This window comes from Shinella sp. OV683 (assembly GCF_057787725.1).
Genome location: NZ_CM173543.1, coordinates 2,905,756 through 2,961,721, shown reverse-complemented (window position 1 = coordinate 2,961,721; position 55,966 = coordinate 2,905,756). Strand labels below are relative to the sequence as shown.

General features: G+C 58.7%; 55 protein-coding genes (1 of these 55 cut by a window edge). 29 read left to right on the top strand and 26 right to left on the bottom strand.

The annotated features are described in order from the left end of the window. The first annotated feature begins 133 nt into the window (after positions 1–133). Together cckA and ACXHRN_RS14145 are read left to right on the top strand one after the other, a co-directional pair. A complete protein-coding gene (cckA, locus tag ACXHRN_RS14150; RefSeq protein WP_488636953.1) occupies positions 134–2,770 on the top strand; it encodes a cell cycle histidine kinase CckA in 2,637 nt (878 codons plus the stop codon). Next, positions 2,760–3,302 carry a DUF924 family protein gene (locus tag ACXHRN_RS14145; RefSeq protein ID WP_488636952.1) on the top strand — a complete coding sequence of 181 codons (543 nt, stop codon included), beginning with the start codon at positions 2,760–2,762 and terminating at the stop codon, positions 3,300–3,302. The genes cckA and ACXHRN_RS14145 overlap by 11 nt, the downstream gene beginning before the upstream one ends. 39 nt (positions 3,303–3,341) lie before the next feature. Here the strand turns inward: ACXHRN_RS14145 and ACXHRN_RS14140 are convergent, their stop codons facing one another. Together ACXHRN_RS14140 and ACXHRN_RS14135 are read right to left on the bottom strand one after the other, a co-directional pair. Next, positions 3,342–4,268, bottom strand: a complete 927-nt coding sequence (locus tag ACXHRN_RS14140) for a pseudouridine-5'-phosphate glycosidase (protein WP_488636951.1) — start codon at positions 4,266–4,268, stop codon at positions 3,342–3,344. A 36-nt stretch (positions 4,269–4,304) separates the two neighbouring features. Beyond that, positions 4,305–5,246: a carbohydrate kinase family protein gene (locus tag ACXHRN_RS14135; RefSeq protein ID WP_488636950.1), complete on the bottom strand. Its 942-nt coding sequence runs from the start codon at positions 5,244–5,246 to the stop codon at positions 4,305–4,307. Positions 5,247–5,482: 236 nt separating this feature from the next. Between ACXHRN_RS14135 and recA the strand changes: the two genes are divergently transcribed. The 3 genes from recA to ACXHRN_RS14120 all read left to right on the top strand — a co-directional run bounded on the left by recA (position 5,483) and on the right by ACXHRN_RS14120 (position 10,823). Continuing rightward, on the top strand, positions 5,483–6,571 hold the full coding sequence (gene recA, locus ACXHRN_RS14130; protein WP_488636949.1) for a recombinase RecA: 1,089 nt from the start codon (positions 5,483–5,485) through the stop codon (positions 6,569–6,571). 170 nt (positions 6,572–6,741) lie between these two features. Beyond that, entirely contained in the window at positions 6,742–9,399 is a 2,658-nt protein-coding gene (alaS, locus tag ACXHRN_RS14125) for an alanine--tRNA ligase (protein WP_488636948.1), read from the top strand. A gap of 164 nt (positions 9,400–9,563) precedes the next feature. After that, the gene (locus ACXHRN_RS14120) at positions 9,564–10,823 is read left to right on the top strand and encodes a GGDEF domain-containing protein (protein WP_488636947.1); all 1,260 of its coding nucleotides are present in this window, start codon (positions 9,564–9,566) and stop codon (positions 10,821–10,823) included. A 14-nt stretch (positions 10,824–10,837) separates the two neighbouring features. Here the strand turns inward: ACXHRN_RS14120 and ACXHRN_RS14115 are convergent, their stop codons facing one another. The 5 genes from ACXHRN_RS14115 to ACXHRN_RS14095 form a co-directional block, all read right to left on the bottom strand. Next, positions 10,838–12,613 carry a phospholipase D-like domain-containing protein gene (locus tag ACXHRN_RS14115; protein WP_488636946.1) on the bottom strand — a complete coding sequence of 592 codons (1,776 nt, stop codon included), beginning with the start codon at positions 12,611–12,613 and terminating at the stop codon, positions 10,838–10,840. A gap of 164 nt (positions 12,614–12,777) precedes the next feature. Next, positions 12,778–13,572, bottom strand: a complete 795-nt coding sequence (gene murI / locus ACXHRN_RS14110; protein WP_488636945.1) for a glutamate racemase — start codon at positions 13,570–13,572, stop codon at positions 12,778–12,780. After that, positions 13,556–14,359, bottom strand: coding sequence for an RNA methyltransferase (locus ACXHRN_RS14105; protein WP_488636944.1), 804 nt, complete (start codon positions 14,357–14,359; stop codon positions 13,556–13,558). The genes murI and ACXHRN_RS14105 overlap by 17 nt, the downstream gene beginning before the upstream one ends. Positions 14,360–14,452: 93 nt before the next feature. Beyond that, complete coding sequence (locus ACXHRN_RS14100) at positions 14,453–14,992, bottom strand: hypothetical protein (RefSeq protein WP_488636943.1); 540 nt, start codon at positions 14,990–14,992, stop codon at positions 14,453–14,455. After that, a complete protein-coding gene (locus ACXHRN_RS14095; RefSeq protein ID WP_488636942.1) occupies positions 14,989–15,594 on the bottom strand; it encodes a hypothetical protein in 606 nt (201 codons plus the stop codon). The genes ACXHRN_RS14100 and ACXHRN_RS14095 overlap by 4 nt, the downstream gene beginning before the upstream one ends. Before the next feature lie 189 nt (positions 15,595–15,783). On the opposite strand from ACXHRN_RS14095, the gene ACXHRN_RS14090 reads away from it, so the two are divergent. After that, positions 15,784–16,998: an NADP-dependent isocitrate dehydrogenase gene (locus ACXHRN_RS14090; protein ID WP_488636941.1), complete on the top strand. Its 1,215-nt coding sequence runs from the start codon at positions 15,784–15,786 to the stop codon at positions 16,996–16,998. A gap of 170 nt (positions 16,999–17,168) precedes the next feature. Further along, positions 17,169–19,718: a patatin-like phospholipase family protein gene (locus tag ACXHRN_RS14085; protein WP_488636940.1), complete on the top strand. Its 2,550-nt coding sequence runs from the start codon at positions 17,169–17,171 to the stop codon at positions 19,716–19,718. A 135-nt stretch (positions 19,719–19,853) separates the two neighbouring features. On the opposite strand, the gene ACXHRN_RS14080 is transcribed toward ACXHRN_RS14085, so the two are convergent. Then, complete coding sequence (locus tag ACXHRN_RS14080) at positions 19,854–21,395, bottom strand: calcium-binding protein (protein WP_488636939.1); 1,542 nt, start codon at positions 21,393–21,395, stop codon at positions 19,854–19,856. A 330-nt stretch (positions 21,396–21,725) separates the two neighbouring features. Here ACXHRN_RS14080 and ACXHRN_RS14075 point away from each other — a divergent pair, with 330 nt between their 5' ends. Beyond that, complete coding sequence (locus tag ACXHRN_RS14075) at positions 21,726–23,234, top strand: helicase HerA domain-containing protein (RefSeq protein ID WP_488636938.1); 1,509 nt, start codon at positions 21,726–21,728, stop codon at positions 23,232–23,234. A gap of 1 nt (position 23,235) precedes the next feature. Here the strand turns inward: ACXHRN_RS14075 and ACXHRN_RS14070 are convergent, their stop codons facing one another. After that, complete coding sequence (locus ACXHRN_RS14070) at positions 23,236–23,598, bottom strand: MmcQ/YjbR family DNA-binding protein (RefSeq protein WP_488636937.1); 363 nt, start codon at positions 23,596–23,598, stop codon at positions 23,236–23,238. 290 nt (positions 23,599–23,888) lie between these two features. Here ACXHRN_RS14070 and ACXHRN_RS14065 point away from each other — a divergent pair, with 290 nt between their 5' ends. Continuing rightward, entirely contained in the window at positions 23,889–24,497 is a 609-nt protein-coding gene (locus ACXHRN_RS14065; RefSeq protein ID WP_488636936.1) for a PadR family transcriptional regulator, read from the top strand. A gap of 68 nt (positions 24,498–24,565) precedes the next feature. On the opposite strand, the gene ACXHRN_RS14060 is transcribed toward ACXHRN_RS14065, so the two are convergent. After that, the gene (locus ACXHRN_RS14060; protein WP_488636935.1) at positions 24,566–25,543 is read right to left on the bottom strand and encodes a TerC family protein; all 978 of its coding nucleotides are present in this window, start codon (positions 25,541–25,543) and stop codon (positions 24,566–24,568) included. Positions 25,544–25,943: 400 nt separating this feature from the next. On the opposite strand from ACXHRN_RS14060, the gene rpsD reads away from it, so the two are divergent. The 10 genes from rpsD (at position 25,944) to ACXHRN_RS14010 (ending at position 32,857) form a co-directional block, all read left to right on the top strand. Then, positions 25,944–26,561: a 30S ribosomal protein S4 gene (gene rpsD / locus ACXHRN_RS14055; RefSeq protein ID WP_488636934.1), complete on the top strand. Its 618-nt coding sequence runs from the start codon at positions 25,944–25,946 to the stop codon at positions 26,559–26,561. Between the two features lie 146 nt (positions 26,562–26,707). Beyond that, positions 26,708–27,091 carry a type II toxin-antitoxin system RelE/ParE family toxin gene (locus ACXHRN_RS14050; protein ID WP_488636933.1) on the top strand — a complete coding sequence of 128 codons (384 nt, stop codon included), beginning with the start codon at positions 26,708–26,710 and terminating at the stop codon, positions 27,089–27,091. Continuing rightward, complete coding sequence (locus ACXHRN_RS14045) at positions 27,075–27,392, top strand: helix-turn-helix domain-containing protein (RefSeq protein ID WP_488636932.1); 318 nt, start codon at positions 27,075–27,077, stop codon at positions 27,390–27,392. The genes ACXHRN_RS14050 and ACXHRN_RS14045 overlap by 17 nt, the downstream gene beginning before the upstream one ends. A 58-nt stretch (positions 27,393–27,450) precedes the next feature. Then, the gene (locus ACXHRN_RS14040; RefSeq protein ID WP_488636931.1) at positions 27,451–28,035 is read left to right on the top strand and encodes a cytochrome b; all 585 of its coding nucleotides are present in this window, start codon (positions 27,451–27,453) and stop codon (positions 28,033–28,035) included. Positions 28,036–28,047: 12 nt separating this feature from the next. Then, entirely contained in the window at positions 28,048–28,611 is a 564-nt protein-coding gene (locus ACXHRN_RS14035; protein WP_488636930.1) for a YceI family protein, read from the top strand. 31 nt (positions 28,612–28,642) lie between these two features. Then, on the top strand, positions 28,643–29,086 hold the full coding sequence (locus ACXHRN_RS14030; RefSeq protein WP_488636929.1) for a hypothetical protein: 444 nt from the start codon (positions 28,643–28,645) through the stop codon (positions 29,084–29,086). A gap of 173 nt (positions 29,087–29,259) precedes the next feature. Then, positions 29,260–30,060, top strand: a complete 801-nt coding sequence (gene ttcA / locus ACXHRN_RS14025) for a tRNA 2-thiocytidine(32) synthetase TtcA (protein WP_488641906.1) — start codon at positions 29,260–29,262, stop codon at positions 30,058–30,060. 80 nt (positions 30,061–30,140) lie between these two features. After that, positions 30,141–31,049 carry a hypothetical protein gene (locus ACXHRN_RS14020; RefSeq protein ID WP_488636928.1) on the top strand — a complete coding sequence of 303 codons (909 nt, stop codon included), beginning with the start codon at positions 30,141–30,143 and terminating at the stop codon, positions 31,047–31,049. Positions 31,050–31,143: 94 nt separating this feature from the next. Next, positions 31,144–31,974: an inositol monophosphatase family protein gene (locus ACXHRN_RS14015; protein WP_488636927.1), complete on the top strand. Its 831-nt coding sequence runs from the start codon at positions 31,144–31,146 to the stop codon at positions 31,972–31,974. Positions 31,975–32,035: 61 nt separating this feature from the next. Then, positions 32,036–32,857: an inositol monophosphatase family protein gene (locus tag ACXHRN_RS14010; RefSeq protein WP_488636926.1), complete on the top strand. Its 822-nt coding sequence runs from the start codon at positions 32,036–32,038 to the stop codon at positions 32,855–32,857. An 84-nt stretch (positions 32,858–32,941) separates the two neighbouring features. Here ACXHRN_RS14010 and ACXHRN_RS14005 read toward each other — a convergent pair whose 3' ends face one another. From ACXHRN_RS14005 to grxD, 4 genes are all read right to left on the bottom strand, one after another. After that, positions 32,942–33,625 (bottom strand): FkbM family methyltransferase, encoded by a 684-nt coding sequence (locus ACXHRN_RS14005; protein ID WP_488636925.1) that lies wholly within the window; start codon positions 33,623–33,625, stop codon positions 32,942–32,944. Between the two features lie 119 nt (positions 33,626–33,744). Beyond that, positions 33,745–34,977: a multidrug effflux MFS transporter gene (locus ACXHRN_RS14000; RefSeq protein WP_488636924.1), complete on the bottom strand. Its 1,233-nt coding sequence runs from the start codon at positions 34,975–34,977 to the stop codon at positions 33,745–33,747. A 117-nt stretch (positions 34,978–35,094) separates the two neighbouring features. After that, positions 35,095–36,336, bottom strand: coding sequence for a multidrug effflux MFS transporter (locus tag ACXHRN_RS13995; protein WP_488636923.1), 1,242 nt, complete (start codon positions 36,334–36,336; stop codon positions 35,095–35,097). 126 nt (positions 36,337–36,462) lie between these two features. Continuing rightward, positions 36,463–36,801, bottom strand: a complete 339-nt coding sequence (gene grxD / locus ACXHRN_RS13990) for a Grx4 family monothiol glutaredoxin (RefSeq protein WP_488636922.1) — start codon at positions 36,799–36,801, stop codon at positions 36,463–36,465. Positions 36,802–37,081: 280 nt separating this feature from the next. Between grxD and ACXHRN_RS13985 the strand changes: the two genes are divergently transcribed. Together ACXHRN_RS13985 and ACXHRN_RS13980 are read left to right on the top strand one after the other, a co-directional pair. Then, a complete protein-coding gene (locus ACXHRN_RS13985) occupies positions 37,082–37,330 on the top strand; it encodes a hypothetical protein (RefSeq protein WP_488636921.1) in 249 nt (82 codons plus the stop codon). A gap of 101 nt (positions 37,331–37,431) precedes the next feature. Next, positions 37,432–38,250 carry a sulfite exporter TauE/SafE family protein gene (locus ACXHRN_RS13980; RefSeq protein ID WP_488636920.1) on the top strand — a complete coding sequence of 273 codons (819 nt, stop codon included), beginning with the start codon at positions 37,432–37,434 and terminating at the stop codon, positions 38,248–38,250. Here the strand turns inward: ACXHRN_RS13980 and ACXHRN_RS13975 are convergent, their stop codons facing one another. Genes ACXHRN_RS13975 through ACXHRN_RS13965 form a run of 3 tightly spaced genes read right to left on the bottom strand, consistent with a single transcriptional unit; the run spans position 38,251 to position 39,988 of the window. Continuing rightward, positions 38,251–38,946 carry a retropepsin-like aspartic protease family protein gene (locus ACXHRN_RS13975; RefSeq protein ID WP_488636919.1) on the bottom strand — a complete coding sequence of 232 codons (696 nt, stop codon included), beginning with the start codon at positions 38,944–38,946 and terminating at the stop codon, positions 38,251–38,253. After that, positions 38,946–39,164 (bottom strand): DUF1289 domain-containing protein, encoded by a 219-nt coding sequence (locus ACXHRN_RS13970; RefSeq protein ID WP_488636918.1) that lies wholly within the window; start codon positions 39,162–39,164, stop codon positions 38,946–38,948. Before ACXHRN_RS13970 ends, ACXHRN_RS13975 begins: the two co-directional genes overlap by 1 nt. A gap of 41 nt (positions 39,165–39,205) precedes the next feature. Then, positions 39,206–39,988: an adenosylcobinamide-GDP ribazoletransferase gene (locus ACXHRN_RS13965; protein ID WP_488636917.1), complete on the bottom strand. Its 783-nt coding sequence runs from the start codon at positions 39,986–39,988 to the stop codon at positions 39,206–39,208. 115 nt (positions 39,989–40,103) lie between these two features. Between ACXHRN_RS13965 and cobT the strand changes: the two genes are divergently transcribed. The 3 genes from cobT (at position 40,104) to ACXHRN_RS13950 (ending at position 43,236) form a co-directional block, all read left to right on the top strand. Further along, a complete protein-coding gene (gene cobT / locus ACXHRN_RS13960) occupies positions 40,104–41,120 on the top strand; it encodes a nicotinate-nucleotide--dimethylbenzimidazole phosphoribosyltransferase (RefSeq protein WP_488636916.1) in 1,017 nt (338 codons plus the stop codon). A gap of 119 nt (positions 41,121–41,239) precedes the next feature. Continuing rightward, on the top strand, positions 41,240–42,868 hold the full coding sequence (locus ACXHRN_RS13955; RefSeq protein WP_488636915.1) for a phosphoethanolamine transferase: 1,629 nt from the start codon (positions 41,240–41,242) through the stop codon (positions 42,866–42,868). A 2-nt stretch (positions 42,869–42,870) separates the two neighbouring features. Then, positions 42,871–43,236, top strand: a complete 366-nt coding sequence (locus ACXHRN_RS13950; RefSeq protein WP_488641905.1) for a diacylglycerol kinase — start codon at positions 42,871–42,873, stop codon at positions 43,234–43,236. On the opposite strand, the gene ACXHRN_RS13945 is transcribed toward ACXHRN_RS13950, so the two are convergent. Further along, entirely contained in the window at positions 43,233–44,768 is a 1,536-nt protein-coding gene (locus tag ACXHRN_RS13945) for a sensor histidine kinase (protein WP_488636914.1), read from the bottom strand. The two genes, ACXHRN_RS13950 and ACXHRN_RS13945, sit on opposite strands and share 4 nt — an antisense overlap. A 140-nt stretch (positions 44,769–44,908) precedes the next feature. Between ACXHRN_RS13945 and ACXHRN_RS13940 the strand changes: the two genes are divergently transcribed. From ACXHRN_RS13940 to ACXHRN_RS13925, 4 genes are all read left to right on the top strand, one after another. Then, a complete protein-coding gene (locus ACXHRN_RS13940) occupies positions 44,909–45,433 on the top strand; it encodes a thermonuclease family protein (RefSeq protein ID WP_488636913.1) in 525 nt (174 codons plus the stop codon). Between the two features lie 50 nt (positions 45,434–45,483). Continuing rightward, positions 45,484–46,098, top strand: a complete 615-nt coding sequence (locus ACXHRN_RS13935; RefSeq protein ID WP_488636912.1) for a glutathione S-transferase — start codon at positions 45,484–45,486, stop codon at positions 46,096–46,098. A 1-nt stretch (position 46,099) separates the two neighbouring features. After that, complete coding sequence (locus ACXHRN_RS13930; protein ID WP_488636911.1) at positions 46,100–46,714, top strand: uracil-DNA glycosylase family protein; 615 nt, start codon at positions 46,100–46,102, stop codon at positions 46,712–46,714. 65 nt (positions 46,715–46,779) lie between these two features. Then, the gene (locus tag ACXHRN_RS13925; protein WP_488636910.1) at positions 46,780–47,268 is read left to right on the top strand and encodes an Lrp/AsnC family transcriptional regulator; all 489 of its coding nucleotides are present in this window, start codon (positions 46,780–46,782) and stop codon (positions 47,266–47,268) included. Positions 47,269–47,313: 45 nt separating this feature from the next. Here the strand turns inward: ACXHRN_RS13925 and ACXHRN_RS13920 are convergent, their stop codons facing one another. The 8 genes from ACXHRN_RS13920 to ACXHRN_RS13885 form a co-directional block, all read right to left on the bottom strand. Continuing rightward, positions 47,314–48,012 carry a DNA alkylation repair protein gene (locus ACXHRN_RS13920; protein ID WP_488636909.1) on the bottom strand — a complete coding sequence of 233 codons (699 nt, stop codon included), beginning with the start codon at positions 48,010–48,012 and terminating at the stop codon, positions 47,314–47,316. Continuing rightward, positions 48,009–48,923 (bottom strand): NAD(P)-dependent oxidoreductase, encoded by a 915-nt coding sequence (locus ACXHRN_RS13915; RefSeq protein ID WP_488641904.1) that lies wholly within the window; start codon positions 48,921–48,923, stop codon positions 48,009–48,011. Before ACXHRN_RS13915 ends, ACXHRN_RS13920 begins: the two co-directional genes overlap by 4 nt. 47 nt (positions 48,924–48,970) lie before the next feature. After that, a complete protein-coding gene (locus tag ACXHRN_RS13910; protein ID WP_488636908.1) occupies positions 48,971–51,139 on the bottom strand; it encodes a hypothetical protein in 2,169 nt (722 codons plus the stop codon). Between the two features lie 104 nt (positions 51,140–51,243). Further along, the gene (locus tag ACXHRN_RS13905) at positions 51,244–52,065 is read right to left on the bottom strand and encodes a class I SAM-dependent methyltransferase (RefSeq protein WP_488636907.1); all 822 of its coding nucleotides are present in this window, start codon (positions 52,063–52,065) and stop codon (positions 51,244–51,246) included. 65 nt (positions 52,066–52,130) lie between these two features. Next, a complete protein-coding gene (locus ACXHRN_RS13900; protein ID WP_488636906.1) occupies positions 52,131–52,397 on the bottom strand; it encodes an usg protein in 267 nt (88 codons plus the stop codon). Positions 52,398–52,544: 147 nt separating this feature from the next. Further along, positions 52,545–53,375, bottom strand: coding sequence for an ABC transporter permease (locus tag ACXHRN_RS13895; RefSeq protein WP_488636905.1), 831 nt, complete (start codon positions 53,373–53,375; stop codon positions 52,545–52,547). After that, the gene (locus tag ACXHRN_RS13890) at positions 53,372–54,145 is read right to left on the bottom strand and encodes an ABC transporter permease (RefSeq protein ID WP_488641903.1); all 774 of its coding nucleotides are present in this window, start codon (positions 54,143–54,145) and stop codon (positions 53,372–53,374) included. The genes ACXHRN_RS13895 and ACXHRN_RS13890 overlap by 4 nt, the downstream gene beginning before the upstream one ends. Positions 54,146–54,376: 231 nt before the next feature. Further along, positions 54,377–55,156 carry an ABC transporter substrate-binding protein gene (locus ACXHRN_RS13885; protein ID WP_488636904.1) on the bottom strand — a complete coding sequence of 260 codons (780 nt, stop codon included), beginning with the start codon at positions 55,154–55,156 and terminating at the stop codon, positions 54,377–54,379. A 327-nt stretch (positions 55,157–55,483) separates the two neighbouring features. Here ACXHRN_RS13885 and ACXHRN_RS13880 point away from each other — a divergent pair, with 327 nt between their 5' ends. Next, positions 55,484–55,966, top strand: partial view of an OmpA family protein gene (locus ACXHRN_RS13880; RefSeq protein WP_488636903.1) — the 5' portion only. Its footprint extends 1,452 nt past the window's final position; only the first 483 of its 1,935 coding nucleotides appear in the window; its start codon is at positions 55,484–55,486; the stop codon falls past the right edge of the window.

The window sequence follows — 55,966 nt, the reverse complement described above, 5'->3', positions numbered from 1 at the left end:
CGCTGCCCGGCCGGATTCAACGGTGTATAGATGCGTCAGGTGCTTTGTGATGCCCGTGCGACTTGCTAAGGATGATTCGAGGCCGGAAAAGCGTTGACGCGGGTGGTATTTCCGGCAGCATATCGAGGACTGGATGGCGAAGCAGGCTGCGGTGGATGATCCCCTGAAACCGGTTGTTGAAAACTCCCAGCGGCCGGGCACAGCCTTGCGGCTGATCGTGCTTGCCGTGATCTTGTTAGCAACGGCTGCAGCCTTCGTTTGGTTCCGCGACCAACTCGAAAACGAGATCGTTCTCGGCATCCTTGGCGTGCTGGCGATGGCCGGTATTTTCTTTCTGGTCTCCGCGCTGGTCGGCTTCGTCGAGGTCATGCCGCAGGGCCGCACCGACAATGTCGCGCGCGCCGTGCTCAACAGCCATCCCGACGGCAGCCTGATCACCGACCGCAAGGGCCGCATCGTCTATGCCAATGCCGCCTATGGCCGGATGACCGGCAGCGACACCAGCGGTCCGGCATCGCTCGAAAACCTGCTGTCGAAAAATCGTGAATCCACCGAAGCCGTCTATCGCCTGACCAATGGTCTGATGGAGGGCAAGGCGGGCTACGAGGAATTTCGCCTGCCGCGGCCGCTCGGCCAGAGCGACAACCAGGGACAGCCTGCCTGGTGGTATCGGCTCAAGGCGCGACCGCTGACCATCACTGAGGAACCCGGCGGTCCATTCTTCATCTGGCAGATCTCTGATATCACCGCCGAGCGCGGCGAGCAGGAGAAGTTCTTCCGCGAGCTACAGAATGCCATCGACTATCTCGACCATGCGCCGGCCGGCTTCTTCTCGGCGGGTCGCAAGGGTGAGATCTTCTACGTCAATGCGACGCTCGCAGATTGGCTGGGCATCGACCTGACCAAATTCCAGCCGGGCTCGTTGATGATCCGCGATATCTGTGCGGGCGAGGGGCTGATGCGGCTGGAGACCATCCATCCGGAACCGGGCCAGAACCGCACCGAGACGCTGGATCTCGATTTCCGCAAAGTCGGCGGCCAGAGCCTGCCAGTGCGTATCGTCCATCGCGTTTCGACGACCAAGGACGGCGCGCCCGGCGAGAGCCGGACCATCGTGCTGCAGCGCAGCCGTGAGGAAGCCGGCACGCAGGAGGACTCCTCCGCGGCGATGCGCTTCAATCGCTTCTTCAACAACACGCCGATGGCGATTGCGTCGGTCGACGGCAACGGCCGCATATTGCGGACCAACACCCAGTTCATGCGGTTGTTTGCCGGCGTCGGCGCGGACGGCCCGGGTGAGGGCAATAAGTACCTCTTCGGTATCGTGCCTGAAACCGAGCGCGAGAGCCTGCAGGCTGCGCTGGTGGCCGCCAAGGATCGCAAGGTCGATATCGAGCCGGTCGAGGCCCGCCATCCCACGGAAGAGGGGCGCTATTTCCGCTTCTACGTCAATGCAGTGATCGACCAGTCCGACGAGGCGCCGGAAGAGGCCGCCATCGTCTATGCCGTCGAGACGACACAGCAGAAGGCACTGGAAAACCAGATGGCGCAGACGCAGAAGATGAATGCTGTGGGCACGCTGGCCGGCGGCATCGCCCACGACTTCAATAACGTGCTGACAGCGATCCTGCTGTCGTCCGACCATCTGCTGCTGCAAGCCCGGCAATCCGATTCCAGCTTTGCCGACTTGATGGAGATCAAGCGCAACGCCAATCGCGCCGCAGTTCTGGTGCGTCAGTTGCTGGCCTTCTCGCGCAAGCAGACGCTTCGCCCGGCCGTCATCAATCTCACCGATGCGATCGGTGACCTGCGCATGCTGGTCACCCGCATGCTCTCGGGCACCAAGGTCAAGCTCGAGATCGACTATGGTCGAGACCTCTGGCCCGTAAAGACCGACCTGTCGCAATTCGAGCAGGTGATGGTCAATCTCTCGGTCAATGCACGCGACGCAATGCCGGACGGCGGCACGCTGACGATCCGCACTCGCAATGTGCCGGCCGCCGATGTCGCCGACTTCAATTTCCGCGGTCTGCCGGCTGAGGATTTCGTGCTTGTCGACGTCGCTGATGCCGGCACCGGTATCGCACCCGAGATCATGGACAAGATCTTCGAACCCTTCTTCACCACCAAGGATATCGGCAAGGGTACCGGCCTTGGCCTGTCGATGGTCTATGGCATCATCAAGCAGTCCGGTGGCTATGTCTTCCCGGAATCCGAGGTGGGCAAGGGTACGACGTTCCATATCTTCCTGCCGCGGCACATCGTTGTGGAAACGCCTGAATCGCCCGCCGCCGACGCCGCTGACGTTGCTGCCAAATCCGAGGGCGCCATCAGAATGGCTGCGTCCGAAGAGCTCGACCTCACCGGCAATTCTGCCGTCGTCCTGCTTGTCGAGGACGAGGAGGCGGTCCGTCGCGGCGGCAAGCGCATGCTGGAAGCCCGCGGCTATACCGTGCATGAGGCGGGATCGGGCGTCGAAGCGCTGGAGATCCTTGAAGAGTTGAATGGCGCAATCGACATCGTGGTCTCCGACGTCGTCATGCCTGAAATGGATGGACCGACGCTGTTGGGCGAGATCCGCAAGTTCTATCCGGACATGAAATTCGTCTTCGTCTCCGGCTTTGCCGAAGATGCCTTTGCCCGCAACCTGCCGGAAGGCTCGAAATTCGGCTTCCTGCCAAAACCCTTCACGCTCAAGCAGTTAGCGACGACCGTTCGCGAAATGCTCGACGGAAAAGTGCCGAAAGGACAGGACCCTCATGAATCCTGACATTCAAGCCGTCCTCGATTTCTGGTTCGCACCGGGCATGCAGGAGAAGTGGTTCGAGCGCAGTGATGACTTCGACCGTCAAATCGTCGAACATTTCGGCGCACTTTATGAACGAGCGCGCCTCGGGGAGTTGAGCGACTGGTCAGAGAGCCGCGAGGGCGCTGTGGCCCTGACGATCGTGCTCGATCAGTTTCCGCGCAACATGTTCCGCGGCTCGCCGCGCGCTTTCGAAAGCGACCAGCAGGCACGCACGCTCTGCCGCAAGGTCCTGGCAAAGGGATTTGACCTGCAAAGTACTTTCGACGAGCGGCGTTTTCTTTATCTGCCACTTGAGCACAGCGAAGCGTTGCGCGACCAGAAGGACAGCGTCGCAGCATTCAAAGTCCTGGGCGACGAAGAGTCGCTCGACTACGCCATCCAGCACCACGACATCATTGCGCAGTTCGGTTGTTTCCCGCACCGCAACGCGGTGGTCGGTCGTGAAAACACGCCTGAGGAAACAGAGTTCCTCAAGACGCATTCAGGCTTCTAAGAGTTGGCCACCTGAGATTTCTCAGGCCGCCTGAAATTTTCAGGCCTTGTGGCCGAGCGCGATGGCAATGCGGGATGCAAGGCGCGCGTTGTTCTCGACCAGTGCAATGTTGGTCGCGAGGCTGCGGCCGCCGGTGAGATGGAAGATGCTCGAAAGCAGATAGGGCGTGACCGCCTTGCCCGAGATTTCGTCTTCCTCGGCATTGTCCAATGCGCGGTTGATATAAATTTCCATCTCGTCGCTCGGGATTTCTGCATCTTCCGGCACCGGATTGCCGATCAGCATGCCGCCGCCGATGCCCAGTGCCTCGCGCTTGCGCTGGAAATTAGCAATGCCTGATGGGCTGTCGAGACGCAGCGGGCTCTTCAGCCCCGAACTGCGCGACCAGAATGCCGGAAACTCGTCCTGGCCGACTGTCACCACCGGCACGCCGCGTGTTTCAAGCACTTCGAGGGTTTTGGGAATGTCGAGGATCGCCTTGGCTCCGGCGCAGATAACGATCACCGGTGTCCGCGCCAGCTCTTCGAGGTCGGCAGAGATATCGAAGCTTTCCTCGGCACCGCGATGTACGCCGCCGATGCCGCCGGTGGCAAAAACATGAATGCCGGCACGCGCCGCAGCGATCATGGTTGCTGCAACCGTGGTGGCGCCCGTGCGGCCCTCGGCGATGGCAAAGGCGAGATCGGCGCGCGACAGTTTCATCGCATCCGGCGTCTGGGCCAGTTGTTCGAGCGTCGCTGCTTCAAGCCCGATGTGCAGCCTGCCGTTGATGACGGCGATCGTGGCCGGCACGGCGCCTTCACGGCGGATGATGTCCTCGACACTCCTCGCCATTTCCAGATTGCCGGGATAGGGCATGCCGTGCGTGATGATGGTCGATTCCAGCGCCACGATGGCTTTGCCGGCCGCTTTTGCAGATGCCACTTCAGCCGAAAAGGTCACGGGGAGGGAGGTGATCTGGTTCATCTGGCAGTCCTGGAAGAGAGTTAGGGTATAGGCGGGTTACAACACTATTTCCGGTTCGGGTACAAGTGAAAGCGTGCGCATCAGCAACTCGCGGGTCAGGTTTTCGGCCGTCGCCATTTCGCTCGCCAGCGCCAGGCGGGCGGAGGCCACGCCAACAGTCAGTGCTGTCGTCAGCGCTTCGCCTTCGACAATTGCGTGCAGAAAGCCGGCAGCAAAGCCATCGCCGGCGCCGGTAACATCGCCGATTGCCGTAAGTTCCGGTGGCAACAAGCATGCGCTTTGCGGGCCTCGCCAAGCAATGACGTCCTGGCGACCGCGGGTGATCGCACCGCCGCGCAATCCGGCACGCCTGAAGATTTCGGGCCATTGCCGATAAGCGGCGGGATCCTCGCCCGTCAGCGCGCGCGCCTCTGCCTCGTTCATGAACAGGAAATCGAAATTATCGAGCAGCGCCTTGTAGCGCACCACCTTGGCCGGCGAGATGCCGATGCCGGCCAGCGGCTTGCCGCCCTCGCGCGCCATGCGGCTGAGTTGGGCGAGCGTCTCCTCAGGCAGATTGGCGTCGGTGAGCAAAGTGTCCGCCGCATCAATGGCATCGCGCACCGCCCGCACCGCCAGCCGGCGTGGGCTGAACATCCGGTAGAGGTCCATATCGGCCAGCGCGATCACCAGATTGCCGTCGCGCTCGAGAATTGCTGTATAGGTCGGGGTCCGCCGGTCGAGAAAGGTAAAGGGCTGGTCGATGACGCCGGCTGCGATCGCCGCTTCCGCCACCGCTTCGCCCTCGGCATCGCCCCCACGCGGCGAGATCAGCGTTACGCTATGGCCGAGCCGGGCGAGGCTGCGGGCTGCATTGAAGCCGCCGCCGCCGGCTTCTTCCTTCCACACGCCGGGATTTGAGGCGCCCGGGGCGGTCGTCCCCGAAATCCGCCCGCGCCGATCGATATGGGCGCCGCCCAGAACGAGGATACCTGTCATGCCTGTCAATCTGCCCCTGTTGTCGAATCATCTTAGCGGCAAACGACGCGGCGAGGCAAGTCGGGGCCTCCGTTAAGCATTTGAAATCCCTTGCGAAACGAAAACGGAACATGGGCCGGATAAATATTTTATTTCAGTTAGTTGCGGCACACTTGCAAATTGAGAACAAATCAAGTACATCGTAATCACGAACAACGCATTGCTTCGATAACCCGATTAACCTAAAGGTGGACAGAATGGCTCAGAATTCATTGCGACTCGTAGAGGAAAAATCGGTGGACAAAAGCAAGGCGCTGGACGCGGCACTCGCTCAGATCGAACGTTCGTTCGGCAAGGGTTCGATCATGCGTCTCGGTTCGAACGAGAATGTGGTGGAGATCGAGACCATTCCCACGGGCTCTCTCGGCCTGGATATCGCGCTCGGCGTCGGCGGCCTGCCCAAGGGCCGCATCATCGAGATCTACGGTCCTGAAAGCTCGGGCAAGACGACGCTGGCGCTGCAGACCATTGCTGAAGCCCAGAAGAAGGGTGGCATATGCGGCTTCGTCGATGCCGAACATGCGCTAGACCCGGTCTATGCCCGCAAGCTCGGCGTCGATCTCGAAAACCTGCTGATCTCGCAGCCGGACACTGGCGAGCAGGCGCTTGAAATCACCGATACGCTGGTTCGTTCCGGCGCCATCGACGTGCTGGTCATCGACTCGGTGGCGGCGCTGACGCCGCGCGCCGAAATCGAAGGCGAGATGGGCGACAGCCTGCCCGGCCTGCAAGCCCGCCTGATGAGCCAGGCGCTGCGCAAGCTGACGGCCTCGATCTCGCGCTCCAACACCATGGTCATCTTCATCAACCAGATCCGCATGAAGATCGGCGTGATGTTCGGCTCGCCCGAAACCACCACCGGCGGCAACGCGCTGAAATTCTATGCTTCCGTTCGCCTCGACATTCGCCGCATCGGCTCGGTCAAGGAACGCGACGAAGTCGTCGGCAACCAGACCCGCGTCAAGGTCGTCAAGAACAAGATGGCGCCTCCCTTCAAGCAGGTCGAATTCGACATCATGTATGGTGAGGGCGTTTCCAAGACCGGCGAGTTGGTTGATCTCGGCGTCAAGGCCGGTATCGTCGAAAAGTCCGGCGCCTGGTTTTCCTATAACAGCCAGCGTCTCGGCCAGGGGCGTGAAAACGCCAAGCTGTTCTTGCGCGACAACCCCGATCTTGCCCGCGAGATCGAGCTAGCCATCCGTCAGAATGCCGGTCTGATCGCTGATCGCTTCCTGGAGAATGGCGGCCCGGAAGCGGGCGAAGAGGATGATGCGCTCGAAGCGTGATCCGCAGCGCGTTGAACCATCGTGAATTTGAGCGCCGGCGGCATGGAAATCATGTCGCCGGCGCTTTGTTGATTGGGCTGCGGGTTGATTTGGGCGTGCCGCGCTCTGGACATGGTTAAGGCCGGGCGATACAAGCCCTTGTTTCGAATTCTAGGTACGAAGGGCATAAAATGAGTGGCGTAAACGAGATCCGGTCGGCGTTTCTGGATTACTTCCGCAAGAACGATCACGAGATCGTTCCGTCCTCGCCGCTCGTGCCGCGCAACGACCCGACATTGATGTTCACCAATGCCGGCATGGTGCAGTTCAAGAACGTCTTCACCGGCCTCGAAAGCCGCCCTTACTCGACGGCTGCGTCTGCGCAGAAATGCGTGCGCGCCGGCGGCAAGCACAATGACCTCGACAATGTCGGCTATACCGCCCGCCATCACACGTTCTTCGAAATGCTCGGCAATTTCTCTTTCGGCGACTACTTCAAGGAACGCGCCATCGAGCTCGCCTGGAACCTGATCACCAAGGAATACGGCATCGACCGCAATCGCCTGCTGGTCACCGTCTATCACACCGATGACGAGGCCTTTGGTCTGTGGAAGAAGATTGCCGGCCTTTCGGAAGACAAGATCATCCGTATTCCGACATCGGACAATTTCTGGGCAATGGGTGACACTGGTCCCTGCGGTCCGTGCTCGGAAATCTTCTACGATCACGGCGACCACATCTGGGGTGGCCCTCCCGGCTCGAAGGACGAAGACGGCGACCGCTTCATTGAGATCTGGAACCTGGTCTTCATGCAGTATGAGCAGCTGACCAAGGAAGAGCGCGTCAATCTTCCGCGCCCTTCGATCGACACCGGCATGGGCCTCGAACGCGTCTCGGCCTTGCTGCAGGGCAAGCATGACAATTACGACACCGACCTGTTCCAAGCGCTGATCGCGGCCTCCATGGCTGCAACCGGCACGGATGCCCAGGGCGACCGTCGCGCCAGCCATCGCGTCATCGCCGATCATCTGCGTTCGACCGCCTTTTTGATTGCCGATGGTGTGCTGCCGTCTAACGAAGGCCGTGGTTACGTACTGCGCCGCATCATGCGCCGCGCGATGCGCCACGGCGAGTTGCTGGGTGCCCGCGAGCCACTGATGTGGAAACTGGTGCCGGCGCTGGTCATGCAGATGGGCGCCGCCTATCCCGAACTCATCCGAGCCGAGGCTCTGATCACCGAGACCCTGAAACTTGAGGAAACTCGCTTCCGCAAGACGCTGGAGCGCGGCCTTGGCCTGCTCAACGATGCGGTCTCCGGTCTGGCCGAAGGTTCCGAGCTCGATGGCGAAACCGCTTTCAAGCTTTACGACACCTATGGCTTCCCGCTCGACCTGACCCAGGACGCATTGCGCCAGAAGAACATCGCCGTCGACACCGAAGGCTTTTCCAAGGCCATGGCCCGCCAAAAGGCCGAAGCCCGCGCCAACTGGTCCGGCTCCGGTGACTCCGCTACCGAGACCGTTTGGTTCGAGGTCAAGGAAGCCAGCGGCGCCACCGAATTCCTGGGCTATGACACCGAGCGAGCCGAAGGCGTGGTGCAGGCCATCGTCGCCAAGGGCGTCTCGATTGCCCAGGCAGCCAAGGGTGATCGGGTCGAGATTGTTGTCAACCAGACGCCATTCTATGCCGAATCCGGTGGCCAGATGGGCGACACCGGCACGATCTCCTTCGAAGGCGGCAAGGCAACCGTCCGCGACACCCAGAAGAAGGGTGACGGCCTGTTCGTGCATATCGCCGAAGTGGTCGAAGGCACGCTGAAGGCAGGCGACGCCGTGATCCTCGAAGTTGATCATGCCAGACGCGGCCGCCTGCGCTCCAACCACTCGGCAACCCACCTCATCCATGAGGCTCTACGCGAAGAGCTCGGCACCCATGTGGCACAGAAGGGTTCGCTTGTCGCGCCCGAGCGCCTGCGGTTCGATATCTCCCATCCGAAGCCAGTGACGGCGGAAGAGATGAAAATTGTCGAAGCCATGGCCAATGAAATCGTCGTCCAGAATTCGCCGGTCACTACGCGCCTGATGAGCGTCGACGACGCCATTGCCGAAGGCGCGATGGCGCTGTTCGGCGAAAAGTATGGCGATGAAGTGCGCGTTGTCGGCATGGGAACGGCCAAGCACGGTCCCAAGGCCGGCAAAGCCTATTCTGTGGAACTCTGCGGCGGCACCCATGTTCGCGAAACCGGCGACATCGGTCTGATCCGTATCCTTAGTGACAGCGCGGTTGGCGCCGGCGTTCGCCGCATTGAAGCGCTGACCGGTGAAGCTGCCCGCGAATATCTCTCGACACAGGATGAACGGGTCAAGTCGCTCGCGTCCATCCTCAAGGTCCAGCCCGATGAAGTCATGGGCCGCGTCGAATCGCTGATGGACGAGCGCCGCAAGCTCGAGCGCGAACTCGCCGACGTCAAAAAGAAGCTGGCGCTCGGCGGTGGCGGAACTGCCGGCAACGACAGCGTCCGCGACATCAATGGCATCAAATTTCTCGGCCGCGTCGTCACCGGCGTCGAGCCCAAGGATCTCAAGGGCCTTGCGGATGAAGGCAAGAAGTCGGCCGGCTCGGGCGTCGTCACATTCATTGGCGTGGCTGAAGATGGCAAGGCAAGCGCCGTGGTTGCAGTGACGGATGATCTCACCAGCCGTTTCAGTGCCGTCGATCTCGTGCGGATTGCATCGCAGGCGCTGGGTGGCAAGGGCGGCGGCGGCCGCCCCGACATGGCCCAGGCAGGCGGCCCCGACGGTGCGCAGGCGGAAAGTGCGATCGAGGCCGTGGCGGCTGCGCTCGGCTGACCTGCCAGCCTGCCAGGACAACATGGTTTGCGGTGGCGCGGAAACGCGCCACATTTTCCCTCGCAAATCTGGCGAAGTGTCGCAAATTGCGCCATCATTTGATGCAGCTTTCGGGTTTATTAAAACTTTCGCGTTAGGAAATATCTCGATCAGGAGATGGTTCCTTGCCGCAATTTTTCGATATTTCAACCCTCATGCTCTGCACAGGATTGGTGACGCTGGTTGTGGCGCTGGTTCTCTCCTTCGTCTGGGCATTTGAGCGGAACGAAAAGGCGGTCGGCTGGTGGTGCGCGGCGACCTGGACATTCACCGTCGGTCTCGTCCTGTTGTCCCTTAGGACATCCACGCCGATGTGGTTCGGTATCGCGCTTGGAAACGCCACGGTTATCACCGCCTATGCGCTGGTCGGAGCCGGCTTTTCTGTCTTCGCCCACAAACCGGTCAGGTGGGGCCTGCTTGTCGTCGGTCCGGCGGTTTGGTTGCTGTCGCTGGCTCTTTTCCAACAGGTTCGCGACGATATAAATCTGCGCATCATCATCATCTCGGTGATCGTGATTTTCTATACGTTACTGGCCGCCTTCGCGGCGCTTGCGAACTGGAAAGAGGAGCGGCTACCATCGGCATTGCTGGCCTTTATCTTCTATGCTTGCCATGTGGCCGTCTTTTCGTTGCGAATTCCGCTTGCCTATGCCTACCCGCTCGATGCCGATACTTTCCTCAATCATTTCAATTGGTTCTCGGCATTGTCGCTTGAAGGCTTCATCCAAGCCACGTTCTCATGCTTCGTCTTCATGATCCTGGTGCGGGAGCGGGCGGAGCATCGCTATCGCCTCGCTGCCGAAATCGACAGCCTGACCTCGGTGGCAAGCCGCCGGTTTTTCGTCTCCGAGACCAAAACGAGGCTTGCGCGCAAGCCGAAAACCGGTGTCATGGCGGTGCTGGATCTCGACTATTTCAAGAAGATCAACGACACCTATGGCCACATGGCCGGCGACCGGGTGTTGCAGTGCTTTGCCGGCCATGTCGCCAGCCAGCTGAAGCCCGGCATCATCTTCGGGCGCCTTGGCGGCGAGGAATTCGGCCTGTTCATGGCCGGACATACGGACGAACAGGCTTCAGCGTTCATCGAGAAAATCCGCAGCGGCACCGAGGCGCTGGACATCCATGTCAATGGCAACATCCTGAAGGTCACGGCCAGCATCGGAATGGCCAGCATCGATGAGGCCGGGCTCGATTTCGACCATCTGATGGCCGGCGCCGACAATGCTCTTTATGTCAGCAAGAACGAGGGGCGCAACCGCGCCAGCATGTTCCACCCGACGATGCGCATCCAGAAGATCCTCGAGGCGGGCAAGGAAAGCCGCGTCAGCCTGTCGAAGAATCGCGTCAGTCGTATCTCGGTGCGTAGCCGGACGATGCGCTGAACTCAGCCCTTTGGCTACGGATTTCCTCTACCCGAAAATATCTCGCGATCTTTGAAGGCCTGGGTATCAGCCTTGTAGTATCTCTCGAACCACGCCTCCTTGCCACTGATCGCCTGTGGCTTTCGCAAGCTTATGGCCGGTGGTTCGACCGCCGTCCTGAGGCGCCTATCCATTGTGCCAAAGGCATCGCGCATTCGGTTGCGGAACTGGAGATGGTCAAACACACGGATGGCTTCGATGGCATAGGCAGTGGCGATCTTCCGGTCCTCGATCGTGATTAGATTGTCGCCATTTCCCTCTTCTCCTGAGGGCGAGAAGTTGCTCGACCCCGAAAAGACCTTGGCCGTCGGAAGGCTGAAATCGGTCACGAGGAATTTGTGGTGAATGTTGCGTCCCTGGCCGCCAGACCACTCGAGGTTGAAGGGTGGCGGTGCTTTTGTCGCAAGGTAGGCGAAATCCACGACGCCGATCGTGCCGTCTGATTTCCGCAGTTGCAGCTTACCTCGCTTATCGACAGTACCACAACTGAAGATGGGCCTGCTTATCAGCCGATTGAAGGCTTCAATTGTGGGGCCCTTTTTCATCTGGCTGAGAAATGCGACTGAGTAGAGCGCTGACGATGTTGCCTGGTCCATCGCGGCCCTGATCGGGTTCAGCGACAGCCCGCTATCTGTGTGCGGAGAAAAGCATAGCTGGATCGTGGGTTTGCCCTCGGTGTGTATGGCGTGCCATTTCTTGGCAAATTCCGTCCTCTTGAACGCTGAGGGATCCTTGAGCGCAATGTCGAACATGGTGCCGTATACGTTGGCAACGGTCGCGGAATGAAACACAAGGAGGTTGTTGGCTTGGATGTACAGTCCGCGGAATGTGAAGTTCGTTGAGCCGCACAGCACTTTCTCTGGCTGACCGTTCCGGCGCGTTATGAAGACCTTGTTATGCTGCAAATTTTGAAAATGTGTTCGTTTCACCTCTGCTCCGGCCTGAACGAAGCGCGCTGCGCTGCGCGACTCGGCGCTGGTCGGGATGTTGTGCCCATTGGGGTTGCCAGCCTCGTCCTTCGAGGATGAATCGTCAACTATTGCTCTCAGGCGTCGACCAAATTGCTCAAGCAAAGCCACGACATCGGGTTCGTTCAGATCGTAGGCCATGACATCCAACGATACGGCCGGGTCGTCGAGCGCGGTCTTCAGGAAATCAAAGAGCAGGCTCTGGGCCTCGAAGCCCAGCCACTCATAAACAGTTTCATTCCGGTCGTTGCGAATGTCGAGTTTGGCGAAATCCAGGCCATCGATCGCTTCCTGCGGAATGATATCCGGATTATTGCCAAACTGCTCGCGATAGGCTTGGGACGATGCGAAATTGCGCGTGAAACCGATATCGACAAGGCCGTCATAGGTCACTCCACGGGATTCAATATCCAGCGTGAGGGTGGTACCTGACTTGAGAACTCCGTCTGCAGGCATATGCTGCTTTGTAACCCGGTAGGCGTACGAGCCGTCCTTCGGCTGCCATGGAAAATGCACCCAACGAAACTTCTGGAAAGGGGCCTTGCGACTATCGAAGTTCCTGCTGCCGTCGACCTCGTTTGCGGCGCCCGCTGGGTAGGAAAACGCAATGCGGTTCATGAGAGGTCGAAATTCCGCCTCACCCGGCGCCTTTGTCTCAATCGAGAAGCCGACAAGATCGGGCTCCGGATCCTGAACGTCGAAGCCCACCATTGTCATGCGCTCTCCGCGCCATAATTTGCAGGTAAAGCCTTCGCGATCGTCGCGATTCTCAAAATCACTCATGACGTCCCCGTTTGCCAAATTAGTTGAATTGACGGCGTCAGGCTACGCGAGATTGAGGTTGGCGCCCTAGCGCGGAATGCTACTACAAGGCGAGGGGAGAGTCGAGTTGCTTAACTGGATGGTTTCGCCTAAAAAGAGTGCTTGACAGGAAAGCTGAGCGAGACTCAAACGTTCAGGCCAAATCCCTGCATCAGCCGTCGGGTGGAGAAATCCGGTTTGCCCGAGGTCAGCACAGCCCGGTCGAGATGCGGCTCAAGATCGGTCAGCGCCGGCACCAGCCTCCGCGCCTGACGCGCAATCGCCTCCGCCGGGTCGATCCAGTCGACCGGCCAGGGCGCAAGCCGTCGGAAGACATTGGCGACGAAGGGATAATGCGTGCAGGCGAGCACGACGATATCGGTCTTCTTGCCGTCCTTCTCATAGAAACACTGCGAGATTTCGCCAAGCACGTCTTCGTCGGCGATGCTTTCTCCGCGGATATAGGCTTCCGCCATGCGCGCAAGATTTTCCGACCCCACCAGCCGCACATGGCATTGGCTGGCGAAGGACTGGATGAGATCGCGGGTATAGGCGCGCTTGACAGTGCCGGGGGTCGCGAGCACGGAGACGAGACCGGTGCGGGTGCGTTCGGCGGCAGGCTTGATGGCGGGTACCGTGCCAACGAATCTGTGGCCGGGGAACGCCGCGCGCAGATCTGCACCGGCGAGTGTGAACGCCGTGTTGCAGGCAATCACCGAGATCTCGGGCTGGTATTCCGTCAGCAACCCGTCAAATAGCTTCAGTATCCGCGTCTTGAGCTCGGGTTCTGCCCAGTTTCCATAGGGAAAGCCGGCATCGTCGGCGACGTAGATGAAACTGCGCTCCGGCATCAGCACGCGCAACTCGCGCAGCACTGTCAGACCCCCGATGCCCGAATCGAACACCAGGACCGGCTTTGGCTCATCATTCATCATTGTCATCCGGGCTGCCGGCTCCGCGCGGTCGCTTGCGGGAGAACCGGTCGAGGGAGGAGATCACGCCGCGCATCACTTTGATTTCGGGTGCGGTGAAGGCCCGGCGGGATAGGACCGCCCGCAAGTTGTCGATCATCTTTGGCTTTTTGGCGGCAGGCCGGAAGAAGCCGCGCGCGTCGAGCGCTTCCTCGATATGATCGAACAGGCCGAACAACTGATCCTTGGTGGCGGGCTCCTGGTCGAGCGCGGTAAACGGCGTGTGGTCGTCGGCCTCGATGCTGGTCTTCATCCATTCGTAGGACATCAGCAGTACGGCCTGGGCGATGTTGAGCGATGCAAAGGCGGGATTGACCGGGAAAGTGACGATCTCGTCGGCAAGTGCCACTTCCTCGTTCGACAGGCCGGATTTCTCGCGCCCATAGAGCACGCCGACCTTCTCGCCGACGTCGTAGCGCGCCTTCAGCGTTTGGGCAGCAACGACCGGCGAGCGCACCGGCTTGAAGCCGTAGCGTTCCCGCGCGGTAGTCGCATAGACGAAATTGAGGTCGGCGATCGCTTCTTCCAGCGTCGCATAGACCTTGGCGCCGTCGATCACATGGTCTGCCTTGCTGGCGGCCGAGCGCGCCTTCTCGCTCGGCCAGCCATCGCGCGGATTGACGAGGCGCAACTCGGAAAGGCCGAAATTTGCCATAGCGCGCGCGACCATGCCGATGTTCTCGCCGAGCTGCGGCTCGACGAGCACGACCACCGGGCCGCCGGTGATCAGTTCAAGTTCGCTATTGGTGCCGGACATTGCCTATCTCGGAAAACAAAAATCTTTCGCCGCCGATAGCAGATGCCATTCGCGCTGTAAAATCATTGCTCTGCGGCGGCCGCTTGAATCAGATTATTGAGCCGTTGATCCATTCTCTTCGCCTCGCTTGACGGTCTCCTGCAATTCACCCTTGAGCGAATCCCATTTGCCCTCGGAGAGCCGATGCACATCATCGATGACCGGCTTGCCATCCTCGGTGACGACGTCGAAGCGCAATTCGCTGACCTTCGCCTTTTCCTCCGCGGTTTCGGCACAATCCCAGAGGCGGAAGGAGACGTTGACCGTGGTGATGCCAGACGTTTCTTCTCCCGGCGCAATCTTCAGGTCCTTGAGCGGGCAGCCGTCCTGACTTGATGTGATGACGTCATAATCGAACGGCGAGGTGCCTTCGTCGTAGGCAGGGTATTTCTCCGCCGCATGATAGGCGGCAATGAATGCCTTGCTGTAGTCCCTGTCGAGATAAGACTGGTCGAAGTAGTCGCCGCCCGGACCATTCTCGATCCAGCGTCCAACCGCGATGTCCATGACCGACTTGACCGGATCCGTGGGCGAGGCTGCCTGAGCACACAAGGGCAAGAGCATGGCAGCAACGGCGAAAAGGATCTTCTTCATTTTTGTGTGGGCTCCACGTCCTGGTTCTGATCCGTCTCCGGATTGTCTGTCTGGTTCTGGTCAGTCGGCTGGTCATTGCCGCCGTTCTTGGCAATGTCCTGCATTTCCTTCATCAGGGAATCCGGCTTGCCATCGTCATCGATCCGATGAAAGTCTGCGATCAGCGGCTTGCCATCTTCGGTCACGACGTCGAAATGGACTTCCGAGATCTTGTCCTTGTACGAGGGATCATCGGTATAACAAGTGTAGAGTTTGAACGTCACCTTGATGTCGATGCCCCCGGCTTTCTCGCCCATATTGGTGATAGCGATATCCTTGAGCGGACAGCCCTCCTGGCTGTTGGCGACGACATCGTAGCCGAATGGCCCACCGGCCTCTTCATAGAGCGGGTACTTCGCAGCCTCGCGATAAGCTGCGACAAAAGCCTTGGTGTAAAGCGTCTTGAGACGAGCCTCGTCGAAATAGTCCTGTCCGTCAGCGCCTTTGTCGCTCCAGAGCGCAGTCGCCACATCCATGATCGACCGGACGGGATCCTCGGGTCCCACGGCGAGAGCAGGCGATGCCACCAGCAGAAATGCGGCGACGGCCAGTTTCTTGATCATGACAACGATCCTTTGCGTGATTCCCTCGTGCGAGGAGCCACCGAAACAGAGATCGAAAATTGCGTCAATTCGGCGTCACGGCGGCAATGATTATTTGCCTTGTCGTCTCGCGATGTTATAGGCAGAACCCGACGCCAATATGCGTGCCGCGCCATCATCCCACCGCGGCAAGAACAAGAGGTAGATTTCATGACAAAGATCAAGGTTGCAAACCCGGTTGCCGATCTCGACGGCGACGAGATGACCCGCATCATCTGGCAGGCGATCAAAGACAAGCTTATCCATCCCTATCTTGATCTCGATATCGATTATTACGACCTTTCCGTCGAGAATCGCGACGCCACATCAGACCAGGTGACGGTCGACGCGGCCAATGCCATCAAGAAATACGGCGTCGGCATCAAGTGCGCGACGATCACCCCGGACGAAGCACGCGTCAAGGAATTCAACCTCAAGGAAATGTGGAAGAGCCCCAACGGCACCATCCGCAACATCCTCGGCGGCGTGATTTTCCGCGAGCCGATCATCTGCAAGAACGTACCGCGCCTGGTACCCGGCTGGACCAAGCCGATCGTTGTCGGTCGTCATGCCTTCGGCGACCAGTACAAGGCGACCGACTTCAAGTTCCCCGGCAAGGGCAAGCTGACGATGAAGTTCGAAGGCGAAGACGGCACGGTCATCGAGAAGGAAGTTTACAAGTCGCCGGGCGCCGGCGTCGCCATGGGCATGTACAATCTCGACGAGTCGATCCGCGAATTCGCCCGCGCCTCGCTGATGTACGGCCAGATGCGCAAGTGGCCGGTCTACCTGTCGACCAAGAACACCATTCTCAAGGTCTATGACGGCCGCTTCAAGGACATCTTCCAGGAAGTCTTCGAAAGCGAATTCAAGCCAAAATTCGACGAACTCGGCATCGTCTACGAACACCGCCTGATCGACGACATGGTCGCTTCCGCGTTGAAGTGGTCCGGCGGCTATATCTGGGCCTGCAAGAACTATGACGGCGACGTTCAGTCGGACACGGTCGCGCAGGGCTTCGGTTCGCTCGGCCTGATGACCTCGGTTCTGCTGACGCCGGATGGCAAGACGGTGGAAGCCGAAGCCGCCCACGGCACGGTGACGCGTCACTATCGCCAGCACCAGAAGGGTCAGGAAACCTCGACCAACTCGATCGCCTCGATCTTCGCCTGGACCCGCGGTCTCGCTCACCGCGCCAAGCTCGACGACAATGCCGCATTGGCAAAGTTCTGCGACACGCTGGAGCAGGTCTGCGTCGCAACCGTCGAGTCCGGCTACATGACCAAGGACCTGGCTCTGTTGATCGGTCCCGACCAGCCATGGCTCTCCACCACCGGCTTCCTCGACAAGATCGACGAGAACCTGCAGAAGGCTATGGCTGCCTGATCCGGCCCAGTTGCGGCACGAAATAATGAAACCCGGTCTCGCGAGAGGCCGGGTTTTGTCGTCTTTCATCTGATCAATATCTGCACGCTTCTTGCAACAATATTGCTGGTGCATAAAATGCAATCTGCTATTTTAAGGAGTGTCGGGGCCCTGACGACTTGGGGGATGGCATGTCGAAAGCCGGTTCTACGCTACAGCGGGCAGTAAAGGACGATTTCGAGACCAATGTTCTTGAGCCGGAGGCGGAGGCTATTCGCCAGCGGCGGCGAAAACACGGCTTGCCCGACAATGCCGAGGATATTCTCGGCGTCTCATTGTCCGGCGGCGGCATACGCTCCGCGTCATTCGGTCTCGGCGTGCTCCAAGCGCTCGATGCCTATGGGCTGGCCAACCGGATCGACTATCTCTCGACGGTGTCCGGTGGCGGCTATATCGGAGGAAGCCTTGTCAAGGCGATGTCGGAAAGCAAGGGCGAATTTCCCTTCGCCACAGAGCTTCCCAACAAGTACAGCGACAGCCTCGACGTCATGCATCTGAGAAACTACAGCAAGTTTCTCATTCCCAATGGTTTGATCGACTTTTACCTTTCGCTCGGCGTGGTCCTCAGGGGACTTGCCACGAACGTGATTACGGTATTCGCGTTCCTGTTTTTCTTCGCTGCTGTGACCTTGGCAACCAACCCCACACGCGAGCATCTCTCTCATAGCTTCATCTATGATCTGTTGCTTAAGCTGCCCTATACCGGCGACGGCGTGGTGATGGGGGCGCTGCTCGCCTGGAGCTACAGCCGCTTTGCGGTGACCAATCTGTTGCTGGTGGCAGGTGCGCTGTTGCTGATCGTCTGGGCGATCCGCAAGTCGCGACCGAAGGACGTTGTTCTGCCCAAGGATATCGACAGTGGCATGGCCTTTCTCGTCAAGCGCTTTCTCGTTCTGTTTTCGATTGTCTTTGCATTGGAACTGAACACCTGGGTGGTGGACTGGCTGATTAGCGTCTACGAGAAAACGACATTGGACTTCGCCTCTGCGTCCAAATATTATGCCCTGCTGGCCGGCTATGCTGCCACGGCTGCGGCGTTTCGCGAGAAATTGTTGGGCCTGATTTCCAATGGCCTCGGTGTGAACACCAAGAGCGGCGCCCTCAAGGCTTTCATAGCGGCGGCTATGCTGTTCGTCGCCGGTCTCATTCTGCCTATCCTGATTTACCTCTTCTATGTGCTGGTGGTCTATCGTGGCATGGGATTGCCGGTTGCGTCTGCCCCGGCAACGATGTCTGACGTTGGCTGGTTTGTCTTCCACGTCCAGCCCGGGCTAGTTTCCGCAATTGTTCTTGCATTCCTGGCGGTCATGACGGTGCTGTATGTGTCTGCGCTTTTGGCCCAGCAAGCCAAAGGCGAAGACAAGTTGTCCGGTGTCTTCCCGCTGCTGCTGTTCCTGTTGTCACTGCTCAACTTCACCGATGGCTCATTTGTCGCCTGCTTTTCCGATGTCTCCCGTCTGTATCTCGAACTGGCCATCATCCTCATGGCGCTGATGCTGAACTTTTCGGCGAACTCCAATTCCCTGCATGGCCTCTACCGGGATCGATTGCGCAAGGCATTCCTGACCCGGCCGAACATGGCGCAAAGGCGTACCTTCTTCAGCGATCTCGACTGCGAGCATGCGCCTTACTTGCTGATGAACTGCTCGCTGAACGCGCGGGTGATCTCGAAGCGATATCAGGAGAGCGAAGAATTCAAGGAGATCCAGAACCGGGCGATATTCACCGATCCTGCCAGGCGCGGCCGCAACGCGGAATTCTTCTTCTTCTCACCCAAGACGTTCGGAAGCACCGCAACGGGATTTCTCCGCTCCGAAAAATTGCGCGACAAGGAATACAACATCGACATGGCTTCGGCGATGGCGATATCGGGCGCCGCAGCCTCGTCCAGCATGGGCAAGAGCAGCTTCGGCATCCTCACCGCCACGCTCGCACTTCTCAATATCAGGCTCGGCTATTGGCTGAAGAATCCTCTCTGGGACGATGAGGCGACAGTCAGCGCCGGCAACGTGAAAGTCGCCTTCCTCGACCGTATCGGATTTTATCTCTTCACCGAGATATTCGGCCAGTTGCGCACGGATTCGCCCAAGATCTACCTGACCGACGGTGCCCACAGCGAAAATCTCGGGCTCTATCAGCTGGTCAAGCGTCGCTGCCCTTACATCATTGTCGTCGATGCTGAAGCCGACCCTCAATACACGTTTGCCGCTCTGGCCGATCTTCAGCGCTATGCCCGCATCGATCTGGGCGTGCGGATGGATGTCGACTGGAAGCACATTCGCAGTCTCGCTCTGGGAGCCGACAAGGACGGCGCGCAAGGTCCGTCATCGAATGTCGATCCCAAATTCGGGCACTTTGCGGTCGGCAAGGTCTTCTACCCGGAAGAAGCGGGCAAACCGGCCTTCGAAGGCACGCTGCTCTATCTCAAAACGGCGGTGACCGGCGACGAGCCCGATTACGTGCTCGACTATAAGCGACGCTATCCGGCGTTCCCGCAGGAAACCACGGCCGACCAGTTCTTTTCGGAAGACCAGATGGAAGCCTATCGTGCGCTGGGCTTTCATACGGTCCAGATGGCCTTCTGTGAAAGGGAGGTGGGGGTCGAAGGAATGATTCCAGGGCAGCTGGCGATATGGGACATGAAAACAAAGCTCGGAATTCCTGGCAAGGAGCTTGGCTAGCCCGGCGATGGCCTTATCCACGTCTATTGTGGCTTCGCATAGTGGCCGGGCTGCCAATTTTCCAATTGTTTCAGACATGAAGGGCTCTGCGCGTGGCGGCGCTTGGTCAATCGGCTATCAAAGGCGGATTAGCGATTAGAACAGGAAATCGCTGGCATCCAGTGCACCGATCGCCGTGTGTTTGAGCGTGAGGCTGTCGGAGCCGGAATGGATGACCAGGTCGTCGCCGGATACGGTGATGTAATGCTGCTTCAGGTCGGCAAAGTCCCCGATGGCGCTCCATGATTTGAAGTCGAAGTGATCCTTGCCGTTTTCGAAGTCGGTGACGATGTCTTTTCCGTAGCCGGATTTGAAGACGAACGTATCGGAACCCGCGCCACCGGTAAGGATATCGGCACCCTTGCCACCGGACAGGAGGTCATTGCCCGCCATGCCTTTCAGCACATTGCTGCCGCTGTTGCCTGCCAGGGAATTGGCAAGACTGTTGCCGTGGCCGCTGATGGCTTTGCTGCCATCCAGGGTCAGGCTTTCGATGTTGGCGCCCAACGTGAATGTACCGCTTTTGCCGGAGAAATGAACGGTATCCGTGCCGCCGACTGCCTTGTCGGCGGTGGTCTCAGTGGCCTTGTCGGTCGAGCGGTCGGCGTAATAGGTATCATTGCCATCGCCGCCGTTCATCGTGTCGATGCCTGCCCCGCCGTTGAGTTTGTCGTTGCCTGCACCACCAGACAGCGCGTTGTTGCCGGCATTGCCGCTGATGGTATTGTTGAGTGCATTGCCGGTGCCGTTGATGTTCTTGGTGCCGAACAGAACCAGTTTTTCCAGTTCCTGGCCACCAAACAGCGCCGATGAGAAATCGACACTCACCGAGGACTTGACGGTATCGATGCCGCCGTCAACCTCCTCCTGCACCGCCACGGCGGTATCCAGAACGAAGGTGTCGTTGCCATCGCCACCTACGATTGGAGAACTGATCACGCCGCCGCGATTGTCGAACCGGTCATTGCCTGCGCCCAGCTTGATCATGCCGTACATGGTTCCGTGGTTGACCACCGTCTGGTCGCCGTCACGCCCATCAAACGCCCATCCGCCCGAACCGCCGTCAATCAGGCCCTCATTGGTGATGAGTGCCTTTTGACCGGCTTTGTCCAGAATATCGACGGCACCGTTGATGACGCCGGTGCCGGTGTTGGTGATCACAAGATCATCTGCGGACGCATAAACGATACCATTCACCGTGCCTGCATTGGTCATTTCGGCATGGGCGACACCGTTCAGAAAAACCGCAATGCCGTTCGGCGCGCCGCTGACAGTGCCGTTGTTGGCAATATTGGCATTGCCGCCGAAGGAATAGATCCCGATGTTGGACGATTCAACAATGCCGTCGTTGATGATGGTCGCGTCCACGCCGGCGCTGTAGAGGGCGAATGCGCCGCCGACTTTGCCGCCTGTTTCCACATGGATTGTTGTCTGTGACCCGTAGGAATCGATGCCGTCATAGGCAAGAGCCGGGCTAGTAATCGTTCCCTTGATGTCAATTGTGTTGTGGCTGTAAAGCGCGGTTTCAGAAATGCCGATGCTGTTGCCGGAAATGCTATTTGCGGCGCCAAGGACATAAGTGGTCGATGAACTGCCGATGGTATAGGCAGAATTTCCGATATTGACTGTATTGGCCATGAGACGATCTTTCCGACATGCGGTGAGCGGGTTTGCTTGACTGTGTCTCTAGGTCTTCGTTGTTTCAGTTGGTTTTCACGGATCTGGTATTTTTGTATCAATTGTTTCAGGTGGCCCGCCGGCGTGCCGGCCGGGACATGATGCATTTGTTCACGGGATGTCACGTTCTGATGGATCGGAGCAGCAAATCGCCTGCGTCGAGTTGGCGCTTGGCTGCGTCATTGACGAGATCAAACTGGCCGAGAACATTCTGTGGGTTGATCCATTTCCTTGCCCGCTTGGCCCGAATCCTTGTTAAAGGATGGGTTGGCGGACTTTCTGAGGATTGGGATGACGGCAGCGATAGATATGGGGCTCGGCACGGGCGGCGGACGCTCGACGCTCGATCTCGAGGAATTGCTTGCGACGCGCCTGCTCGTGCAGGGCAATTCCGGTTCGGGCAAATCCCACCTTCTGCGCCGCCTGCTTGAGCAGTCCGCAGGCTGGGTACAGCAGGTCATCATCGATCCCGAAGGCGACTTCGTTACACTGGCTGACCGCTATGGCCATGTGGCCATCGAGGGCGAGCGCAGCGAAGCCGAACTGCTCGGCATTGCCGCACGCGTCCGCCAGCATCGGGTCTCCTGCGTATTGTCGCTCGAAGGTCTCGATGCAGAGGAGCAGATGCGCGCCGCCGCGATCTTTCTCAACGGTCTTTTCGATGCCGATCGCGATTTCTGGTATCCGGTTCTGGTCGTGGTCGACGAGGCGCAATTGTTTGCGCCGGCCGCCAGCGGCGAGGTCAATGACGAAGTCCGCAGGCTGTCGCTCGGCGCCATGACCAACCTTATGTGCCGTGGTCGTAAGCGCGGCCTGGCCGGCGTCATCGCCACGCAACGTCTGGCCAAGCTCGCCAAGAATGTCGCGGCCGAAGCCTCCAACTTCCTGATGGGCCGCACCTTCCTCGATATCGATATGGCACGCGCTGCCGACCTGCTTGGCCTCGACCGTCGTCAGGCCGAAATGTTCCGCGACCTGCCGCGCGGCTCCTTCGTGTCGCTGGGGCCGGCTCTGTCGCGCAAGCCACTCAAGGTCGAGATCGGCGGCGTCGAAACGTCGGCGCGCTCCTCAAGTCCGAAGCTGATGCCGCTGCCGGAAGCCAACGCCGATGCCGCGGACCTGATCCTGACGCCTGACCCCGCTGAATTCTCCCGGCCCATTCCGCGCTATGTACAGCCCACGCCCCGCCCCTCGACCGACATCCTTGCCGAACTGTCCAAGCCCCGCGAGATCGATCCGGAGCCGCGCGAGAGCCGCCCGAAGCGTGCCGAGATGACACCCGAAGAGCGTGAAGAGCTGGTGTCGTCGGCACTCGGCGATGTGCTCGACCGCGACGATTCGGCCTTCCGTACTGATTCCGAACTCTATCAGGACTTCCTGGTTCGCTGCCGCATCCGCCGGCTTGTCGGCGGCGTGGTGGCGTTGCCGGAATTCCGCCATCGGCTGGCGGTGATCCGCTCCGGCGCTGATGACGAGATGCAGGCATCGGAACCCTGGGCGAAGGCGCTATTGCTGGCACAGGGCGTGACCGATGACCTGAAAGCACTGTTCCTGATGCTGGCGAATGCCGCTATCTCCAGCCAGCCATGCCCCTCCGACGCCGCTATCGCACGTGCCTATGGAACGCATTCCGTGCGCCGCGCCCGACGCCTGCTCGCCTACTTCGAGGAGCAAGGGTTGGTCGTCATTCACCAGGACAGGGCAGGGCACCGCATCGCTGCGTTTCCTGATCTTGGTGCCGAGACCGCGCCGGGCAATCCCGATGCCGGTGAGGCCGAGAGCCGTCCGGCCGCTGAGTGAATCAGCCGGCGATAATGCCGAGTTCGCGTCGCAGCTTCTTGGTCAGCGATCCCGCCACCGTTTTGTAGGAGCGCAGGATGTATGTCTTGAGGTCGTCTTCCGGCAGGTCCGCTTCGGACGAGACCGACACCCATTGCCGCTTGGCAAAATAGGGTGCCTGCCGGATGCCGTCCATGGCGGTCAGGATTTCGAACGTTTCTTCCGAACATTTGAAGACGATCTGGTCGCTGCCCCGCCAGGAATTGCGCAACGCAAACACCTTGCCACCAACCTTCGCGACGCGCGATTCCCATTGGTCGACGAATGTCACGCCAACAAGCGCACCGGTAAAGGCATCGAAGCCTGGCTGTTCGAACAATTGCATGAGTCCTCCCACGATGCTTGGCGGACTTTAAACGATTGCCGCGGTGCTGCAACCGGTGTTGCCGGCAGCCGATCTGGCCCTGTGGTTTTAATGTCGACCACCGCAGCGCCATGATTCCTGCCTCCCAGATAACCATCATCTTCAGCCTATGACCCGCCCGGACTCTCTGCCATGCGGCGTCAGGTTTTGCCATCCCAGAATTAGATATAAAAAAGATATATCGAAATCTTGAAATGCGTCATCTAAAAAGATATATCTAAAACATGACGAAACAACAAAGGAATGAAACAATGTTTGGACGCTTCAAAGATCACTGCGAACATAGAGGACATGATCGCTTCGAATTTGCCCGCCGTTCCGGCTTCGGATCGCACTTTTTCCACGGTGCGGAAGAGGGCGGACCGGGCCGCGGTCATGGCCACGGTGGGCCTTTCAGTCGCGGCCGGTTCTTCGAGCACGGCATGCTGCGCCTGATCATATTGGCCCTGGTGGCCGAGCAGCCGCGCCACGGCTACGAGATCATGAAGGAATTGGAGGAACGCACCGGTGGGCTTTATACGCCCAGCGCCGGTGTCATCTATCCGACGCTGACGATGCTTGAGGAGGCCGATGAAATCGAAGTGCAGGCCTCGGAGGGCACCAAGAAGCTCTACAAGGCGACCGATGCCGGCCAGGCGGCGATCGCGCAGAACCGTCAAGCCATCGATGCCGTCTTCGCCCGCTTCGAGGCAATGGGCGCTGCCGCCGTGCCGGAGCGCGATCCGCGGATCATGCGCGCCGTTGAGAACTTCAGGATGGCCCTGAAGCTCAAGACGCGGGGCGGTTCGCTCTCCAAGGAGCAGATCGAGGCGCTGGCGGTTCTGCTGGATGAGACGGCCCGCAAGATCGAGAATATCTGAATATTCTCACTAATGCCAAAAGTGCCGGGCTCGCATGCCCGGCACTTTGCGTTCCTCGGTGGCGGCAGTCAGGTCCTCTCGACCTTTTCATCTCGCGTCGCCCACAGCGAGCCGATGATGCCCGAGGCGAGAAGCACGACCGTTACGCCCAGCGACAGCACGGGCGGGATCTTGGCGATGCCGAGCATGTCGGCCACGAAGATCTTGGAGCCGACGAAGATCAACACGGCAGCCAGCGCATACTTGAGATAGACGAAGCGATGGATGAGGGCGGCAAGCGCGAAGTAGAGTGCACGCAGGCCGAGGATGGCGAAGATGTTCGATGTGTAGACGATGAACGGATCGGTGGTGATCGCAAAGATTGCCGGGATCGAATCGACTGCAAACACCAAGTCTGCGAGTTCCACCATGATTAGCGCGAGTAGCAGAGGCGTCGCGAATGTCTTGAGCTTGCCGGTGGCATCCGGCTGGCGGACGACAAAGCTGTCGCCGTGCAGGCTTTCCGTCACCGGCAAGCGCCGGCGCAGGAATTTCAGCACCGCGTTGTCCTCGATGCTGCCGCCATGCTCGGATTGAAAGAGCATGCGGATGCCGGTGATCACCAGGAAGCCCGCGAAGAGATAGAGCACCCAGTGGAAATTCTCGACGATGGCAGCGCCACCGGCAATCATGATGCCGCGCAGCACGATCACGCCTAGGATACCGTAAAGCAGCACCCTGTGCTGATACTCACGTGGAATTGCGAAGAAAGAGAATATTGTCGCGATGATGAAAATGTTGTCCATCGCCAGCGATTTTTCGACCACGAAACCGGTCAAGTACTCCATTGCCGGCTGTTGACCGGATTGGAACCAGATCCAGCCGCCGAAGGCCACGCCTATGGTGATATAGAAAGCGGAGAGTTTGAGGCTTTCGCCGATTCCGATCTCGCGGCTGCCTTTGTGGAGCACGCCGAGATCAAGCGCCAGAAGGCCGAGCACCAATGCAAGGAATACGCCCCACATCCATGCGGGCGTTCCAAGAAAGTCGAGATAGAGGAATTCCATGAGTCAACCTGTACCGGGCGAGGTTGGCTGTGCTATTCCGACATCACGTGACTGCCCGAAGTCACGCCAGAGGGTCCCGGAACGTTGTTGCAGGCCGGATAATGGGTGTGGCTTGAATTCTTTTCAAGGGATAGATCTACGCTTTGCAAACAATCCGGCGCCTGCCGTTGACATTTTAACAATTGGCCCGTAGAAGCCCCCTCAACTCCGGGCCATTCAAGTCCGGTGTTTGTTTTCTGTTGGCATTCTGCCTCGGAAAATAGAGCATGTCCCGTGGCTTCTCCATTCGCTAGATGTGAGAAACCTGTCAGAGACAGCCGCAAGGCGGTCTCAGAGGAGGGCGTGTTTCCTTATAACAAGGCGAACGGCCTCGGCCGCGCCACAAAAGAAAGGAAATGCGATGAGCAAGCGCGCATCGTCTAAGTACAAAATCGACCGCCGCATGGGCGAAAACATCTGGGGCCGCCCGAAGTCGCCGGTTAACCGCCGCGAATACGGCCCGGGCCAGCACGGCCAGCGCCGCAAGGGCAAGCTTTCGGACTTCGGCGTGCAGCTGCGCGCCAAGCAGAAGCTCAAGGGCTATTACGGCGATATCTCCGAGAAGCAGTTCCGCGCCACCTACGACGAAGCAGCACGCCGCAAGGGCGACACCCCGGAAAACCTCATCGGTCTTCTGGAATCGCGCCTGGACGCCATCGTCTATCGCGCCAAGTTCGTTCCGACGATCTTCGCTGCTCGCCAGTTCGTCAACCACGGCCACGTCAAGGTCAACGGCGTTCGCGTCAACATCGGTTCTTACCGTTGCAAGGCCGGCGACGTCATCGAAGTCAAGGAAAAGTCCAAGCAGCTGGTTACGGTTCTCGAAGCCGTTTCGCTCGCTGAACGCGACGTTCCTGACTATGTCGAAGCCGATCACTCCAAGATGAAGGCCACCTTCATCCGCGTGCCGACCCTCGCCGACGTGCCTTACGCCGTCGTCATGGAACCGCATCTGGTCATCGAATTCTATTCGCGTTGATCTGATCAACACACCTTCGAGATTGAAGAAGCCGCTGGAAACAGCGGCTTTTTTGTTGTTTGCAGCCTAAAAGTGCATGAGTGCATCCGACTTGAATAGTAACGCTGAGTGTTATATATGTGCGTAGCAACTAACACGGAGATGGCGTGCGGATCTTCAAGAATGCCTGGTTTGAAAAGTTCGCCCGCAAGGAGAATATCTTCGATTCTGCGCTTTGCGAGGCGGTGTCGAGAGCTGAGAGCGGGCTCATCGACGCGGATCTTGGTGGTGGCCTGATCAAGCAGCGTATTGCACGTTCCGGCGCTGGGAAATCAGGCGGCTACCGGACATTGGTGTTGTTTAGAGCGGGCAGCCGGGCGGTATTTGCATTCGGGTTTGCCAAGAGTGACAGGGCGAACTTGGACAAGGGCGAAGAGGCGGTATTTCGAAAGGCAGCAAAGTTGGTTCTTGGTTTCTCCGATGAACAAATGGAATCCGAGGCGCGGACTGGGCGCTTGATCGAGGTGATTTGCGATGGCGAAGACGTATAAAAGCGAAGCGATGGCCGCAATCCATGAGATGATGGAGGGCTTTGAGAAGAGTGGGGCGATCGACAAGCAGACGATGCGCGAGTTCGATGATGCCTGTCTCACGGAGGTCGAGTTGCTCGCGCCGGATGAGATCAGGGCGATCCGCGAACATGAGAACCTTTCCCAGCCGGTGTTCGCCCGTTACCTCAATGTCAGCAAGGGCCTGGTGTCCGATTGGGAGCGTGGCGTGAAGAAGCCTGGTGGGCCTGCGTTGCGCTTGCTGACAGTCGTTCGGAAAAAGGGCATCCAGGCGATTGCTTGAACGATTGCGACGTCAAAGTCCCGAAGGGCGAGGCAGCCACACTCGGCAAAGGAAACTCATGATCCGCAATACCGATAGATACTGGGGGCTGGTCTCCGTCCTGTTTCACTGGCTGATGGCAGCCTTGTTCCTCGGCCAGTTCTGGCTCGGCTGGTATATGCAGGGCCTTAAGGACATGCTGCTGCAATACAATCTCTATCAGTGGCACAAGTCCTTCGGCTTCACGATTCTCGGGCTGGCGGTGCTGCGCGTCCTCTGGGCGCTGACGTCCAGACGGCCCAAACCGCCGAAGTCGATGCCAGAGGTCGAGAAGCGGCTGTCACAGGGCGCCCATTTCATCCTCTACCTGCTGCTGTTCATCGTGCCGCTGACCGGCTGGGCGGTTGTCTCGACCTCGCCTCTGCCGATTGCCACCTGGTTCTTCGGCCTGTTCGTTATTCCTTCGCTGCCGCTCGGCATTTCGAGGCATTCGGAACAGATATGGACGAGCTTTCACGGCTTTCTCGCCTATGTCGCGATTTTTCTTGCCGCCGTCCATATTCTTGCCGCTCTGCGCCACCACTTTCACCACAAGGACGATGTGCTCGTGAAGATGCTGCGTCCGGGCTATGCCGGCAAGGATGAAGAGTCCGACCCACAATGAGGAGAAATGGCTATGATGCGCATGCTCTTTGCCGCCACATTACTGATCGCGCCGGTCAGCGCATCGGCTGATGCATTCTCTGATGCCGCCGGTCGCTACAAGGTCCAACCCTCATCGGTCATCCATTTTTCCGTCGCGCAGATGGGTGGGCAAGCGATCGAGGGCACGTTCAAGCGTTTCAAGGGAACGTTCCAGCTCGACGGCAAGGATGTGGCTCGCTCGAAAGTCGACATTTCGATCGATGCGGGCAGCGTCAGCGCCGCCGATCCACGCATCGAGGAATTCATCAAGTCGGAGCCGGTTTTCGATGCAGCCAAGTATCCGACGGTCAGCTTCCGCTCCAGTGGTGCGAAACGCAACGGCGCGAAATCCGCCACCGTGGAGGGGCAGCTGAGCGCCAAGGGCCACACGCGGCCGACACGCTTTGCGGTCACGCTCAATGAGCAATCCGGCAACACACTGAAATTCCATGTGACTGGAAAGCTTTCCCGCGCCCTTTTTGGCATGGATGTAGGCACACCGGTCTATTCCAACATGGTGGTGCTCGACATGACGCTGGTGGGTCGCAAGCAATAGTCGGCTGATCTATTCAACATTAAGGTGTCAAATGAGATTCATTGCCTCTGCTCTTCTCGGCCTGCTCATCGCCTTTCCGTCCTATGCCGCCGAAGTCGAGCCACCGCTGGCCAGCAGTCGCGGCCCGGTCCTATGCATCTGGAGTATCACCGTCACTCAGATCGCCGTCGCCGAAAAATGCTTCAAGGGGCAGCCCGCCGAATATGTGGATGCACTGAAATGGTCGGTCGGCCAGATGGATGATTTCATCAAGCGCAATTCGGTTACGGTGCAGAAGGATCTGGATGACCGCCGGACCAAGCTCACCGGCGAGGTGGTCAAGAAGATAAAGCTCGATGCCAAGGGCGCTTGCGTACCCGGCCAGCCGCTGCTGGTGTTCTATCCCAAGCAGATCCCGCCACGCTCAGCCATAGCGGAAGCGACCAACAGACTCCTGGAGTTCAATCGCCGGCCTGAGATGAACCCCTGTATTTAGCTGAGCCGACGAATGTGAAAGTTCCTTGAAAAGCCCGGCTGTTGCTTGACGTGTGGTCTCAATTCGCTATTGCCTGTCTCGACCGTTTTCAGCAAGGGCGATGGCCGATGCTCACCATAAATCCCGATGCACCACGCGACGAGGACGATACCGGCTTCGCCGGCGACGCCACCATGGCGGCGCTCTACCGTCACGCGCCGCAATCGTCGAATTTCAACAAGCTTCGCAAGCGCTTGATGCGCTCTATGCGTCAGGCGATCGATGATTTCGGCATGCTCAATGGACAGAAGCGCTGGCTCGTCTGCCTGTCCGGCGGCAAGGATTCCTATGGCCTGCTGGCGCTGTTGCTCGAATTGAAATGGCGAGGCCTGCTGCCGGTCGAACTGGTCGCCTGCAATCTCGACCAGGGCCAGCCGAACTTCCCCAGGCACATCCTGCCGGACTATCTGACGGCACTCGGCGTCACTCACCGCATCGAATACCGCGATACCTATTCGATCGTGAAGGAGAAGGTGCCGGAAGGCGCGACCTACTGTTCGCTCTGCTCGCGGCTACGGCGCGGCAATCTCTACCGCATCGCCCGCGAGGAGGGCTGCGATGCCGTGGTGCTGGGCCATCATCGCGAGGATATCCTCGAGACCTTCTTCATGAATTTCTTCCACGGCGGCCGGATGGCGGCCATGCCGCCAAAACTCTTGAACGATGAAGGCGACCTGATGCTGCTGCGACCGCTTGCCTTGATCGCCGAGGACGATCTGGCGCGGTTTGCGACCGCCATGCAGTTTCCGATCATCCCCTGCGATCTCTGCGGCTCGCAGGACGGCTTGCAGCGCAATGCCATGAAGCAGATGCTCAACGATATCGAAACCCGCATGCCCGGCCGCAAGGACACGATGCTGCGGGCGCTTGGGCATATCAATCCGTCCCATCTCATGGATCCGAAACTGTTCGACTTCGCAGGCCTTGGTTTATAGCTTCGCGCCCTAGCTCTTTCCCTGCCAGCGAGGTAAATGAGCTGTCCGCCCTACAGGAACATCGTTGAAGAGGCCAATTGATGACAGAGAGTGGGCTACCACTGAAAATGATCCGGGAGCGTGCGTGGAACGGTCCTTGGGATTCGCTTCCCGATGTTGTCGAGAATTATCCCTCCATGCTGACGCTGGAGGAGAAACGTATGCTCCGGTGGTTGACCGCCCACTACTATTCAGGCGAGGGAGTAATATGCGACCTGGGCGCATTCGTTGGTGGATCCACGGCTTCCCTGGCTGATGGCTTGGTGGCTTCGGGCCACAAAGGCAACCTTCTCCATTCTTACGACTTTTTTCGTTCCACGAGTCACGTTTGGGAGGAATTCGTGGGCCAGACGGGTAGGCCCTGGCCTGAAAACAGCGATGTGATGAACGAAGTCCTCGATATGCTGCGGGATTACGCGCATCTCATAACGTTCTATCAGGGCGACTTCATGAAAAGCCCGGCGCCCGAAGATCCGATCGAAATCTGCTTTGTTGATATCTCGAAAACGGCTGAAATCAATGACCACATCATCAGTCAATATTTCACGAAATTGATACCTGGAAAGTCAATTGTCGTTCAACAGGATTATTTTCACTTTTCTCCGCTCTGGGACATTGTGACGATGGAAATTTTGAAGGACTATTTCACTCCAATTGGATATACGGAGGAGTTTTCCGCACTCTTCCTTTGTACCCGGAAATTGGACGCGGATGCCATTGAGCGGGCTCACAGCCGGCATTTCACCAATGATCAGTTCGCTTCCAATATCAAAGCCGCGTCGCGCAATTGGCCTTATGCAAAGCAGAAGGCCGATCTTTATCGCGCGCTCCAGGCGACCAACCTTGGCAAAGTCACTGATAAGGCGTGGCAGATTGCTAAGAAAATGAAGGATACTGGCCTGCCTGACGTCGATCCTGCCGCTATGTACTCTGCTTTCGCCGAAAAATAGGTTCTGCCCATATCATGATTCCAGATCAAGAAAGCTTGCGCCATCCGCAGCATGTACTCGACCCCAACCCGCGCGATTTCGTCGGGTTCATGGCATGAGCTTGCTTGCCGATGGTGATATCGAGCTCTTGCGCGACATTCTGCGCGAGGCGGGCGAGACGGAGATCATGCCGCGTTTCCGCGCGCTGGCGAGCGGCGATGTCACGGAGAAGAAATCGTCGATTGACCTCGTCACCGATGCCGACCTGCTGGCTGAAAAGCGCATCACGGCGCGACTGCGGGATCGTTTCCCCGAAGCGCTCATCGTCGGCGAGGAAGCATCGGAAACCAATCCTGGCCTGATCTCGGCACTTGCCGGTGCCGATCTTGCCTTCACCATCGACCCCGTCGATGGCACATTCAATTTCGCCTCGGGGCTGCCGGTTTTCGGCACCATTCTGTCTGTTGTTTCCAAGGGCGAGGTGATCGCCGGCCTCATTCACGATCCGGTTCTCGGCGATACGCTTGTGGCGTCGAAAGGCGCCGGAGCCCACGTGCTTTCCAAGGATGGGGATGAAGCGGTGGCTCGGGTGATCGCCCCGCGCTCGATCGATTCCATGGTCGGAACGATCTCGATCAATGATATCGACCGCGCCAAGCGGCAACGGATCGCCGGCAACCTCGGCAAGATCAAAATGGCTTTCGGCTTCAACTGCTCGGCCTACGAATATTGGATGGTGGCCACCGGCAAGGTCGATTTCATCGGTCATTTCAAGCTGATGCCGTGGGACCATTTGGCCGGTGTGCTAATCCATCAGGAGGCCGGCGGCTATTCCGCCAAGCACGATGGCACACCCTATCGGCCCGGCGAGACCACGGGCGGCATTCTTTCTGCGCCCAATGAAGATCTCTGGCACGAGATTCTACGCGAGATCGTCCACGCGTGACTCCACGCCTGACTCGATGTCTGAACATATCTCCGAAAGCCTCTGAAAGGATTCAAGGATCATGCTGAAACTGGATATCGAAGCGCTCGGCAATCTTCTGCGCGATGCCGCCAAGGCCGAGATCCTGCCGCGCTTTCGCAGGTTGGGCGAAGGCGATATCCGCATCAAGACCGAGGCCTCTGATCTGGTCACCGAGGGCGATGAGGCGGCGGAACGCTACATCAAGGCGCGGCTGGAAAGCGTATTGCCCGGCGCGCTGTTCGTCGGCGAGGAATCGGTCGCCCATGAGCCTGATCTTCTGCCGAAACTCGCCGGCGCCGATCTGGCTGTAGTCATCGACCCGATCGATGGAACCTTCAACTTCGCCTCCGGCATACCGCTGTTTGCTGTCATGGCGGCTGTCGTTTCGAAGGGCGAGACGGTCGCCGGTCTGATCTATGACCCGATGGGCGATGACTGGGTGCTGGCCGAAAAAGGGGCAGGCGCCTGGCAGGTGACGCCCGAAGGACGCCGAACCAAGCTCAAGGTGATTTCACCTGCACCGCTCGGCGAAATGTACGGCATGGCCTCGACCGGCTTCCTGCCCGGCGGCAAGCGCAAGACGGTGCTGGAAAACATGGCCAAGCTCAGGTTCCTGATGAACTATCGCTGCGCCGGCCACGAATACCGCACTTTTGCCGCGGGCCACGTACACTACCTGATGTACAACAAGTTGATGCCTTGGGATCACCTGGCCGGTACGCTGATCTCGCAGGAGGCCGGCGCTTATGCCGCCCGCTTCGATGGCTCGTCATATCTGCCGCACCATGTCGACGGCGGCCTGGTGCTGACATCAGACAAGGAGACCTGGGATGTTCTTCGGCGCGAGGTTTTCACCTTCTAGCGCCACGCAAAAATGGAGCGGTCTGCGCGTTAAGACAAACCGCTCCATCCGTATAATCGAGCTGTGCAGCCTTGCTATCGTCCGTCAGTCGCCTGCATATGAAAACAGCACCACCGAACCGTGCGAATGGTTTTGGTCATAGTGAAAACCACGTGAATGCATGGAATTGAACAGACGGATCATGCCCTTGCGACCTATCCGCCTCTGATGAACTTCCATGTAGACCTTCTTGACGGTGCTGAGATCGGCATTTTGGAACAATTCAAGCTCCCCGCCTTCGATGTCGCAGATGATCATCGTCGGAGCGATATCGGTTAGCACCGCGTTGAAGTTTTCGACCGCGACCTTCTCGATGGCAGCCGGATTTTCGATCGGCAGCAGACTCGAGGCCCAGAAGTTGGTGTGTACGTAGAAATCGGCAACCGTTTCCCTTGAGCCGTTTCTCAGGATGGCATTGCGAACTTCCCAGTTCTTGCGCAGCGGATCGGTATTTTTTGCGAGCGTGTTGTGTATGATTGGCAAGAGCTTGGGGTTTGCTTCATAGGTAACGAGCCGCTTGGTGAATGGGTTTTTTGCAGCCAATGTAGAAATGAATCCGACGCCGGATCCAAGTTCAAGTATTACTTCGCCTTCAGAAATAATCTTCTCGATGCTTCTAGCCTCTGCAACCTCGTATTTCCCTTCGGTGATCTTTTGAATCATGTCAGGCGAGATGACTTTTTCATCCAGAGTTATTTCTACACCACGATTTACTGCGACAACTGACATTTCGACATCCGATACGAGCGGGGAAAAGGTTGACACCAGCTATCTCAAAAAGCGCGGCGGTACAACAAAAAAGAACTATTTCGCTGGTATTGCCCAGCGCTTGGACAGCCAACCCCAGGTCACTTTACGCCCACCTGATACCGCGCGCTGACGCCGAACAGCTTGCCGTTCTCGGCGATCAGCACGCAGCCGATGGCGATCAGTCCGAGGCAGAAGAAACCGGCGGCGACGGGAATGACCGTGCCGTCATAGACATAGCCGATTGCCGCGCCCAGCGCCGCACCTCCTGCCGTTTGCAGAAAGCCGAAGATCGACGATGCCGTGCCGGCGACTTTGCCGAGCGGTTCCATGGCCAGCGTCGTGGTGTTGGAGCCGACCAGGCCGAACGAGAACATCACCAGCGTGAAGACTGCGAGGAAGGCAACGAAGGGCAGGTGGCCGGTATATGCCAGCAGCAGCCAGATGGCACTGAGCGTCGTGTAACAGATCAGTGCCGAGTGTGCCACGCGGCGCATGCCGAGCGCGCCGACGATACGGGAATTGAGGAATGACGCCACCGCCATCATCGCGGCCACAAAGGCGAAGGCCAGCGGGAAATAAGCGCCAAGCCCGTAGATGTCGACATAGATCTGCTGGGCGGTGCTGATGAATCCGAACAGGCCGCCCATCGCAAACATCGCCGAAAGTCCGTACATGAAGGCGCTCTTGTTGGAGACAACCAGCGTGAACCCTTCGGCAATCACCGACACCCGCAACGGCCGGCGATTCTCCGGTTTCATCGTTTCGGCCATGCGGAGAAACGCCCAGAGAAGCACGACAGCTGCAAGCACCGCCATGAACATGAAGATCGCCTGCCAATGGCCGGTGAACATGATCAGCTGACCGATCGCCGGCGCGATGACAGGAATGACCATGAATGTCATGAAAATCAGGGACATCACCTCGGCCATCACTCTCCCTTCGAACCGGTCGCGGACAACCGATTGCGCCACGACGCGCGTGGAAGCGGCGCCGACGCCCTGAATGAAGCGCAGGATCAGCAAGGTCTCGAAATTCGGGGCGATCGCGGCAAGCGCCGCCGCGACGATATAGATCCCCATGCCGGCGATCAGCGGCATGCGCCGGCCGAACCGGTCGGAGATCGGCCCGAAGAACAGCTGGGCGATACCGAAGCCGATCAAATAGGAGGTGAGCACGAACTGGCGGTCGTTTTCGTGCGCGACATTGAGCGCCTCACCCATCACCGGCAGCGCCGGCAGCATAATGTCGATGGCCAGTGAATTGAGCGCCATCAGCGCCGCCATCATGGCAATGAATTCCGGTTTTGAAACGGTCGGGGCGGGAGCGGACATGGGCGGTCTCTTGGAAAGCGGTGCGCGGGAGGAGCGCGACGCGTTGGTTATAGCGACGCTAACCGTCGCGCGAAAGGTTCATGCTTCAATTATCTCTCCGGAAAGGAACTTTCGTCCCTAGCCGTTGCGAAACAGTCGACCGCGCTCAGTCCAGAGAACCGCCAGCAACGCAAACAGGCCGCCAAAACCGAAGGCAAAGGCGAGAGGCGTCACCGTGCCGTTGTAGGCCTGGCCCACCACGCCGCCGAGCACCGTGCCGATGCTGGTCGTGGCAACGCCAAGCACCGACGAGGCAATGCCGGCGATGTGGCCGAGCGGCTCGAGCGCGATGGCGTTGATATTACCCTGAAGCACGCCAAACGAGGCCATGCAGGTGGACAACAGAGCAAACGCTACCCAGAACGGTGGCAAGCCGCCGAGCGATAGCAGGAACAGCAGCAGCCCCGAGGCTGTGAAAATGACCATCGCCCCATGCGCGACCGGCCGCATACCGAACTTGCGGACGAGGCGGGCGCTGAACAGCGCCGTGATCGCCACGCCGATCGACGATGCGCCGAAGGCCAACGGGAAGAGCGTACCAAGCCCATAGAGCTCGCCATAGACCTGCTGCACCGAGACGATATAGGAAAACAGCGAGATCAGCGTCAATGTGCTCGCGACGGCATAGCCCGCGGTGACGCGGTTGGTGCAGATTTCGGCCAGGCCTTCCCAAAGGCTGCCGAGCGCCAGCGACCGGCGTTCCGTATGATTGAGGGTCTCGCGCAGTCTCAGGCTCATCCAGATCAGCAGCAACCCGCCAGCGACGGCATTGAAAATGAAGATACCTTCCCAGCCACCGGCAAATTCGATCGACTGACCGACGGTCGGCGCGATGATCGGCACGATCATGAAGGTCGTAAACACAAATGTCAGCACGCGACCCATCGCCTGGCCGGCAAAACAGTCGCGCACGACGGCCATGGTCACCACTTGCAGTGCCGCCGCACCCGCACCCTGCACAGCGCGCATCGCCAGTAGGGACGAGAAGTCCTTCATGAAGATGGCAGCGATGGAACCGATGAGGTAGAGCGATAGGCCGAATGTCAGCAGCGGCTTGCGGCCGAAGCGATCGCTTAGCGGGCCATAGACGAGTTGGCTGAGCGCAAAGACCACGGCAAACACCAGGATAACCAATTGCCTGCTGTTTTCATCAGCGACGCCGAATACGGCGCCGATCGCCGGAAGTGCCGGAAGCATGATGTCGATGGACATGGCGGCAACAGCCGACAGCGAAGCGCACATGGCAACGAATTCGAACATGCCGAGATTGGAGCGCGATGTTGCTCCGCTTGATGTGCTCGCAAGGCCGTAGTCGCTCATGGCAATATCCCGATCCACAACGCAAGAAAGTGCGTGCACCTAGCCGGTGCCGCACTGACGATCAAATTTCTGGATTAGGCGGGCCGACAAAACGGCCCGCAGGAAGGCGCTTAGTTCAAGGGCAGATTAAGCTGCCTGGCCCTTGTGGGCAATACCGTTGTCGGCCAGCGTCTGCTGCAATTCGCCGGACTGGAACATTTCGGTCACAATATCGCAGCCGCCGACGAATTCGCCCTTGATATAGAGCTGCGGCACGGTCGGCCAATTGGAATAATCCTTGATGCCCTGGCGGAGATCGGCATCGGCCAGCACATTGTGGCCCTTATAGTCGACACCGACATAGTCGAGGATCTGCACGACCTTGCCGGAGAACCCACATTGCGGGAAATCCGGTGTGCCCTTCATGAAAAGCACCACGTCGTTGGTCTTCACTTCGTTGTCGATGAATTGTTCGATCGCACTCATATCTCTGATCCTTGTCGCGTAGCCGGGGTCAAGGCCCGGCAGCCTCAACACATTGTATAGTGAATGTCGCACTGATTTTCCAGAAGTGCCGCACCACATTGTTTGCGAAATGATAGTTCCATGGCTGCAGAGTATCGCCGCTAAGAGTCCTGTGCCTTGGGGAACAGCAGAATCGATCGATCTGCCGCAATTTAAACATAAGCATGAAAATGCGTTAAGCGGTGGCGAATATAGAGCGGTTTCATTCCGTTACTGCTAGACGACAGCGGAGCAAGGTCCGATGAAAGCAACAGAAAAGAGACGCCCGGCCTATATAAGATTTGCGATCGTGACGATGCTCACGCTCGCGATCGGCGGCAAGTGGTATGCTTATGTTGCCCATGCCGACAGCCCGTTCGACGACTTTGGCTCAAGCATCAATGCGATGATGCCCGGCCCGATCAACAAGGTCGGCTGCGACATGCTCAAGAAGCGCTTTGGCAATTTGCCCATTCCGCCCAGAGGCTGCGAGGGCTCGCGCTGGACCTGACGCTAAAAAGCCGACCGCGTACCGCAAAACGTAGATGTGAGCTTGTGAGACAACGCCCCGCGGCTTAGCACGGTCCGGACCAAGCCATCCGGACCCATTCAATGCCTCCCCTTTCCGACCTGATTTTCTTCGCCATCGCCCTGATTGCCGCTGGCGCTCTTGCGGGCCTGCTCGCCGGCCTGTTCGGCGTTGGCGGCGGCGCGATCCTCGTGCCCGTCTTCTATCAGGTCTATGGCCTGGTCAGTGTGCCGGAAGCCGTGCGTACCCATGTCGCCGTCGGCACTTCGCTTGCCATCATTGTGCCGACCTCGATCCGGTCCTTCAACGCCCATCGCAAACGCGGTGCGGTCGATATGGCGATCCTCAGGAACTGGGCCATCCCGGTGCCGCTCGGCACCATCGCGGCAGCGCTTATTGCGGCGGCGATCTCAGGCCGTGAGCTCCGCATCATCTTTGCCGTCCTGGCGCTGCTGATCGCCATCCGAATGTTCCTTAACCGCGAGAACTGGCGGCTTGGCAATGAATTGCCGTCTGGTCCGGTCAATGCGGGTGCGGGGTTTGGCATAGGCTTGTTTTCAGGACTGATGGGCGTCGGCGGCGGGGTGCTCTCCAATCTCTGGATGACGCTGTTCGGCCGCACTGTGCACCAGTCTGTGGCGACGTCCTCGGGTGTCGGTGTGCTGATCTCGATCCCCGGCCTGATCGGCTATGTCTGGGCCGGATGGAACGAGCCCGGCCTGCCACCGTTTTCGACCGGTTATGTCAACTGGATCACGGTGGCGCTGGTCATTCCGCTGACGCTTTATGTGGCGCCCTATGGGGTGCGCCTCGCGCATGCCTTGTCGAAACGACATCTCGAAATCGGCTTCGGCCTGTTCCTCACGGCCGTATCGGCGCGGTTCTTCGTCAGCCTGATGTGATCAGTCGCGTAGCCTCAGCTCGTCGCCGGAAAAACTCACAGAACTGAGCGTCTCCATGAAATTCATGCCGAGCAGGCTCTGGGCGAGCTTGCCACGTTCGGCGACGCCGGCGCGGACATTGGTGCGCTGGATGCCGCCGATGGAGATGTCGGCGAGCGTCACATAGGCGGTGCGGGCCGGACCATTGGCGGTCATGACCATCTGGTTGAAATCGAGGTTTTGCGGATTGAGACCGACGCGTTCGGCATCTTCATAGGAGAGCGCGATGGTCGAGGCGCCGGTATCGACCATCATCGATATCGGCGAACCGTTGATGGTTGCGTCGGCCTGATAATGGCCGTTCTGCGCCTTGTAGAGAACGACGGTCGAAAAACCGTTCTCGTCGACGACAGTCGCCGCGCGACCGGGAACGAGGCCGGCAGTTACCCGCGAGGCGACGTCCTGTACGTCGTTACGATACAGATAGGCCGTCACCAGTCCAAGGATAATCAGAGTCCAGATGGCGAGATTGCGGAAGGCTTCGCCCATATTGCGCTGGGCTGCGAAAATGCCGGAGCCAACCAGCAGCACCAACGCGCTGTAATAGACGATGCGCATGCTGTCATCGCCATCGAGCGCTGATGTGCCCGACGACATCGCCTTGAAAATCAACAATCCGCCGAGGGCAACGATGATCCAGATGAGATAGCGTTGCATCAGTCTTGCCTCTCGCGTGCCATGCGGGTGCGTCGGGTCTCGCGACGCGGTCGGCGTTCCACGGTTTCGAGCCGGGCGGGCAGGGCTGCCATGATCTCGCGGCGTTCGGCTGACGTGTAGCCGATCCAGCCGCCGATTTCCTCGCGCGTGCGACCGCAACCGAAGCAGTAGCCGGTTTTGTCATCCATCGAACAGACGAGAATGCAAGGCGATTCCATTTTCAAACCTATTGATGCGACCGATACGGCCACAAGTTCCATCAGACTGCAAGCGCCAGCGCAAACAACGCCGCCATCTCGGCGATTTGTTCCGCAGCCCCGATCGTGTCACCGGTATGACCACCGATCTTTGATCCGATATAATGCGTCAGGCCATAGGTTGCCAGCCCAGTGACGGCGAGAACCAGCACGATCGCCAATAGTCCGGCGGCAGGGCCGATGACCAGCACCGTGGCCGCTGCGGCTGTCGCCAGCGCCAGCATCACCGCGGATTGCTCGGGTATACCGACCGACGCGGCCACGCCATCCCGGCGCGCTTGCGGTAGCATCGACCAGTGCCACACCATCGCGGCACGGCTGAGCGCCGCCACTGCAACCACCGTGAAACCAGCCGCCGTCGGCCCCATATGGCTTCCGAGCGAGAGGAGCCCGGCAACGCGGATACCGTAGGACAGCACGAGTGCCGAGGCGCCGTAGGAGCCGATGCGGCTGTCGCGCATGATCTCAAGGATGCGCTCGCGGGTGCGACCACCGCCAATCCCGTCTGCCGTGTCGCTGAGGCCATCTTCATGCAGCGCGCCGGTGATCAGTGTCTGAACCCCGAGCATGACGAACGCAGCCAGCAACGGCTCCACATGCAGAGCCAACAGGATGGAGAAGACGGCGGCGGCGGGCAGGGCGACGAGCAGTCCCGCGGCCGGAAACATGCCGCATGCCCGCGACAATGAACCGTCGTGGTCACGGAAAAAGCGTCCGGGCATCGGCACCCGACTCAGAAAGCCGATCGACCGGGCGAGGTCGTCGGCATAGTCCCCCAAATTCATCCGGATATCCCCTGCGTCGAACTGCGGCGCGTTTGATGGTTGCCCGCGCCTGAGTCTCTGGATAATAGGAGCGCACGCCGCAGTTTGGCAAAGTAAATTCAGGAGTTTCCTCAGCATGAGCGTCAGCGGTCTGCCCTTCGATGATTTCCGCAATCTCATCGCCAATCTGCCGGGTCCTGATTCCCGCGCGCTCGTCGATGCGCGAGAGCGCGACGGCCAGCTGACCAAGCCGCCCGGCGCGCTTGGACGACTCGAGGAAATCGCCTTCTGGCTCGCCGCCTGGAGCGGCCGCAAGCCTGCCGTCAATCGGCCGCTGGTGGCGATCTTCGCCGGAAATCACGGGGTCACCCGCCAGCGTATCACGCCGTTCCCGCCCGAAGTCACCAAGCAGATGGTCGCTAATTTCTCCAATGGCGGTGCGGCGATCAACCAGATCTGCGCGACCTATGACCTTGGCTTGAAGGTGTTCGACCTCGCGCTTGACTACCCCACCGGCGATATCACCGAGGAAGCTGCACTCTCCGAGCGCGATTGTGCCGCGACCATGGCCTTCGGCATGGAATCAATCGCCGGCGGCACCGACCTGCTCTGCATCGGCGAAATGGGCATCGGCAACACCACGATCGCCGCCGCCATCAATCTGGCGCTCTATGGCGGCACGGCGGAAGATTGGGTCGGCCCGGGCACCGGCTCGGAAGGTGAGCTGCTGAAGCGCAAAATCGCCGCCGTCGAAAAGGCGGTCGCGCTCCACAAGGATCATCTGCATGACCCGCTCGAGATCCTGCGCCGCCTCGGCGGCCGCGAAATCGCTGCCATGGCGGGTGCGATCCTTGCCGCGCGCATGGAAAAAATCCCCGTGATCATCGATGGCTATGTGGCAACGGCCGCAGCCTCGATCCTCAAGGCGGCCAATCCGTCGGCGCTCGACCATTGCCTGATTGGCCATGTCTCGGCGGAGCCTGGCCATATCAGGGCGATCGAGAAGCTCGGCAAGACGCCACTGTTGGCGCTCGGCATGCGGCTGGGCGAGGGGACCGGCGCGGCACTCGCCGCCGGCATCGTCAAGGCTGCTGCAGCCTGCCATTCCGGCATGGCGACATTCGCGTCGGCGGGTGTGTCGAACAAGGATTGACCGGCGCTTGCCACAATTTCGCCGGGGGCGTAAGCGACGGCACTGGAAGCGCTTCTGTCGACTTGCATCGAGTCTCTCGTTGCAAGAAGCTGCGGCGTCCATTTTCACGGGTGCCCTAGATGAAATTCTTCAAACGCCCTGAAATCGGCAGCAACACGCTTGCCGTCCTCGTTTCCCTCTTTCTTCTCGCCGTCACCAATCTGAGTTTCTGGAGGAAGGCGCTTGCCGGTTTCGGCGGCGGTCCCGCGTTCTGGGGTTTCGTGCTGACGATTGCAGCGGTCTTCATCGCATTCTCGATCGCATTCTCGTCCCGCTGGATCGCCAAGCCGATCTATATCTTCCTGCTCGTGGTCAGCGCATCCGTGGCCTATTTCACCGACACATTCGGGACGATCGTCAATCAAGGGATGATCGAGAATGCTGTGACAACGACGACGGATGAGGCGAAGTATCTCGTTACTTGGGAGTTCTGCCTGCACATCCTGCTGTTCGCAATCCTGCCGAGCTTACTGGTCGTGTGGGTTAAGGTGCGCCACCGGCCATTCGTCGGCAAGGTGATGTACAACTCCTTGACCATCGGCCTGCTGCTGGTCGTCGCGGGCGTCATCACCTATCTGCAGATCGGCCGGGTTATCGTGACGCTTCGTAAAGACCACGAGATGGTGGAAGTCCTGAACCCTACGGGCCCGGTATCTGCCGCGGTGAAGTTCACGATGAACTCGATGCAGGACCGCAATCTGCGTCGCAAGGAAATTGGCAAGGACGCGCGGCTCGGCACCTGGATCACGGCGGACACCAAGCCGGTCGTGACGGTGCTGGTGGTCGGCGAGACCGCGCGCGCCATGAACTTTTCGCTGAATGGATACAAGCGCGACACCAACCCAGAGCTTGAAAAGCTCGATGTCCTGAATTTTCCGGGTGCCACCAGCTGCGGCACCGACACCGCCTATTCGCTACCCTGCATGTTCTCGATCTATCCGCGCAGCGAATTCTCCAGGCGCAAGGCGAAGGCGACGCAATCGCTGATGGATGTCGTGCGCCATGCCGGCGTCGATGCCTATTGGTGGGACAACAATACCGGCTCCAAGGGCGTCGCCGACCTCATCAGCTTTTCGAGCCTGACCAACAACAAGGATCCGCAGCATTGCGATGCTGGGGGCGACTGTCGCGACGGCATCTTTTTGAAGAAGCTGGATCAGGTCGTCGGCTCCGCCAAGAAGGACACCGTCGTCGTGCTGCATCAGATCGGCTCGCACGGCCCGGCCTATTATACCCGCTACACCGACAAATTCCGCAGGTTCACGCCGGATTGCCGCACGCCGCAGCTGACGGACTGTTCCATCGAGCAGGTCGTGAACGCCTACGACAACACCATCCTCTATACTGATGATTTCCTGGCCCAGGTGATCGGCATTCTGCAGAAGCATCAGCAGACCGAAACGGGTGCCATGCTTTACATGTCCGACCACGGCGAGTCGCTCGGTGAAAACGGGCTCTACCTGCATGGCGCGCCTTACGCGATCGCGCCACCCGAGCAGACGCATGTGCCGCTGATCACCTGGCTGCCGGAGGAGTATCGCAGCCGCTCGGGGCTGGATAGCGCTTGCCTGGAAGCGCTGAAGGGAAATCATTATTCGCACGACAATTACCTCCACACCGTGCTTGGCTTGATGAATATCGAAACGTCGGTTTACAAACCCGACATGGATATGTTCAAAGACTGCCGCAAGGCACCATTGGGGCAATGAAGATGATCGAGCCGGAAGGCAAGAAGACTGGACTGGCGCATCTGTTTGCCGCCGGCAGTTATTCCTATGCAGGGTTCTGGAGGGCGATCAACGAATCGGCCTTTCGCCAGGAAGTGGTGTTTTTCCTGGCGAGCCTTGTGCTGTTTGTCATTGTCCATGCGACGTTCGCCGAGTTCCTCATCCTGACGATCATCTTCCTCATGGTGTTTGCTGTCGAGGCATTGAACACTGCCATTGAGGAGGTCATCGACCGCGTTTCGCCGGAAGTCTCCCAGACCGGCAAGCATGCCAAGGATCTCGGATCCTTCGCGGTGTTCTGCACGTTGGCGGCAGCAACGCTTTATATCGCCTGGGTGGTTTTTGTTTAAGCAAAGCTCTTGCGGCGGCGATCGACCGGCTGGGTATCTTCCACCGCCGGCAAGGACTGCAGCACGCGCTTGGCAGGCAGGATGGCGATCACTTCGGTGCCCTCGCGCAGCTTCGACTTCAGCAGGAACTGTCCGTCATGCTTGTGCAGGATCGCCTGCACAATCGGCAGGCCGAGCCCGGTGCCTTGTTCGGCGCTTTTGATGGCGATCGAGCCCTGACCGAAGGCGGAGAGCACGACCGGAATTTCCTCTTCCGGGATGCCCGGGCCATTGTCCTTGATCGACACATACTGGCCGCCGGAGCCGGTCCAGCCGGCTTTGACGACGATTTCCCCACCTGACGGCGTGAACTTCACCGCATTGGAAAGCAGGTTGAGGATCACTTGCCGAAGGGCCTTCTCGTCTGCCCAGAGCGACGGCATATCCGGCTCGAACTGGTCGAGGATGCGGATCGATTTTGCCTTGGCGCGCAGTTGCACCATGCCGATGCAGTCCTCGGTGATATCGACCAACTGCACCGATTCCTCGTTGAGCTGGTAGCGACCCGCCTCGATGCGGGAGAGGTCGAGAATCTCATTGATCAGGTTGAGCAGATGTTCGCCCGATGTGTGGATGTCGACAACATATTCCTTGTAGGTGGGGTTGTTGAGCGGCCCGAGCACTTCGGTCGACATGACTTCGGAGAAGCCGAGAATGGCATTGAGCGGTGTTCTGAGCTCATGCGACATCGAGGCGAGGAAGCGTGATTTTGCCAGATTGGCCTCTTCGGCCCGTCGGCGTGCCTCGTCCGACATGGATTTGGCGACTTCAAGCTCGGCGATCAGGTCGTCCTTCTCCGTCTGGAAGGAGAGCAGCTTGATATTTGTGTTGTACATCCGGTCAGTGATGAACGAGAAGAAGGCAAGCGCCATCGTAAAGGCTGCCGTCAGCGCCAGATCCAGCGGGTTGCGGTTGATGGCCGCCGTGATGGCGAGCGAGAGGACCACGGGAAGAAAAGTATAGAGCGTCGAGCCGCGCAGCATGAACAGCGCAAACGAGGTCGCCACCAGCGCCACCAGCAGCACCGTCGCCTTGAAGAAGAAATAGCCTGTTCCGACACAGGCTGTGCAATCGATATAGGCAAACCATGCCCAGCAGCAGCCTGCCAGCATCTGCCCATAGAGCAGGCGCATTCGCCACTTTTCAGCATTTTCGGGTTGGAGATCGGCTTTGCGTGCTTTGCTGACCAGCAGCAGGTTGAGCGAATGAACCAACAGCGAGGCGAGCATCCAGGGAAAGAGTTCGCTGGCATCGAAGGTGTAATTGGCAAAAATTCCGACGAGCAGCACAAACAACGGCAGCATTGCGGCGCTGTGCTGGATCGAACTCAGATGCGCCGAAAGCATTTCCTTGTCGTAGCCGCTCGCAGCGCCGCCCGTGAGTTGCAGCCGCTCGCGCGTCGTCTTCACCGTCCGCGCCACGGCCCTGTTCTTGGAGGCGCGGGAACGGTCGACGATGATTTTGTCGGGCGACGAACTGGCTCTGTTACTCATGATACGGGACTGAAACTCGCTTCGGAAGCGTAGCCGAGATTAAACCGCAATCATTAAGAAGATGCTTCCATGATAAGGATTTGTTTGCCATGTCAAGCGTGCGAGAATGGTTCAGAATCGATACTTGGTGGGTGAGGTAATTGAAGAAAATCAGCCGCTTGCGCGAGATTGTTACGCTGGTGTGCTTCGTGCTGTTGCTGTCGCTTATCGTAGCGAAAGTAGAGAATGAACGCGATGAACGTTTGGCAGGTACTTTCCGCGCTGCCGATGGTGACAGCCTGGTGCTCGGCAAGCAGCGATTGCGGCTCACGGGTATCGATGCGCCTGAACTCTCCCAGACCTGTATGAGGGAAGGCAAGCCATGGCCATGTGGACTGCAAGCGAAGCTTGCGCTCGCCAAGCTGGTAGCGGATCCGCATATCGCGTGTATTGGCAACAGCCGCGATAAATACGATCGGCTGCTGGTGACTTGCCGTCGCGGAAGTCTGGATATCAACCGTTCACAGGTCATGGATGGAATGGCCGTGTCTTTCGGCGATTATGAGCGGGAGGAGGACGTGGCGAAGGCCGCCAGGCGCGGTGTATGGGCCGGCGAGTTCCTCATGCCGTCCGAATGGCGCGCCCGGCACCGCATGGAACTCGATCGCGAAAGTCCGCATTCTTGATCTTTCATCAAAGGCTGCTTTGCTGTTGAATGAACGTTGGAGGTAGACGCATGAAACTTTACGACGCCGACTGGGCGCCCAATCCGCGGCGGGTGCGGATCTTCCTCAAGGAGAAGGATTTCGACATCGAACGCATCGACATCGATCTCAAGGCCGGCGCCCACCTGACCGACGATTTCTGCCGGATCAATCCGCTGCGGCGCGTGCCGGTGCTGGAGCTCGACGATGGCACGCGCATTTCGGAGTCGGTGGCAATCTGTCGCTACATCGAGGAGATCCAGCCAGACCCGCAGCTCTTTGGCCGCAGCGCAAAGGAAAAGGCACTGGTGGAGATGTGGAACCGGCGGATCGAACTCGGCTTCTTCATGCCGGTGGCTTTTGCGTTTCGCCACATCCACCCGGGCATGGCGACAACCGAGGTGCCGCAGGTTCGGGAATGGGGCGAAGTCAACAAGCCCAAGGCCATCGCCTTCCTGCATTTTCTTGAGGGCCAGCTCGGCGACCGGTCGTTCGTGGCCGGCGACCATTTCTCGATCGCCGATATCACTTTGCTTGTCGCCTATGACTTCATGCGGGTCGCGCGGCTGACCTGTCCGGAGGACTGCGTGCGCGTGCGTCGCTGGTACGCTGCCGTTTCGGCCCGGCCGAGTGCGGCCATCAAGTGAGATGACCGACGACCTCGAAACATTGCGACTGGATATTGCCGCCTGTCGGATCTGTCGCGATGCGCCACTCGGCGGACCTGCCAGACGCCTGCCGCATGAGCCAAGACCGGTGGCGGTGCTGTCGTCGATGGCACGAATCCTGATCGCCGGCCAGGCGCCCGGCCTCAGGGTGCATGAAAGCGGCATACCGTTCAACGATGCGTCGGGCGACAGGCTGCGGGACTGGCTGGGTGTTTCCCGGGAGCAGTTCTATGATCCCAGCAAGTTCGCCATCCTGCCGATGGGCTTTTGCTTTCCCGGTTACGACAGCAAGGGCTCGGACCTGCCGCCACGCCGCGAATGTGCACCGCGTTGGCGAGACGAGGCAGTCTTGGCAATGCCGCAGGTCAGGCTGGTGCTGGCGGTGGGAGGTTATGCGCAGGCCTGGCATCTCGGTTTGAAGGCCGGCGCATCGATGACGCAGACTGTTGCCGATTGGCGGATTCACCTGGAGAAAGGTATATTGCCGCTGCCGCATCCGAGCTGGCGCAACACAGGTTGGATCCACAAGAATCCCTGGTTCGAGCAGGAACTGTTGCCGAAGCTCAAAAATCTTGTTTTGCAGTGGATTTCCTGAAACAAGATTCCATATTGTTCTGTAATTGATGTAGACGTCGGAAAATTATTTCCCTGGAGGCGCCAATGGACCGGCTTGATAGAAAAATCCTGAGACTACTGCAGGAGGATTCTACCCTTGCAGTGGCCGATCTCGCCAAGAAGGTTGGCCTGTCGACGACCCCTTGCTGGCGCCGTATCCAGAAGATGGAAGAAGACGGCGTCATCAAGCGCCGTGTCGCCATTCTCGATCCGGTGAAGGTCAACACCAAGGTCACCGTCTTCGTGTCGATCCGCACCAACGCGCATTCGATCGAATGGCTGAAGCGCTTCTCCGAGGTGATCGCCGAATTTCCCGAAGTGGTCGAATTCTACCGCATGAGCGGCGATGTCGATTATCTCCTGCGTGTCGTCGTGCCGGATATCGCCGCCTATGACGCCTTCTATAAGCGCATGATCGCCAAGATCGAAATTCGCGACGTCTCTTCGGCTTTCGCGATGGAGCAGATCAAATACTCGACTGAACTGCCGCTCGACTACATGATCCTGGAACAGCCGAAGAGCCAGGAAGACTGACGAGGCACCTGCTACGGCAGGCGCAACCGTGTGCGAAGAGGTCGGCTACTTTGCCCGCAGGTTGGTGAGCACTTTCTCGCCCGCCAGTTCCTTAACGGCGTCCTTGCCGATCCAGCGTGCGGTCTTGTCCGCGCTCTCGGCGAGCTTTTGGGCCAGCGCGAGCGCAGGCGTATGACAAGTCGCGCTGCGCTTGCCGATCTGGCGGAGCGCCCAGTTCACAGCCTTCTTGACGAAGTTGCGCGGATCGGATGCATGCTGTTCTATCAGTGGCAACCACACGAGTAGCGTCGCATCCGGCTCCTTCTTCATGTGCACCGCGCTCCAGGCGATCATCGCAAAGGCGGTGCGGCGGACGAACTCGCGCTCGTCGGCGGCAAATTCCGGAACGAGCACGGATTGTAGGCCAGCGTCGCAGAAGAGGTCGCTAGCCGCATCGACGATTTCCCACGAGTTGAACTCAGGCGACCAGCGGCGCGCCTGCTCCAACGTCACCTTCTTCGGCTCGTCGGTAAACGCTGCCAGCAACCGTGCCTCGCGGATGTTGCTTTCCCAGAGTTCTAGCGCCCGCTCGTGATCGCGCTTGATCTTTCGGGCCAGCGGCCGCAGCACGGCGTTGGAGATGCCGAGTGCGGTGCCCGTCTCGATGCCGAAGCGCGCCATGCCAGCGATATTCGCCTCATCCCGCAACGTATGCAGATGCGCGATGATATCCTGCGCTGACGAGGCGGGCCCAGGTTCGGTCATTTTTCCAATCGTGCCAACAGTGACGATGTATCCCAGCGCTTGCCGCCCATTTGCTGCACGTCGCCATAGAACTGATCGACGAGTGCTGCGACTGGCAATTTGGCGCCATTGCGGCGCGCCTCGTCGAGGCAGATCGACAGGTCCTTGCGCATCCAGTCGACGGCGAAGCCGAAGTCGAACTTGCCGGCATCCATCGTCTTGTGACGGTTTTCCATCTGCCAGGAACCGGCCGCACCCTTTGAAATAACATCGATGACCGTTTGTACATCGAGGCCCGCGCGCTTGGCGAAATGCACGCCTTCGGCCAGGCCCTGGACGAGTCCGGCGATGCAGATCTGGTTGACCATCTTGGCGAGCTGGCCGGAGCCAGCAGGTCCCATCAGGCCGACCATGCGGGCATAGGCGTCGATGACAGGCTTGGCTTTCTCGAACACGTCGGGCTTGGCGCCGCACATCACAGTCAGCACGCCGTTTTCGGCGCCGGCCTGCCCACCGGAGACGGGCGCATCCACGAAGAAGCAGCCCCTGGCTTCGGCGGCAGCCTCCAGCTCGCGAGCCACTTCGGCGCTGGCGGTGGTGTTGTCGATAAGTATCGCGCCGGGCTTCATCGTTGAAATGCAGCCATCCGCACCGAGTGTCACGGCACGCAGGTCGTCGTCATTGCCGACGCAGCTAAAGACGAAGTCGGCGCCCTTGGCCGCCTCTGCCGGCGTTGCCGCATGGCTGCCGCCAAATTCCGTCGCCCATTTCTCTGATTTGGCCGCGGTCCGATTGTAGACGGTGACATCGTGGCCGCCCTTGACCTTCAGATGCCCTGCCATCGGGTAGCCCATCACACCCAAACCGATAAACGCGACCTTTGCCATCCAACATTCTCCTGCTTTTCTGTTTGGCGCAGGATTAGCCGAAATGGCGAGGAGGGGAAAGAGGCAGGCCCGGCTTCGAAGGGACTATGGCTCTAGGTCTGATCCTTTGGCGTGTCTTTGTCAGCGCCGGCCTGCTCCTCCTCTGCAGCGACAGCAGGTGGATCTTCTGCTTCGAGGGGTGTTGCTGGCTCATTTTCTGCCGGGGCTTCTTTCTTCGCAACGTCGGCCTTCTGTTCCTCTGTGTTCACTGCGGTCTGGATCGGATCGGCTTGCTTGTCGCTCGTATCGATCGCTTGCGTTGTGTTAGCTATGGGGGTGTCTGCCGCTTGCTCCGGATTTTTTTCGGCTGAATCGGGACCCGTGCCGCCGCTTTTTTCTTTCTCCACATCCGCCGCCTTGAGTTTGTCTGCCTCCTTGTTTTCAACCCATGCGGTGCAGAGTGCGTCGATGTAGTCCTGACGGACCTTCATGCGTTTGGAATCGGGGAAGCAATCCGCCTGTTCCCCCAAGCTGTCGCTAATGTCGAGCCATAGGCGCCGCAAGCGACGGATATGCAAATCGTCGCTGATCCAGACCATCAGATGTTCCACAGCTTGAGTGAGCGCGGCTTCCGCAGGCTCGATGACGTGCGCCGGTGCCGCACCGTCGGCGCCAACGGCCTGCTCCAGCTTGACGGCAGGTGCCTTGCGGATCTGCTGCCGCGCCCAGGTACAGTATTCCTCAACCGACACCTGTCTGGGAAAGCCGTTGGTATCGGTGATCAGGAACTTGAATTGGCTGATGCCTGCTGCCTTCCTGAGATTTTCGGTAGGCGCGAAGAGTATGCTTGCATAGATATCGTCGAACACCTCCGGCGAGAACTTGCTGTCGATCGCCCGTTCCAGATCGAAGATCGTTCGTATATTGACCTCTCGGAACATCATGAACCGCTCCTGTCCGACGATGTGGCAGAGCTGCGCCTGGGCGACCCAATCGATCGTCTGGTAGATGCCATAGGGCGTTTCGATATGCAGCATGACGGGATTGTAGGTGGCGAGATTCTGCACATCGTAGATTCCACATTCCTCCAGGCGGAACCGTGTTTCGAAATCGATACCGTCGATGATGTCGAGCGATATGATCCGAGAGACCGGCACAAAACGGTCATCGGTGGTCTTGATCCAGGAGATCAGCGATTGCAATTTGATCAGCAGGAACTTGGTCGAACTGGCTGGCAGGAGCCCCAGCACAGGGGCGAGGGCGAACCGCAGCCAGGGAATGCCGCTGTCGGTCGGTCCCATTGCCGAGGGCAGGATACGGGGTGTTTGCTGCTGGTCATCAGTTGTTGGGCTAGGTTGGTTCTCACCGGCCGCCGCTGGCTGTTTCTGACCAGCATCGGATGCTGTCTCGGTCTGAAGTAGTTTCGCGCCGGACGCATCGGTCGCCGGTTTCGCCTGATCGGCAGCAATTGCATCAATGGGCTTTTGATCGCTGGCTTTGTTTTCGGCCTCCAACTGCCGTTGCTGCACTTCGATCCGATTCAATTGGCTGACGATGCTGTCCGGCAGCATCAACTTACCGACATTGAAGAAGGGATCGGGAAATGCGCGATAGACCAGCATGACCAGCAAGACGGAGAACATGATTTCTCCGCTGTGTCGCAGAAAGGAAAAAGCCGAGAGGTCGAAGAGCGCGAGGCTCCGCAGCAACATTCTGACGGATGCCACGAAGGCTCCGACAAACGCCAGTGCGCCAATGACAAGCATTTGCTGATTGACAGATCCGGTGCCCGGCACACACGCCGAAATGGCGGCGAAGTTGCAGGAGAATGCGCCGAAGATTGCCTTGAAGCCGTAGTAACAGACGATCATGAAGCCGATGGAGGCGACGTACATGCGCCTGCTTGATCTGCTACCAACTTTTCCGGCGCATTCGATATACAATTTTAGCTTGTCGTCTTCGTCCCGCAACTTGTCGATTTGTTCTTGTTGCGCGGCAGTTAGCTTGATGTCGGAAATATATTTGGATTTGACGAATTCGAAACTCGGATTGTAGGTGCCGGTTTTGCCGTTATTGCCATTGTACATCTTGAAGGACAGCATGAAATCCAGGATGGCGCGAAGGCGCCTGAGAAGTATTTCATGTCGTGCGTAAAGCAAGAGAATGGGGGTCAACGCTGCCAGCGCCAGCGAAAACCAACTGAATGAGGCGAGATAATCAATGATCGGCTTTGGCGTTCCGAACAGAGAAAAGAAGAATTTCTCCCATGAACTTGTGTCCATCTTGCTTCCCCCAAAAGAACCCTGGGGGAAGTTAAGAAGAAAATTTTCCCATGTGGCAACCAATTAGATGCAATTTGAAGTTTAAATTCAATCTATGATTGTTTCTATCGTTTCCGAGCCGCGACCAGATGCCCGGCGATCGGTTTGCCGTCTTCCAGCCGCACCGTGATGTCCCGCATTTCAATGATGTCGAAGCCTGCTCCGTCCAGAACCTTGCGTACATATCCCTCGGCGTGGGCAAAGCGCTGGTGCGGGCCAACCATGAAATCGCGGCCGTCGAGGACGTCAGCGGGAAGGGTTTCGGACGAGAAGAAGAAATGGCCGCCGGCTTCCAGATTATCGGCGACGCCGAATATCAGTTCTTCCAAGAACCCGAGATAAGGCAGGACGTCGGTCGCGGTGATGATGTCGAACGGGCCGTCGTCATTATCCTCGAGATAGTCTGCGGCTTCGGCCACATAGAGCGTCTCGTAGAGGTCCTTTTCATGCGCAACCTCGACCATGTTTTCGGAGATATCGAGGCCGGTCATCTCGTCGACAATGTCGCGCAGCGCCCCGCCGGTAAGGCCGGTGCCGCACCCCAGGTCCAGCAACTTCTTGAAAGGTCCGAGTTTTAGCGCCTGGATCTGTTGCAGCACCAATAGCGGCACGCAATATTCGAGCTGGTCGACGAGGATGGATTCGAACGCATCCGCATGCTGGTCGAACAAAGTAGCCACATAGGCGTCCGGAGCTTTCGGCGGCACCTCGCCAAGGCCCATCGAGGCGATGCGCACGGCGGCTCCTCCATGGTCTTCGGGGTCGAGTTCCAAAACCTTGCGATAGGCTTCGGCTGCCTCCTGGAATCTCCCGGACTTTTCGAGCGCCAAAGCGTTGTTATAGGCGTCTGCCAACGTCGCTTCGTCGATCTTGTTTTTCTTCGCCATATCGAGCCGTGCCTTCCGAGCCGTTTGACGGGCTCATAAGGCCTCTGTCAGGCAAAGGCAATCAATCAGTGCAGGATGAACTCGCCTTTCAGCGCCCGCCATTCGGTGGGTGTGATCAACCTGTTATGTTCATAGCGCACCGAGTGCAGAATGCCGTCCAGTTTTTCCCGCCAGAATTTCAGGAATTTCGACATTTCCGGAAAGTCGGGGGCTATATCGTAGTGCTGCCAGACAAAGGTCTGCAGCAGGCTGGGGTGGTCCGGCAGGCGATAGATGATTTCGGCAGTCGTCAGTCCATAGCCCTTGAGCCGTAGGTCTAGTTCTCTCGTCATGGCAACCTCCACAGGTCTTCCGAGTTGCCTGAACATTGAACGCCTTTTATGCTTAACCGAAGCTTAACGCTTGGTGCTGTTTATGACATTTCGATGAAAAATCAATGTGTTGGCAGCAATGCCAGTCGAGTGCTGCCAACTTTGCGCCTATCGCTTCAAATGTCTGGTTAGCCGCCGCTCAAGTGCATTCCACACATTGCGCAACAGCTCGACGATCGCGAGATACAGGATCGCCGCCCAGAGATACATCTGGAAATCAAAAGTCCTCGAATAGGCGTACTTCGTTTCGCCCATCAGATCGAAGACGGTGACGACGGCGACAATCGCTGAGCCCTTGACCATCAGGATGATCTCGTTGCCGTAGGGTCGGAGCGCCACCATCAGTGCCTGCGGCAGGATCACGTGCCGGAAGGCTCTGATCTTGTGCAGTCCCAAGGCGTTGCACGCTTCGGTCTGGCCGCGCGGCACGCTTTCGATGGCGCCACGCAGGATTTCTGCCTGATAGGCTGCGGTGTTGAGCATGAAGGCAAACAAGGCACAGAAATATGCTTCCTTGAAGAACCACCACATGTTGATCGCTTCGAAGAACGACCTGAAACTGCCCAGACCGTAATAGATCAGGTAGAGTTGGGCGATCAGCGGCGTGCCCCGGAAAAAGTACACGTAGCCATAGGAAACCGAGGACAATAGCCGCGAACTGCTCATGCGCGCGAATGCAATCGGCAGGGACAGGATCGCTCCAAGCACGATTGACGTTACGACCAGCTGCAGCGTCACGCCGAGCCCATGGATCATCCGTGGCCCATATTTGAAGAATTTTTCCTGGTTGAAGCCCTGGTACATATACCAGGCGGCGCTGATGAAAATCACCAGCCACAGAGCCATGAAGAAACTGCCGGCAAAGCGTCCCAGCGAGTATGGCTTTTCAACGATCGTGGGTGGCGCCTGCGGCGGGACGATTTCGGTCGCATAGGTCATCGGCGAACCTCCGCGCGTCTGGCTTGTCGCTCGATCCAGGAGAAGATGACCGAAGACGCGAGCGCCAGCACCAAAAACAGCAGGCAGGCGATAGAGAAGAAGAGGAATGTGTGCTTGGTCACCTTGGCCGCAATACCCGCCTGCCTGAGGATGTCGGTAAGCCCGATGGCCGAAACCAAAGCTGTATCCTTGAGCAATGTCATCCATAGATTGCCAAGGCCGGGCAGGGCGATGCGCAGCAATTGCGGCAGGATAACCAGCCGCATCGTCTGGTTCTTTGTCAGGCCAATAGCATAGCCGCCTTCATACTGGCCCTGCGGAATGGCCTTGAATGCCGATTGCAGCACCTCGGCGCAGTAGGCTGAGAAGACGATGCCGATCGCGATCATCCCTGCAATGAAGGTGTTGATCTCCACGGGAGCGGTAATGCCCAGCGGTTCCAACGCACGTTGAAGCACCAGTGGCATGCCGAAAAAGATGATGAAAAGCGTCAGCAGTTCCGGAAGACCGCGGAAAATCGTCGTGTAGATATCTGCGGCGGTCCTGAGCTGCGGAAACTCAGATTGCTTGGCAAGCGCCAGAAAGAACCCGATGAACAGGCCGACGGGCAGCGTGCAGAGCGCGAGGCTGGTGGTGACGTAAAAACCGAAGGCGATTTCATCACCCCAGCCGGCACTTCCGCAAGACAGCAGCCCTTCGCCGGCGAACAGCGAGAAAATGCCAACCTTGCCGCACAATGGATCGATTGCTGCCAGAACGGGGTGAAGCATGGACCAGATCGTTGAGAAGAACCCGTCGATGACAGCCCAGACCGGCGTGAAGAAACTATCCGTGCTTTCTGCCGTAACGACTGCGTCGCCCTGCATTCTTTTCCCCTGTCCCGGTTCCGGGTTCTATTTATTTGCGATCGCCGAACGGATCGGTCGCCGCTAGTTATTTACTCAAACAAAAATGACGGAAGGGCAACCCTTCCGTCATCGTTTTACGCCGATTTCCGCCGATCAGCTGCCATAGACGTCGAATGGGAAGTACTTGGCATTGATTTCCTGATACTTGCCGTTGGCCCGGATTGCCTTGATTGCCGCGTTGAATTTTTCGCGCAGCGCATCCTCACCCTTGCGGACCGCAATGCCAGCGCCTTCGCCGTTGATCACCGGGTCGATCGGCAACGTGCCGAGCAGCTTGCAGCATGCGCCGTCCGGTGTCTTCAGCCATTCCGACAACACGACGACGTCGTCGACGGCGCCGTCGATGCGGCCATTGGCGAGGTCGAGCTTGTATTCGTCAGCCGTCGGATAAAGCTTGAGCTCGGACTTCTTCATATGCGCTTCGGCATAGTTGGAATGGGTCGTCGAGGCCTGTGCGCCGAGCACCTTGCCGTCGAGCGCATTTTCGGTTGCGGCCGTGATGGTCGAATCCTTCGGCACGGCGATGGCCGGCGGGGTATTGTAGTATTTTTCCGTGAAGTCGACCTTTTCCTTGCGCTCCGGCGTGATCGACATGGAAGCCACGATAGCGTCGAATTTCTTTGCCTGGAGGGCGGGAATGATGCCGTCCCAATCCTGGGTCACGAAGGTGCATTCGGCCTTCATCTCGTCGCACAGCGCCTTGGCAATGTCGACGTCGAAGCCGGTAAGCGTACCGTCCGATTCCAGGTTGTTGAAGGGTGGATAGGCGCCTTCCGTGCCGATCACGATCTTGTCGGCGGCGTGAGTGGCACCGGCAACGGCCGAGAGAATCGAGATAGTGGCGGCAAAAGCAAGACGTTTGGTCATGCGCATGTTTTTTCCCCTGTTTTAAGTACCACGCCGCAGGGTTGTTGCTGGTAAAGCGGCATGGACGGTTTTGGCGAAGCTATTTCACTCCGCGCTAAACCAATATTCGTATGCTTTCCGACGGAAATGCAACATCAAAGAAGAGTTTGTCATGAAAACTTTTCAGCTGACGAATTAATCAATGTGAACGGGAACTGAACCACGAGTTCAGTGTCGGTAAAGGCTCGTCATCCTAGTGTCACCTTCGGGACCAAATCACCAGAATCACAAAAAAGCCCGGAAACTGCGCAGATTTGGCGAGCAGAATCAGAGAAAGCAAAGAGGAACACATCGATGGCGTTTAAAAATAAGCTTCTTGCCACGGCCGCAATCCCGTTGATTGCGCTTGCCTGGATGGAGCCGGCCTTCGCAACCACGCTTGTACGGCCAGCTGTGCCGGTTGAGGCACAGTCGCTGGTGATCAAGGTCCAGTCCGACGAGGAACTTCTTCAGCAACAGCAGAAGAAGGAACGCCGTGAGCAGCGCAAGCAACGCAACCAGCAGGAACAGGGTGCCGCACAGGATAGTTCTCAAGACAATTCGCAGGACGCAGAGCAGCCCAAGCGCAGGAAGAAGAACGCCGAAGCGCAGCAGGAGCAGCAGATTCAACAACAGGATGTGCAGCAGGACAACGTCCAGGACGTCGCACCGCCGAAGCGCAAAAAGAAGAATGCCGAGGCCCAGGATCAGCAGATGCAGCAGCAGGACATGCAGCAGCAGGACCAGTCCCAGGACACCCAGCCGGTAAGGCGCAAGAAGAAGAACGCCGAAGCTCAG

Excerpts from the sequence above, each read along its gene's own strand:
- ACXHRN_RS13930 (WP_488636911.1), top strand. The coding sequence starts at position 46,100 with ATGACCGACGACCTCGAAACATTGCGACTGGATATTGCCGCCTGTCGG.
- ACXHRN_RS14085 (WP_488636940.1), top strand. The coding sequence starts at position 17,169 with ATGTCGAAAGCCGGTTCTACGCTACAGCGGGCAGTAAAGGACGATTTC.
- ACXHRN_RS14065 (WP_488636936.1), top strand. The coding sequence starts at position 23,889 with ATGTTTGGACGCTTCAAAGATCACTGCGAACATAGAGGACATGATCGC.
- ACXHRN_RS13895 (WP_488636905.1), bottom strand. The coding sequence starts at position 53,375 with ATGACCTATGCGACCGAAATCGTCCCGCCGCAGGCGCCACCCACGATC.
- ACXHRN_RS14000 (WP_488636924.1), bottom strand. The coding sequence starts at position 34,977 with ATGTCCGCTCCCGCCCCGACCGTTTCAAAACCGGAATTCATTGCCATG.
- alaS (WP_488636948.1), top strand. The coding sequence starts at position 6,742 with ATGAGTGGCGTAAACGAGATCCGGTCGGCGTTTCTGGATTACTTCCGC.
- recA (WP_488636949.1), top strand. The coding sequence starts at position 5,483 with ATGGCTCAGAATTCATTGCGACTCGTAGAGGAAAAATCGGTGGACAAA.
- ACXHRN_RS13985 (WP_488636921.1), top strand. The coding sequence starts at position 37,082 with ATGAAAGCAACAGAAAAGAGACGCCCGGCCTATATAAGATTTGCGATC.
- ACXHRN_RS14060 (WP_488636935.1), bottom strand. The coding sequence starts at position 25,543 with ATGGAATTCCTCTATCTCGACTTTCTTGGAACGCCCGCATGGATGTGG.
- ACXHRN_RS14100 (WP_488636943.1), bottom strand. The coding sequence starts at position 14,992 with ATGAAGAAGATCCTTTTCGCCGTTGCTGCCATGCTCTTGCCCTTGTGT.
- ACXHRN_RS14080 (WP_488636939.1), bottom strand. The coding sequence starts at position 21,395 with ATGGCCAATACAGTCAATATCGGAAATTCTGCCTATACCATCGGCAGT.
- ACXHRN_RS14015 (WP_488636927.1), top strand. The coding sequence starts at position 31,144 with ATGAGCTTGCTTGCCGATGGTGATATCGAGCTCTTGCGCGACATTCTG.
- ACXHRN_RS14075 (WP_488636938.1), top strand. The coding sequence starts at position 21,726 with ATGACGGCAGCGATAGATATGGGGCTCGGCACGGGCGGCGGACGCTCG.
- ACXHRN_RS14010 (WP_488636926.1), top strand. The coding sequence starts at position 32,036 with ATGCTGAAACTGGATATCGAAGCGCTCGGCAATCTTCTGCGCGATGCC.
- ACXHRN_RS14095 (WP_488636942.1), bottom strand. The coding sequence starts at position 15,594 with ATGATCAAGAAACTGGCCGTCGCCGCATTTCTGCTGGTGGCATCGCCT.
- ACXHRN_RS13935 (WP_488636912.1), top strand. The coding sequence starts at position 45,484 with ATGAAACTTTACGACGCCGACTGGGCGCCCAATCCGCGGCGGGTGCGG.
- ACXHRN_RS14145 (WP_488636952.1), top strand. The coding sequence starts at position 2,760 with ATGAATCCTGACATTCAAGCCGTCCTCGATTTCTGGTTCGCACCGGGC.
- ACXHRN_RS14140 (WP_488636951.1), bottom strand. The coding sequence starts at position 4,268 with ATGAACCAGATCACCTCCCTCCCCGTGACCTTTTCGGCTGAAGTGGCA.
- ACXHRN_RS13945 (WP_488636914.1), bottom strand. The coding sequence starts at position 44,768 with ATGAGTAACAGAGCCAGTTCGTCGCCCGACAAAATCATCGTCGACCGT.
- ACXHRN_RS14005 (WP_488636925.1), bottom strand. The coding sequence starts at position 33,625 with ATGTCAGTTGTCGCAGTAAATCGTGGTGTAGAAATAACTCTGGATGAA.
- ACXHRN_RS13900 (WP_488636906.1), bottom strand. The coding sequence starts at position 52,397 with ATGACGAGAGAACTAGACCTACGGCTCAAGGGCTATGGACTGACGACT.
- ACXHRN_RS14070 (WP_488636937.1), bottom strand. The coding sequence starts at position 23,598 with ATGCAATTGTTCGAACAGCCAGGCTTCGATGCCTTTACCGGTGCGCTT.
- ACXHRN_RS13950 (WP_488641905.1), top strand. The coding sequence starts at position 42,871 with ATGATCGAGCCGGAAGGCAAGAAGACTGGACTGGCGCATCTGTTTGCC.
- ACXHRN_RS13980 (WP_488636920.1), top strand. The coding sequence starts at position 37,432 with ATGCCTCCCCTTTCCGACCTGATTTTCTTCGCCATCGCCCTGATTGCC.
- ACXHRN_RS14135 (WP_488636950.1), bottom strand. The coding sequence starts at position 5,246 with ATGACAGGTATCCTCGTTCTGGGCGGCGCCCATATCGATCGGCGCGGG.
- ACXHRN_RS13955 (WP_488636915.1), top strand. The coding sequence starts at position 41,240 with ATGAAATTCTTCAAACGCCCTGAAATCGGCAGCAACACGCTTGCCGTC.
- grxD (WP_488636922.1), bottom strand. The coding sequence starts at position 36,801 with ATGAGTGCGATCGAACAATTCATCGACAACGAAGTGAAGACCAACGAC.
- ACXHRN_RS13995 (WP_488636923.1), bottom strand. The coding sequence starts at position 36,336 with ATGAGCGACTACGGCCTTGCGAGCACATCAAGCGGAGCAACATCGCGC.
- ACXHRN_RS13925 (WP_488636910.1), top strand. The coding sequence starts at position 46,780 with ATGGACCGGCTTGATAGAAAAATCCTGAGACTACTGCAGGAGGATTCT.
- ACXHRN_RS14030 (WP_488636929.1), top strand. The coding sequence starts at position 28,643 with ATGAGATTCATTGCCTCTGCTCTTCTCGGCCTGCTCATCGCCTTTCCG.
- ACXHRN_RS14040 (WP_488636931.1), top strand. The coding sequence starts at position 27,451 with ATGATCCGCAATACCGATAGATACTGGGGGCTGGTCTCCGTCCTGTTT.
- rpsD (WP_488636934.1), top strand. The coding sequence starts at position 25,944 with ATGAGCAAGCGCGCATCGTCTAAGTACAAAATCGACCGCCGCATGGGC.
- ACXHRN_RS14115 (WP_488636946.1), bottom strand. The coding sequence starts at position 12,613 with ATGAGTGATTTTGAGAATCGCGACGATCGCGAAGGCTTTACCTGCAAA.
- ACXHRN_RS13920 (WP_488636909.1), bottom strand. The coding sequence starts at position 48,012 with ATGACCGAACCTGGGCCCGCCTCGTCAGCGCAGGATATCATCGCGCAT.
- cobT (WP_488636916.1), top strand. The coding sequence starts at position 40,104 with ATGAGCGTCAGCGGTCTGCCCTTCGATGATTTCCGCAATCTCATCGCC.
- murI (WP_488636945.1), bottom strand. The coding sequence starts at position 13,572 with ATGACAATGATGAATGATGAGCCAAAGCCGGTCCTGGTGTTCGATTCG.
- ACXHRN_RS13970 (WP_488636918.1), bottom strand. The coding sequence starts at position 39,164 with ATGGAATCGCCTTGCATTCTCGTCTGTTCGATGGATGACAAAACCGGC.
- ACXHRN_RS14045 (WP_488636932.1), top strand. The coding sequence starts at position 27,075 with ATGGCGAAGACGTATAAAAGCGAAGCGATGGCCGCAATCCATGAGATG.
- ACXHRN_RS14090 (WP_488636941.1), top strand. The coding sequence starts at position 15,784 with ATGACAAAGATCAAGGTTGCAAACCCGGTTGCCGATCTCGACGGCGAC.
- ACXHRN_RS13910 (WP_488636908.1), bottom strand. The coding sequence starts at position 51,139 with ATGGACACAAGTTCATGGGAGAAATTCTTCTTTTCTCTGTTCGGAACG.
- ACXHRN_RS13905 (WP_488636907.1), bottom strand. The coding sequence starts at position 52,065 with ATGGCGAAGAAAAACAAGATCGACGAAGCGACGTTGGCAGACGCCTAT.
- ACXHRN_RS14105 (WP_488636944.1), bottom strand. The coding sequence starts at position 14,359 with ATGTCCGGCACCAATAGCGAACTTGAACTGATCACCGGCGGCCCGGTG.
- ttcA (WP_488641906.1), top strand. The coding sequence starts at position 29,260 with ATGGCGGCGCTCTACCGTCACGCGCCGCAATCGTCGAATTTCAACAAG.
- ACXHRN_RS13975 (WP_488636919.1), bottom strand. The coding sequence starts at position 38,946 with ATGCAACGCTATCTCATCTGGATCATCGTTGCCCTCGGCGGATTGTTG.
- ACXHRN_RS13965 (WP_488636917.1), bottom strand. The coding sequence starts at position 39,988 with ATGAATTTGGGGGACTATGCCGACGACCTCGCCCGGTCGATCGGCTTT.
- ACXHRN_RS14035 (WP_488636930.1), top strand. The coding sequence starts at position 28,048 with ATGATGCGCATGCTCTTTGCCGCCACATTACTGATCGCGCCGGTCAGC.
- cckA (WP_488636953.1), top strand. The coding sequence starts at position 134 with ATGGCGAAGCAGGCTGCGGTGGATGATCCCCTGAAACCGGTTGTTGAA.
- ACXHRN_RS13890 (WP_488641903.1), bottom strand. The coding sequence starts at position 54,145 with ATGCTTCACCCCGTTCTGGCAGCAATCGATCCATTGTGCGGCAAGGTT.
- ACXHRN_RS14020 (WP_488636928.1), top strand. The coding sequence starts at position 30,141 with ATGACAGAGAGTGGGCTACCACTGAAAATGATCCGGGAGCGTGCGTGG.
- ACXHRN_RS13885 (WP_488636904.1), bottom strand. The coding sequence starts at position 55,156 with ATGCGCATGACCAAACGTCTTGCTTTTGCCGCCACTATCTCGATTCTC.